Here is a 57,671-nt window from a genome sequence, read left to right on the forward strand (position 1 = left end):
CGTAGATAGGCTGGGTGTGTAAGCGTTGCGAGACGTTGAGCTAACCAGTACTAATGAACCGTGCGGCTTAACCTGACAACACCGAAGGTGTTTTGCGGGAATTGAGAGTAAAGACGCAGTTTCAGAGAAAAAGGACCCAGTAAAGACGGTCACAGCTTGTTCGAGATAACAACCCGAATTTGTCTGGCGGCAATAGCGCGGTGGTCCCACCTGACCCCATGCCGAACTCAGCAGTGAAACGCCGTAGCGCCGATGGTAGTGTGGGGTCTCCCCATGTGAGAGTAGGGAACTGCCAGACATCAATTTAGACGTGTTGCCAGCCCAAAAGGCAGCATGAAGCAGCATTCGGTGGTGCGGTAGTTCAGTTGGTTAGAATACCGGCCTGTCACGCCGGGGGTCGCGGGTTCGAGTCCCGTCCGCACCGCCACCGATTTAGGGGCGTAGTTCAATTGGTAGAGCACCGGTCTCCAAAACCGGGTGTTGGGAGTTCGAGTCTCTCCGCCCCTGCCAGTTAATAACTAAGTAATAATTTATAGTTTTCAGATTAATAGCCCAGCTAATTTTAGCTGGGTTTTTTCTTTTTGTTTTTTTGCATTAATAATCCCTCCACAGCTCTTTTGCTTAGAGTTTTATACGATCTAAGACTCTAGACTGAATGTCATCAATTTGTCACTGGAGCTTTTTCAACAGGTATTTTTAATAATTGTTGGATAAGTGTATGTTGGTCGCTATTTTGTAACCACACGGCATATAGTGGCCGTTTAATCTGCTCGTTATCTGGTGCTATAACAAGTTTTGAATACTCTTCAAGCCAGTGAACTGGTAAGAATGTCGCAGCATTGACACTTTCCAATAGCTCTCTGGCAATATGCGCTGAGGTAGTGGTTATGATAGGAGGGTGATCACTTTTCAGAATCAGTTGCTCTTGTTGGTGAAAATCTGCTCCCCATTCCAGCTTTATGTAATTTTCTATACCTTGTTCAATATTATTTTGAGTAGTTAATAAAACAAGCTGAATACTCCCGATCAGCTGACTCTGGAATTCATCCATTTTTGGTGGTTCTGTTGTGATTAAAAGATCTAACTCACGAGAGTGTAGCTGTTTAACAAGAGACTGCCGTGTAGAGACGCGTGATTCGATTCTTATTCCCTGATTATCGCAATAAAACATATTCAACCAAGGGGTTAGATAAGCTTCCCACAGAGATGCGGTAGCGCCGATAGAGAGCTCTGTATGTTGTGAGACATAGCTGATCTCTTTTTTCGCTAATTGCCAGGTATTCATTAACGATTCTGCATAGGGAACCAGACGCTCACCCGCAGCAGTCAGGCGAATATTATTGCGATGTCGTGTGAATAAATTAGCACCAAGTTGATTCTCCAGTTGTCGGATCCGAAAGCTAACGGCGGATTGTGTTAGATAGAGTGATTCAGCTGCCCGACCAAAGTGACGAGTCTTACTGACTTCCAAAAAGGTTTTCAGTAATTCGGTGTCCACATGCATCTCCAATAGTTTTTGTCGTTAAGATTTAAATATTTTGTTTTACAGAATGTCAAGCCTCCCTAATACTCCGCGCCATAATTAGTATGACAGTAGAGTTAGGAGTGTGTCAGATGGCTGAAAGCTTCATCACGACTAATCGTTTTTTTGATAATAAACATTATCCACGCGGATTTTCCCGTCACGGTGATTTCACCATCAAAGAGGCCCAATTGCTAGAACGTCATGGCAATGCGTTCAATGAATTGGATCTTGGTAAACGTGAACCACAAACAGAAGAAGAAAAACTGTTTGTAGCAGTTTGCCGTGGTGAACGCGCACCTGTAACAATAGCGGAAAAAGTATGGTTTAAGTATTTGGAGAAAATCAGACGTCCAAAACGTTTCCATACCCTTTCCGGCGGAAAACCACAGTTAGATCCTGCTGAGGATTTCACTGATAGTGATGATTAATATCATCATTGGGATGAAGGATCCATCAAGAGGGGCAAATATGCCCCTTTTCCACATTATCCAACCTGATTTTGTAGCTGAATAAGCAACCTATCCATGCTCCGGTAGCTGAGTGCCTCCATAATATCTGGCTTTTCTATTTTCTTTTGTTCTTTTAAGTCTGCAATAGTACGCGAAACCTTTAAGATTCGGTGCCATGCACGTACAGATAATCCCAATTTTAGTAAAGTATTTTCCAGAAAGATGGCATCTTCCATCTTTAGTCTGCAAACCTTTTCTGTTTGCTTACGGGTAAGATGGGCGTTTACATACCCATTGCGTTCTATTTGTATGTTTCTGGCATTCTCTACTCTTTTTTTAACTTCGTGGCTACTTTCCCCATTTTTTGTTGATGACTTGCTCAGGATCCCCGGAGGAAGCAGAGGAACGTCTATAGAAAGGTCAAAACGGTCTAAAAATGGACCTGATAGTTTGGCAAGGTAGCGTAATACCTGCTGTGGACTGCTGCGATTATGTAATCCCTGATGATATCCGGTCGGGCTTGGGTTCATGGCGGCGATTAATTGAACCCGGGCAGGGAAACAAACTTTTGCTTTGGCTCGTGATATCACAATCTCGCCAGATTCTAATGGCTCACGTAATGCATCAAGAACAGTACGGTTAAATTCCGGTAATTCATCCAGAAATAAAACACCATTATGTGCAAGGGAGATTTCTCCGGGTTTAGGTATTGAGCCTCCTCCAACAAGAGCTGCCATTGATGAGCTATGGTGAGGAGCTCTAAATGGGCGTATGTGCCATTTTTGAGGGTTAATTGACTGACCAGCCAGACTATTAATTGCAGCAACGTGTAACGCTTCCTGATGCGTTAGAGGTGGCAGTAGATCACATAGCCGGCTGGCCAGCATGGTTTTACCTGTACCGGGAGGGCCAATTAACAAGAGATTATGACCTCCTGCGGCTGTTATCTCCAGAGCCCGTTTCGCTTGTTCCTGTCCAATAATGTCCTGTAGATCCAGAACAAGTGGCTCGGTTTGTAAAGTGATCGGAGCAGGGGAAAATAAGATGTTTTTTTCACCTCGCAGGAAGTGGCAAACTTGCAATAATTGGTTGGCTAATAACGTCTCATTTTGAGATAGAATAGCCAGTTCAGCCTGATTTTCTGTAGATAAAATTAACTGTCTGCCTGAATTTCTGGCACTAAGTGCGGCGGGAATTGCCCCCATAACCCTGCGTATCTCTCCTGAAAGCGCAAGCTCTCCTAAAAATTCATAATGATGTAATTCATTTGGCGGGATCTGTTCCGAAGCTGCCAGAATTGCAATGGCGATAGGTAAATCATATCTTCCCCCTTCTTTGGGCAGATCTGCTGGAGCCAGATTAACAGTGATCCTTTTTGCCGGGTAGGTAAAACCACTGTTGATCAAGGCACTTCTGACACGATCTCTGGCCTCCTTGACAGTAGTTTCGGGTAAACCAACGAGAGTTAAACCGGGTAAGCCGTTACTGATATGCGCTTCTATTGTGACAAGCGGGGAATCGACACCGATAGTGGCTCGGGTGTAGATAATCGCAAGAGTCATAATGCTTTCCTTAGCCCAAAAAATTCATCATGACTTGTTGAAAAATAATAAAAAGTCACCTTTTGTTATTTTGCGAAGCCTTTCGAAAATATAATTATTGTTATCACCAAACTGACATTTTTTAATTTTAGCTATTTTATGTTATTTGTTGATTCTATTATTAATTTCTATTTTTTTGAATGAATGGAGTTAGTTTTATTCTGGATTGTTATTATGCTTATTATTACTTTTATTTAGATAAATGGATTATTTTCCTGACTTATTACGATAACTATTTTTGTGATAACCCCTGTTTTTATAAAGACCTACATCTGATTCGAAGATCATTAAGTTACATTTTTATAATTTACTTAATTAATTATTTTACTAAAACGGTAGACAATGATTTTTTTCTCATCATGAAATAGATAAAATTCAGTGGATTTATCTGTTTCTTATTTATCTATTTGAAAATTATAAGTAATATTTTTTTCTTGTAAAAAAACAAAAATAATCATTGTCAACAATAATAGAAAGTGATAATTCTAAAATATATGTCGAGCCTATAAAGAGTATGAACGCACTTTTATGAAGAAATATGTTCTTGTGATTAGCCTAATTATTAGCGTGGTAGTGATTATTCTACCGTGCGGGGGCGCACTTGGACGAAGGAAGGCGTAGACATAAAATACAGCCAGATTTCACAAAGACCCCCGCCCTAAAAAATAGAGCGGGGTTTTTTTTTAGCACTTATAAATAAACATAAAACAACATCACAAGAAGCCACTGACAGAGTAAATACCGATAGGAGGATGGCTATGAATGGGGCGCAATGGGTTGTACAGGCACTACGGACACAGGGAGTGGAGAAAGTTTTCGGTTACCCCGGCGGAGCCATTATGCCAGTGTATGATGCTTTGTATGATGGTGGTATTGAACATTTGCTATGCCGCCACGAACAAGGGGCGGTTATGGCAGCCATTGGTTATGCAAGGGCAAGCGATAAACCGGGAGTTTGTATTGCCACATCGGGACCAGGAGCAACAAACTTAATCACAGGGCTGGCTGATGCGCTATTGGATTCTGTACCTGTGGTTGCCATTACCGGTCAGGTAAGTTCTGAAGTTATTGGTACCGATGCTTTTCAGGAAATCGATATGTTGGGGCTTTCTCTTGCCTGTACTAAACACAGTTTCCTGGTGGAGTCGCTGGAAAAATTACCTCAAATTATGGCGGAAGCTTTTTCCATCGCTATGGAAGGCCGCCCCGGGCCTGTTCTGATTGATTTACCAAAAGATATTCAGTTAAAACAGGGGGATTTTACACCTTATTTGAGTCCTGCTGTTACCCCATCTCCTCTTCCTGAGAACGCACTGAAACAAGCCCGCAATATGATGGTTTATTCTCAAAAACCTGTTTTATATGTAGGAGGAGGGGTTGGAATAGCTGGCGCAGTACCTGAATTGCGTCGTCTGGTAGAAGAAACGGGGATCCCGGTCGTTTCTACCCTTAAAGGATTAGGGGCTGCAGTTGCCCAACATGAATGTTATTTGGGTATGTTAGGAATGCACGGAACAAAGGCGGCTAACTTAGCTGTCCAGTCCTGCGATTTGCTCATTGCTGTTGGAGCGCGTTTTGACGACCGTGTGACAGGAAAATTAGATACCTTTGCCCCCCATGCCAAAGTCATCCATATAGATATTGATCCGGCTGAATTAAATAAATTACGTCAGGCACATATTTCATTAAAAGGTAATTTAAAAACATTATTACCTTACCTACAGCAGCCTTTATCGATCGAAGCATGGCAACAAGAAGTTAAGCAATTAAAAGAGATACATGCATGGCGTTATGACTATCAGGGCGAAAAAATTTATGCCCCAGCCCTATTGAAACTGATATCTGATCGCAAGCCACCTAATACTGTTATCACCACCGATGTTGGGCAGCACCAGATGTGGACAGCTCAGCATATGACGTTTGACAGACCGGAAAATTTTATTACTTCCAGTGGGTTGGGAACGATGGGTTTTGGTATTCCAGCGGCAATTGGAGCGCAGATGGTTCGCCCGGACGATATGGTTATTTGTATATCTGGTGATGGTTCTTTCATGATGAATGTTCAGGAGCTGGGGACGATTAAACGCAAGAAACTGCCGATCAAGATGGTTTTATTGGATAACCAGCGTTTGGGAATGGTAAAACAGTGGCAGGAGTTATTTTTTGACCGCCGTTATAGTGAAACAATCCTGACTGATAATCCAGACTTTATTACCTTAGCAAAAGCGTTTGATATTCCGGGTCAGCATATTACTGAAAAGTCACAGATAAATGCTGCATTGGACGCCTTGTTCAATAGTGAAGGCCCTTATTTGTTACACGTATCCATTGATGAATTTGAAAATGTTTGGCCATTGGTTCCACCCGGCGCAAGCAATGCAAATATGTTGGAGAAGTTATTATGATGCAACATCAACTTGCTATTCAGGCTCGATTTTGCCCTGAAATTCTTGAAAGAATTCTGAGGGTTACCCGTCATAGGGGTTTTCAGATATGCGCATTGAATATGGATCATACAATAGATAGTGATAGTGTATGTATTGAACTCACTGTTGCCAGCCAGCGTCCTGTAAATTTACTTTTTGCTCAGTTGGTCAAGCTGGTTGATGTTGCCGGTGTTGAGATACAACATAAGAAATCACAATTGATAAGCGCATAGTGCGCGATGGAAAGGAAACAAAATCATGACAAAGCAAGCTGATTATATTTGGTTCAATGGCGAAATGGTTCCTTGGGCAGATGCAAAAGTACACGTTATGTCCCATGCCTTGCATTATGGAACATCAGTCTTTGAAGGTATTCGTTGTTATAACTCCCATAAAGGGCCAGTTGTTTTTCGCCACCGAGAGCATATGCAGCGTTTACGTGATTCAGCCAAAATTTACCGTATGCCAGTGAGCCAGAGTGTTGATGAGTTAATGGAAGCTTGTCGTGCAACACTTCGCAAAAATAAATTAGTCAGCGCTTACATTCGTCCATTAGTTTTTATTGGTGATGTGGGTATGGGAGTTAATCCTCCCGAAGGTTATCAAACCGATGTCATCATTGCTGCTTTCCCGTGGGGAGCCTATCTCGGTGAAGAAGCACTGGATCAGGGGATTGATGCAATGGTTTCTTCGTGGAATCGCATAGCAGCCAACACTATCCCGACAGCGGCAAAAGCGGGCGGAAATTATTTGTCTTCTTTGCTGGTGGGGAGTGAGGCACGGCGTCATGGCTATCAGGAAGGTATTGCTCTGGATGTTCATGGTTATATTTCAGAAGGCGCAGGTGAAAATTTATTCGAAGTAAAAAATGGTATCTTGTTCACACCGCCATTTTCTTCTTCTGCCCTACCGGGGATCACTCGGGACGCTATCATCAGACTGGCACAGGATCTCGGTCTGGAAGTGCGTGAACAGACTCTTTCCCGCGAATCACTTTATCTTGCTGATGAAGTTTTTATGACGGGTACAGCCGCAGAAATCACTCCGGTTCGTAGTGTAGATGGTATTCAGGTCGGGATTGGCCGGTGCGGGCCAGTTACCAAAAAGATCCAAAATACATTCTTTGGCTTATTTGATGGCACGACAGAAGATAAATGGGGCTGGTTAGACCCTGTGAATCCTTAATAAAAAATAAAAAATTGACAGGCGGCTCGTTCCCCGCCTGTTTTCAGATGCTATCAATATTAGACAGATATGGGAGTGAAAAATAATGCCTAAATATCGTTCTGCTACAACAACCCATGGCCGTAATATGGCAGGAGCACGTGCTTTATGGCGTGCGACGGGGATGACTGATGAGGATTTTGGAAAACCTATCATTGCTGTTGTGAATTCATTTACTCAATTCGTACCCGGGCATGTTCATTTGCGGGATTTGGGCAAGCTGGTGGCAGAGCAGATTGAGGCTTCAGGAGGTGTTGCAAAGGAATTTAACACCATTGCCGTTGATGATGGTATCGCAATGGGGCATGGCGGAATGCTGTATTCATTGCCATCCCGTGAGCTGATTGCGGATTCTGTGGAATATATGGTGAATGCACATTGTGCGGATGCAATGGTGTGTATTTCGAACTGCGATAAGATCACCCCCGGTATGCTGATGGCATCTCTGCGCCTGAATATTCCGGTTATTTTCGTTTCCGGCGGCCCGATGGAAGCAGGAAAAACACGTTTATCGGATCAAATCATCAAGTTGGATCTGGTCGATGCCATGATTCAGGGAGCTAATCCGAATATCAGCGATGAACAAAGTGATCAGATTGAACGTTCTGCCTGCCCGACTTGTGGCTCCTGTTCCGGTATGTTTACCGCGAATTCAATGAACTGCCTGACGGAAGCCTTGGGGCTTTCTCAGCCGGGAAATGGTTCATTACTTGCTACACATGCCGATCGCAAGACTCTGTTTCTCAACGCGGGTAAGCGTATTGTTGAACTGACTAAACGTTACTACGAGCAAAATGATGACAGTGCGTTGCCACGTAATATTGCGACTAAAGCTGCATTTGAGAATGCCATGACGCTGGATATTGCAATGGGTGGATCGACAAACACTGTGCTGCATTTATTGGCAGCAGCGCAGGAGGGAGAGGTTGATTTCACCATGACAGATATTGATCGTCTGTCTCGTCAGGTTCCCCATTTGTGTAAGGTGGCACCAAGCACCCAAAAATATCATATGGAAGATGTGCATCGTGCTGGTGGTGTGATTGGTATTCTCGGTGAACTGGATCGGGCAGGGCTTTTGCATCGCCATGTGAAGAATATTCTGGGGTTAGATTTACCACAAACGCTGGCCCAGTATGATGTTATGCAAACCGCCGATGAAGCTGTGAAAAGCATGTATGCAGCAGGCCCGGCAGGTATTAGAACTACGCAGGCTTTTTCTCAGAACTGTCGTTGGCCATCTTTGGATACAGACCGGAAAGAAGGCTGTATTCGTGAACTTTCCTATGCCTACAGTCAGGATGGGGGGCTTGCGGTGCTGTCCGGTAACATTGCTGTGGATGGCTGCATTGTGAAAACCGCAGGAGTGGATGAAAGTATTCTGACTTTCCGTGGCCCGGCTAAAGTTTATGAAAGTCAGGAAGATGCCGTAGATGCGATTCTGGGAGGAAAAGTCGTAGCAGGTGATGTGGTTGTCATTCGTTATGAAGGCCCGAAAGGTGGCCCGGGTATGCAGGAGATGCTTTATCCGACGACCTACCTGAAATCAATGGGATTAGGTAAAAGTTGTGCTTTGATTACGGATGGACGTTTCTCGGGCGGCACATCGGGATTATCAATCGGTCATGTCTCTCCTGAAGCTGCTAATGGCGGTTTAATTGGTCTGGTACATGATGGCGATATCATCGACATTGATATTCCAAACCGCAAGATTCAGTTGGATGTCAGTGAAAAAGAGCTTGCCGAGCGGGTGCAGAAAGAATCATCCCGTGGCGATAAAGCATGGACACCCAAATTCCGGGAACGTCAGGTTTCTTTTGCCCTGCGTGCTTATGCTTCACTAGCGACCAGCGCTGATAAAGGGGCTGTGCGTGATAAGACTAAACTGGGAGGGTAATCGTGGTAGTTTATCCTCTTAATCCCGAACCTAAAGGGGCGGAATATCTCAAAGCAGCCCTAAGTGCGCCCGTTTATGACGTTGCTCAGGTTACGCCATTACAGGAAATGAAAAAAATCTCCGCTCGTTTAAATAACACCATTTTGGTTAAACGAGAAGATCGTCAGCTGGTACACAGTTTCAAACTGCGTGGTGCCTACGCGATGATTGCCAGCCTGACGGAAGAACAAAAAGTCAGGGGAGTCATTACGGCATCAGCAGGCAATCACGCACAGGGCGTTGCATTATCGGCCAGTAAAGTGGGCATCAGATCGACTATTGTGATGCCGGTAGCGACAGCCGATATTAAAGTTGATGCTGTGCGCAGTCTGGGCGGAGAAGTGCTGTTACATGGTGCGAATTTCGATGAAGCAAAAGCCAAAGCTATCGAAATGGCAAAGGAACACAGGTATACCTTTGTCCCTCCTTTTGATCACCCGGCAGTCATTGCCGGTCAGGCAACTCTGGCAATGGAATTGTTACAGCAGGATGTTCACCTTGATCGTATTTTTGTTCCGGTTGGCGGTGGCGGGTTAATTGCAGGTGTTGCTGTTCTGATTAAACAGCTTGTACCGGAAATGAAAATTATTGGAGTGGAAGCCGAGGATTCCGCCTGCCTGAAAGCAGCACTGGAAGCCGGGCATCCGGTCGATTTACCGAGAGTGGGTTTATTTGCGGAAGGTGTCGCCGTCAAGCGTATTGGGGATGAAACATTCCGCCTTTGTCAGAAATATGTTGATGATGTCATTACAGTTGATAGCGATGCTATTTGTGCTGCTGTGAAAGATATTTTTGAGGACGTGCGTGCCATTGCTGAACCTTCTGGTGCTCTGGCACTGGCAGGATTGAAGAAATACGTCCAGCAGCATCAGATCAAGGGAGAGAGGCTCGCGCATATTCTTTCTGGTGCGAATGTAAACTTTCATGGTTTGCGTTATGTTTCAGAACGTTGTGAGCTGGGAGAGCAGCGTGAGGCTTTGCTGGCGGTCACTATTCCTGAACAGAAAGGCAGTTTCCTGACATTTTGTCAGATGTTGGGAAGCCGCTTTGTGACAGAATTCAGTTATCGTTATTCGGATTCTGCCGAACCAAATAAGGCTTGCGTTTTTGTCGGTATCAGACTGAACCGTGGAAATGCGGAACGTATTGAAATTATTGAAGAGTTAAAAGCAGCAGGTTATCAGGTCGCTGATTTGACCGATGATGAAATGGCGAAACTGCATGTCCGCTATATGATTGGCGGCAGGCCATCCAAGCCGTTGCAGGAGCGCTTATTCAGCTTTGCTTTCCCTGAATCACCGGGCGCTTTGCTGAAATTTTTACAGACATTAGGGGCGCACTGGAATATTACGTTGTTTCATTATCGTAGTCATGGCACGGATTATGGGCGAGTATTGACGGCTTTTGAACTTTCAGAGGAAGAACTCTGTTTTGACCGACATCTGGATGAGTTAGGCTACGAATATCATGATGAGACGAATAATCCTTCGTTTAATTTGCTATTGAGATAGAAATACTCAGGCCTGTAGGAAACGAAGATAGCGCCATAACAGGCGCTATTAGTTTAATGATGAATTTCTTCTGTCCTTATTATCATCCAATGCTTGATGAATAGCTATCAGACGATAGCAACCGCCAAAATGCTTTTATCAACGGTTCATTCAGCCGCTTGCCTAATGCACAAACGCCTAATTCAAATGGTTCAACCAGTGAAATATTTTCTAGCAGCGATATGCGGCTGCGTACCGGTTCCGGGCTGTTTTCAACGACAACCGCAGGAATGAGAGCGATACCGCAACCTAAAGCCACCATCGATACAATGGCTTCATGGCCTGAAACGGTTGCATAAATTTGTGGATGATTAATTTTGTGGCGGCGGAACCAAAGTTCAATACGCTTACGAGAGGGACCGTGTTCCGGCAGAATGAATGGGGTCTCATTCCAGTCAGGATATTCTTGTGTGGCTAATGATCTCACAGTACAAGGTAAAGCCGGGGCGATCAGAACTAGCGGGATTTCACCAATCTTGGTAAAACTGACGTTATCAGGCAGTTTCTCAGGTTTACCTGCAATACCTAAATCCGCTTCTTCAGACTGGATTTTATCAACGGCATCGGCGGCATCGCCTGTTGTCAGTTTGATCTCCACCAAAGGGTGCTCAGCCCGAAACTTATCCAGAACCTGAGGAAGGTGGCTATAAGCGGCTGTCACTGAACAGAAAAGGCGTAATTCTCCCGCTAATGACGGGCTTTGGTGATTCAGCGAGTGAAGCAGTTGCTGATATTGTAATAATGTATGTTGGGCAAATTGTTTTAGCTGTTCGCCCGCAGTGGTGAGTTTTACTGTCCGGTTATCCCGCAGAAACAGTGGGTGAGCCAATTGATCTTCAAGACGCTGAATTTGGCGTGAAAGCGTAGAAGGGCTGACATGCATTGCTTTAGCCGTGCGGCCAAAATGACAACTTTCCGCAAGATGTAAAAACAGTTTTAAATCACGTAGATCCATCGTTTCAGTGCCTTCTGCTGAAAGTTTTTTCTGCAAATTGTCTCAAAAAAGATATGTTGCGTAAACTGCAATATAGTCTTGTCAATATATCAATTTAAGCAATGTCTTTCATGGCATATATTGGCTGAATGCAAACAACATCACACCTAATTATATCGGAGTCACCATGGCTAACTATTTTGATACATTGAATTTACGCCAGCAGTTGGCGCAGCTGGGCAAATGCCGTTTTATGGCAAGAGAAGAATTTGCTGACGAGGCAGGGTATTTAAAAGGCAAGAAAGTGGTGATTGTCGGGTGTGGTGCACAAGGCCTAAATCAGGGGCTTAATATGCGTGATTCCGGTCTGGATATTGCCTATGCCCTGCGTAAAGAAGCCATTGAAGAAAAAAGGGCTTCGTGGCGCAAGGCAACTGAAAATGGTTTCAGAGTAGGTACATATGAAGAGTTGATCCCACAGGCTGATTTGGTTATTAACCTGACGCCGGACAAACAACACTCTGCCGTTGTTCAGGCTGTTCAGCCATTGATGAAAGAAGGCGCTGCGCTGGGGTATTCCCACGGTTTTAATATTGTCGAAGTGGGTGAACAGGTTCGCAAAGATATTACTGTTGTGATGGTTGCTCCGAAGTGTCCGGGAACGGAAGTACGTGAAGAATATAAGCGTGGTTTTGGTGTTCCGACTCTGCTTGCTGTACATCCGGAAAACGATGCAAAAGGCGAAGGGATGGCAATCGCGAAAGCATGGGCAGCAGCAACCGGAGGCCATCGGGCAGGCGTTCTGGAATCTTCATTTGTAGCAGAAGTAAAATCTGACTTGATGGGTGAGCAAACCATTCTGTGCGGCATGTTACAGGCAGGTTCTCTGCTGTGTTATGACAAGCTGGTGGCTGATGGCGTGGAGCCGGGCTATGCCGGTAAACTTATCCAGTTTGGCTGGGAAACTATCACTGAAGCCCTGAAACAGGGTGGGATTACGCTGATGATGGACAGGCTTTCCAATCCGGCAAAACTGAGGGCTTATGCGCTTTCGGAACAGTTGAAAGCTATTCTGACTCCGTTATTCCAGAAACATATGGATGATATTATTTCCGGCCAGTTCTCTTCAGGCATGATGGCGGATTGGGCGAATGATGATAAGGATTTGTTGAACTGGAGAGCTGAAACCGGTCAGACACCATTTGAAAACTACCCTGATTACAGTGGTCATATCAGCGAGCAGGAATACTTTGATCATGGTGTATTAATGATTGCCATGGTTAAAGCGGGGGTTGAGCTGGCATTTGAAACCATGGTGGATTCAGGCATCATCGAAGAGTCTGCTTATTATGAATCACTGCATGAATTGCCATTGATTGCGAATACAATTGCCCGTAAACGTCTCTACGAAATGAACGTCGTCATCTCTGATACGGCTGAATACGGTAACTACCTGTTCTCTTATGTGGCAGTACCTCTGTTACAGAAAGAATTCATGTCATCTTTACAGGCAGGGGATTTAGGTAAAGCTGTTGCTGATAATGGTATCGATAACGCTCAGTTACGTGATGTTAACGATGCGATTCGTAACCACCCGATTGAAACTATAGGCCGGACTTTGCGTGGTTATATGACTGATATGAAACGCATTGCTGTTGGCGGATAATGATGCTATGCCCGATACAATGTATCGGGCATACTGTTTTCCCCGGTCGGGCTACAAATGAAATCTCAGTTTCAGCGCATCAATCTCCTGACGCTGGAATGTGTCAAAATGTTCTCTTGGTTGTTGCCTCTGGACCATTTCCAATAAAGGATCCTGAACTTCCGTGCGAACGCCGCTTAATTCTTCCAGCACAGCCAGACCACAGAAAGGCACATAGAGTTCTGAATAACCACCTTCATGGACAACAACCAGCTTACCATCACATAATTCATCTGCTGCCTGCTGTATTTTGCGCGTCATTTCTCGAAAGCTGTCACTGTGTAATTGCATGCGAGCCAGCGGGTCCATGGCATTGGCATCATAGCCACTGGCGACAATAATCAACTCAGGCTGGTAACGGTATAGTGCGGGCAGGACGATTTGATCCATGGCATGCATATAGCTGTTGTGTCCGGCTCCGGCCATCAATGGAATATTGATATTGAAACCTTCTCCTTTACCTGCACCGATATCGTCTTCTCCACTATAACCTTCGGGATAGCAACCATCCTGATGCAGGGAAATAGTTAAAACGTCATCACGTTCCCAAAAGATATGTTGTGTTCCGTTACCGTGGTGAACATCCCAGTCAACGACTGCAACCCGTCCAAGCCCAAACTGTTTTTTGGCTCGTTCAATGGCGAGGGGAATATTGGCTAGATAACAAAAACCCATTGCTTGATCTGGCAGGCAATGGTGTCCGGGAGGGCGGGAAAGGCTATAGGCGTTATCGAGTTCACCATGCAGGACGGCCTCTACTGCGGCACAGGTTAGCCCGGCAGACAGTTTAGCTATCTCATAGCTGTCAGCCCCTACAGGTGCTGCGTGCCCAAGCAAACCGGTTCCATTATCGCTCATAGACTTAAAACGCTGTAAATACTCTGCTGGGTGGATGAGCTTTAAGGTCGCTTCATCAAGAGGCTCAGCGCCTGATAGCTGCAATGAACGGCTTAATCCAGAAACATCCATTAAACTTTTCATTCTGCGTTTAGTTTCTGGTGATTCAGCATGTCCCGACCCAGAAGGAGGTTGTATCCATCCTCCAACAGGAAGCATAACAACATGCTGTATGCCGGAATTGTGCCAGAAGCAGATTTCATCAAAGAAAAAACCAGTTTTGCGTAACATATTGCATCCTCTCTGACAGGTTTTATGACATTGTTATTTATTACATATAGAAAAGTAGTCAATTTATTACGGATTAGGGGTTTTAAGATTTATAAAATAATTATTTTTGATTGTTGAATATTAGATTCACTCAAGAATAAATCATCGTAGTGGCCTGACTGGTGAAGAAAAACGCCTTATTACACGGCTTTCTGCTACAATTTCGTTCCTTACTTTTTTCATCCTGATATAACTTTCAAAACAGTATGCGATTAAATCCCAGCCAACAACAAGCGGTTGAATTTGTGACAGGACCTTGTCTGGTTCTGGCAGGTGCAGGCTCCGGTAAGACCAGAGTTATCACCAATAAAATAGCCCATCTGATACGTGCCTGCGGTTATCAAGCCCGCCATATTGCGGCTGTGACCTTTACTAACAAAGCGGCACGCGAAATGAAAGAACGTGTGGCACAGACATTGGGACGCAAGGAAACCAGAGGCCTGATGATTTCCACTTTTCATACGCTGGGGCTGGAAATCATCAAGCGTGAATACAAAGCATTGGGCATGAAGAGTAATTTCTCTTTGTTCGACGATCAGGATCAAATGGCCTTGCTGAAAGATTTGACGGCGGATTTACTGGAGGAAGACAAAGATCTACTACAAAAACTGATCTCAAGTATTTCTGGCTGGAAAAATGATCTGATGCCTCCGGAACAGGTAATCAGGCAGGCTCGCTCAGAACAGGAACATCACTTTGCTGAGTGTTATCGGCGTTATGATTTACACTTGAATAGTTGTAATGTGCTCGACTTTGATGATCTGATCACTAAACCAACGTTACTGTTAATGCGGGATGAAGAAGTCAGGGAGCGCTGGCAGAATCGGATTCGTTATCTGCTGGTGGATGAATATCAGGACACCAACACCAGCCAGTATCAGCTGGTAAAATTATTGGTTGGCAACCGGGCACGTTTTACGGTGGTTGGTGATGATGATCAGTCCATTTATTCCTGGCGCGGTGCCCGTCCACAAAACCTGATCCTGTTAAAAGAAGATTTTCCTCAGCTTAATGTGATCAAGCTGGAGCAGAATTACCGCTCATCAGGGAGAATACTGAAATCGGCAAATATCCTGATTGCAAATAATCCCCATGTATTTGAGAAAAAACTTTTTTCTGAATTGGGTTATGGTGATCCTCTTCGTGTGATCGAAGCCAATAATGAAGATCATGAAGCTGAACGCGTAGTAGGTGAGTTGATCGCACATCATTTTATTAATAAAACCGATTATAAGGATTACGCAATCCTGTATCGCGGTAATCATCAATCCCGCATTTTTGAAAAGATGCTGATGCAAAGCCGTATTCCGTATCGTATTTCTGGCGGAACTTCGTTTTTTTCCCGGCCGGAAATTAAGGATTTACTTTCTTATCTGCGCGTACTGACTAATCCTGATGATGACAGCGCTTTTCTAAGGGTTGTCAATACACCGCGTAGAGAAATAGGTGCAGTGACGGTTCAGAAGCTAGGCGAATGGGCCAAGCAGCGTAACAAAAGTCTGTACCATGCCAGTTTCGATCTTGGTCTGGAGCAAAATCTTTCCGGCCGTGGATTGGCAGCCTTACAGCGCTTTACCCACTGGATGAATGAAATTTCACGTCAGGCAGAGCGTGAGCCACTGTTAGCTGTAAGGGATTTATTGCATAGCATGGATTACGAAAGTTGGTTATATGAAACATCCCCCAGCCCTAAAGCGGCTGAAATGAGGATGAAGAATGTTAACCAGCTTTTTACCTGGATGAGTGAGATGCTCGAAGGGGATGATCTGAATGAACCGATGACACTTTCTCAGGTTGTAGCCCGCTTTACGTTGCGTGACATGCTGGAACGCGGAGAGGAAAGTGAGGAGTCGGATCAGGTACAGCTTATGACGCTGCATGCTTCCAAAGGGCTAGAATTCCCTTATGTTTTTATGGTGGGTATGGAAGAAGGGTTATTACCACATCAGAGCAGTATTGATGAAGATAATATTGAGGAAGAACGACGTTTGGCGTATGTCGGTATTACCCGCGCCCAGCGTGAACTCTTTCTCACCCTGAGTAAAGAGCGCCGTCAGTACGGGGAACTAATACGCCCGGAACCGAGTCGGTTTCTGTTAGAGCTGCCTCAGGATGATCTGGACTGGCCGCAAGGCAAGAAAGTGGTCAGTGCAGAAGAACGCATGAAACGGGGGCAGTCACGTCTTGCTGATATCAAATCCCGTTTTGGCCTTGGGCAGAAAACGGGCGGTGATTGATCTCGTCAGGAAAACCTGCCGTAATCCCTCGCCCCAGCTGTATTTTCAGGCATGTATCTGGGGTGAGGGATTCATTTTTTTATAAGGTGCCGGGTTTATCCCAAATGAGTGTTGCTCTGCTCTTCAATAAAAAGTGGCCAGTGGACATAATGTTGCCATGTACTTTCCTGATGCAGAATTTCAGCCCTGAGAGGATGCTGGGCTTGCCACTGATATGGAAGAGTGATGGTAAGCGTTTCATTTTCAGCCTGTAAACTCAGAGCAGACAAAGAGTCATCCTGCCGTCGGCTGGCGAAAATAATGGCGAGACGCAGTAAACGACACAATCTCAGTGCCAGCTGTGCCGGTAAGGCATTTTGCTGATTCAGTGATGCTAAATCGATAGCTCCGCTCTGATTTTGCAATAATGTCGCTAGCAGGCGTTTTTGAGCAGGGGTGTAACCGGGTAGATCTAAATGACTAATCAGATAAGCAGAATGAGCCGGCCCCTGACGGAAATCGATACACAGGCCGATTTCATGCAGCAAACAAACACTGATTAACAGTTCCCGGCATCGCTCATCCAGTTCCCATGTTTTAGCAACTTGCTGAAAGAAATGTTCTGCCAGTTGTCTGACGCGCAGTGCCTGTTCTGCATCAATCTGAAAACGCTGCTGAATATTCTGTAGGGTTCTGGCCCGGACATCCTGCTCGACAGGTAATTCCAGCATTCCGTAAACCAGACCTTCCCGCAACGCGCCTCCTGCCAGAATCATGCTCTCAATTTCTAATGCCTGAAAGATAGCAATCAGGATTGCGAGGCCACTTGGAAAAACCAGTGCCCGCTCCAGAGTCAGGCCATTTATTTCCAGCTCTTCCAGCTTCCCGCATTCAATCGCCTTAGATTTGAGTTGTTGCAGTTTGGGCAGAGTGATAAGTTCATCCATGCCCTGAGCAATCATTATCTCCTGAAGCGCCTGAACGGTGCCGGATGCTCCGACACAAATCTGCCAGCCCTGTTTCAGCAGTGTCGTGGTGACCGGAGCAAGGATCTGGTGAGCTGCCGCTTCTGCTTTGGCAAAGTTTTCTTCTGTCAGGCTGCGATCATTGAAATAACGTTCGAGCCAGGTAACACAACCCATCTCAAGGCTGAATAACTGTGTGGCATTTGCGCCTGTACCTGTAACCAGCTCTGTACTGCCCCCGCCAATATCCACCACCAGACGCTCCTCCGGACCGCCTGTGGTGTGAGCAACGCCCTGATAAATCAGCCGGGCTTCTTCTTCCCCTCTGATAACTTTGACCGGGGAACCTAAGATTTCAGAGGCTTTCCCGACAAACTCACCGGAATTTTCAGCAAGTCGCAGTGTAGCTGTTGCGACAACGCGGATCTGTGGAGCAGGAATATCCTGCAAATATTCCGCAAAAAGGCGAAGGCATTGCCATCCTCGTTCCATTGCCTGTTGTGACAAGTGGTTATTTTTATCTAATCCAGCGGCCAGCCTGACCTTACGCTTGATTCGGGCAACCACCTGAATACTATCGGATACTCTGCGGATAACCAGCATATGAAAGCTGTTTGAGCCTAAATCGATAGCGGCATAGAGCGAAGAAGAACTCAGCATTTTGTTATTCCAGAATTACGTTAATCAGCCTGAACGTTTACGGATTGCGTTTACGATTACGAACAGTGTTTCCACGGCGTGGCATATTAGCGCGGCGTGGATGTCCCCCTGAGCGCGAACGGTTACGGCGTTTGGGCACTGGTAAATCTTTCAGCAATGCATCACTGTTATATTTGCTTACAGGGATCTGGTGCTGAATATATTCTTCAATAGCCGGCAGATTCAGCGCATACTCTTCACAGGCCAGACTGATTGAATGACCACTTTCGCCTGCCCGGCCGGTTCGGCCAATGCGATGGACGTAGTCTTCACAGTCATCCGGCAAATCATAGTTAAATACGTGTGTTACTGATGGAATATGCAGCCCGCGTGCAGCAACATCGGTAGCAACCAGAATATCCACATTTCCCAGACTGAACTCTTCCAGTATACGCAGACGTTTTTTCTGTGCGACATCACCGGTCAGCAGGCCGACACGATGACCATCGGCAGCCAGATGTGCCCAGATATCTTCACAGCGATGTTTGGTATTAGCAAAAATAATACAGCGGTCGGGCCACTCTTCTTCCAACAGGGTCTGTAACAGACTCATTTTCTCTTCATTGGAAGGATAAAATAGTTCTTCCTTAATACGGTGCCCTGTTTTCTGTAACGGTTCGACTTCCACATACTCAGGATTGTTCATCTGCTCAAAAGCTAACTCACGTACCCGATAAGAGAGTGTAGCGGAAAACAGCAGCGTCATACGCTCAGTCGCAGAAGGAATACGACGGAATAGCCAGCGGATATCCTTAATAAAACCAAGGTCATACATTCGATCCGCTTCATCCAGTACAACAACCTGAATAGCGCTGAGATTAATATATCCCTGTTTAGCATAATCAATCAGGCGGCCTGTAGTACCAATGATGATATCAACACCGGCTTCCAGTACTTTTAGCTGCTTATCATAGCCATCTCCGCCATAAGCAAGCCCCATTTTTAGCCCGGTGGCTTCAGCCAGTTCTTCTGCATCAGAATAAATCTGGACAGCCAGTTCGCGGGTCGGAGCCATAATCAGCGCGCGTGGCTGATTGGTTTTATGATCCGCCGCAGCGGGGTGGCTGAGTAAATAATGAAAAGTAGACGTCAGAAATGCCAGCGTCTTACCCGTTCCTGTTTGTGCTTGCCCCGCAACATCCTGGCCTTCGACAGTAAAAGGCAATGTTAGCGCCTGTATTGGCGTACAGTTTGAAAAGCCCTTTTTATCAAGGGCTTCAATGACCTTGGGGTGCAATGCGAAGTCGGAAAACTTCTTTTCTGTCAAATGTGTTTTGCTCATAGTGTGGTAGAATATCAGCTAACTATTGCTTTAAGAAAGTGTATCCGCTGAAATAAAGACACCTTATGTTGGTTAATGTAGACTGATAACCTAAAAGATTTTACTTTGGAGTCCAATTAATGAGTGAAAAGATTGTGAGTGCTGGCGTTATTCATCTGGCAGACAGTGACTTTAATGAAGATAAACTGCAATCAGAAGGTATTGTTCTGGTTGATTTTTGGGCAGAGTGGTGTGGTCCTTGCAAAATGGTCGCTCCTATTCTGGATGAAATCGCGGCAGAATATGCAGGTAAGCTGACGGTTGCTAAACTGAATGTTGATGATCACACTGAAACCGCACCAAAATTTGGTATCCGTGGCATCCCAACACTGATTCTGTTTAAAGACGGTGAGAAAGTCGCAGTAAAAGTGGGAGCTTTGTCAAAAACTCAACTGAAAGAATTTTTGGAGCCATACCTCTAACTTAGAGTTTGCTCACAGTAATTAAGGACGTTTAGCGGATAAGGTGATTTATCTTACTGACAGCTAGACGTCCGCTACGAAGCATGGTAAGTTAGCGACCACGTGCTTATATGGAACATGCATAGAAAAATTTTCATCATCTGCATGAATAATTGACAACGGACATGTTACATACTAAACAATCTGTAGTGTCTGATAAATCTGTTATCTCTGACACCTTGAAATATCTGATGGCATATCGTATTTAGTACAGTATCTAAAAGCATATAGTATCTAAAAGCATATATAGTGAGTCATTCAGTATATAGCCTGATGCTGAAGACGTCTTTATGCTAACATCCCAATGATGTTTTCGTTCCAGCGTCTATGTTGAAGCCTTCTTTTACTGAACCTCTTTTGCTGAGATAATATTTGCTAAAACAGTATTTGTTGAAACGGTACTTACGCTGAGATAGCTTTTCACTGAGATAGTTTTTAGTTCTGAACTTAATCACATTTTGTTATTACCATCTCAGCCGTGCATTCACAGTTTGTTAGCCTTATTTTGAAATCAATTAGAGTACTTCAGACTATTACCTTGTAATATAAATTTATATGTTAAAAGGTTGTATTTGTTTTGGGTACAAATAAACAGGCACCGATAACGCTGCCATACCATTCACGTTCATAGTTCGAGATATACCCCGAGTTAAAGAACCCACCATTATGAATCTTACCGAATTAAAAAATACGCCGGTATCAGAGTTAATTACTCTCGGCGAAAATATGGGGCTGGAAAATCTGGCTCGTATGCGCAAGCAAGACATTATTTTCTCTATCCTCAAACAGCATGCGAAGAGCGGAGAGGATATTTTCGGAGATGGTGTGCTGGAGATATTGCAGGATGGATTCGGTTTCCTCCGCTCCGCAGACAGCTCCTACCTTGCAGGCCCCGATGATATCTACGTTTCTCCTAGTCAAATCCGCCGCTTTAACCTCCGTACCGGTGACACCATTTCAGGTAAAATCCGTCCACCGAAAGAAGGTGAACGTTATTTTGCCCTGTTAAAAGTTAATGAAGTTAACTTTGATAAACCAGAGAACGCCCGCAGCAAGATCCTGTTTGAAAACCTCACCCCACTTCATGCTAATAACCGTTTGCGCATGGAGCGTGGTAATGGTTCTACAGAAGACTTGACAGCCCGAGTTCTGGATTTGGCTGCACCTATCGGTCGTGGTCAGCGTGGTCTGATTGTTGCACCACCAAAAGCGGGTAAGACCATGTTGCTGCAAAACATTGCGGCGAACATTGCACATAACTATCCAGACTGCGTATTGATGGTATTGCTGATCGATGAGCGTCCGGAAGAAGTGACCGAAATGCAGCGTCTGGTAAAAGGTGAAGTTATCGCTTCCACTTTTGATGAGCCTGCTTCCCGCCACGTTCAAGTGGCTGAAATGGTCATCGAAAAAGCAAAACGTCTGGTTGAACATAAAAAAGACGTTATTATCCTGTTGGATTCCATAACCCGCCTTGCCCGTGCATATAACACCGTTGTTCCGGCTTCTGGTAAAGTGCTGACCGGTGGTGTGGATGCCAATGCTCTGCATCGTCCAAAACGTTTCTTTGGTGCAGCACGTAATGTTGAAGAAGGTGGTAGCCTGACCATCATCGCTACAGCGCTGGTTGATACCGGTTCTAAAATGGATGAGGTCATTTACGAAGAATTTAAAGGTACAGGTAATATGGAATTGCACCTGTCCCGTAAGATTGCAGAAAAACGTGTTTTCCCTGCGATTGATTACAACCGTTCTGGTACGCGTAAAGAAGAGTTGCTCACGACTCAGGATGAGCTACAGAAGATGTGGATATTGCGTAAAATTATTCACCCTATGGGTGAAATTGATGCAATGGAATTCCTTATCAATAAACTGGCTATGACAAAAACAAACGAAGAATTTTTCGACTTTATGAAACGTTCGTAGTCTGCAAATAACAATTGATAGTCCATAAACAAAAAGTAATTAAGCGATCATTTCTTCAAAAAAACGCCACTCTTCTGTGGCGTTTTTTATAGGTGTGTTAAATTATCCGTTGAAATGGTACATGTTTTGCATGTTTTTCGTTTGATTGAATGAGTGTTTCTTGGGCGGAAATTTTATAGAAGTTCTATAAATAACTATTAATCATTACTTGTAATCTGCATTATTTTTTTGATTTTCATTTATACATAGCAGGATGTCTTCTTGAACAGGGAACTTATGGGCAGGCTATTGAATCCATAAGTTAATGAATAATAGATGGCCATCATTATTATTTTTACAGAGAGTTGTTATTGTGAATATACCCAGCATGAGTGCCGAAGTTTTTTGCATCTTCATATTTTCATTCGTTTTTTTGTTCATGGCAAGGAAGGTAGCAAAAAAGGTTGGTCTTGTTGATAAGCCGAATTACCGTAAACGTCACCATGGTTTAATTCCTTTGGTGGGGGGGATATCTGTTTTTGTGAGTGTCTGTTTTGCTTTTGTTATAACAAAAGAGTTTATACCACATAAGTGGCTGTATTTGTTTTGTGCAGGGATACTGGTTTTTATTGGTGCTCTGGATGATCGGTTTGATATCAGTGTAAAAATTCGTGCAACAATTCAGGCTTTAGTCGGCATCAGTATGATGTATTTCGCTGACCTGAGACTTGAAAGCTTGGGTAATACTTTTGGTCCGTGGGAAATGACGCTGGGGCCATTCAGCTACGTCGTCACTCTGTTTGCTGTCTGGGCTGCCATTAATGCTTTTAATATGGTAGATGGTATTGATGGCCTGTTAGGTGGCCTGTCCTGTGTCTCTTTCGGGGCTTTGGGTATCCTGCTGTATGAGAGCGGCAATACAGCTTTAGCATTCTGGTGCTTTGCATTTATTGCCGGGATACTGCCTTATATTTTTCTTAATCTGGGGCTATTGGGTAAACGCTTTAAAGTCTTTATGGGAGATGCCGGAAGTACATTAATTGGTTTTACCATTATCTGGTTGCTGACTGAAGCGACTCAGGGTGGAAATCGTTCTATCAATCCTGTGACGGCTTTATGGATCATTGCCATTCCGTTGATGGATATGGTTGCGATTATGTACCGCCGACTGCGTAAGGGAATGAGCCCATTCTCACCGGATCGCCAGCATATTCATCACTTAATCATGCGCGCTGGTTTTACGTCCCGTCAGGCCTTTGTCCTAATCACAATGACAGCAGCATTATTAGCCGGGATTGGCATTATTGGCGAACGGCTGGATTTTGTTCCTCAATGGGTAATGTTGGCATTATTTTTGCTTGCATTTATGTTGTATGGTTATTGCATCAAAAGAGCATGGCGTGTAGCCCGTTTTATAAAACGGTGGAAACGCCGGATGCGTCGGGTTGCAAACCATCACTAAAAAAAACATCGGCTTATCAAAGAGGTTTTGCGCAGTGGAAAACTCAGAAACGAAATCTAATCAGGATCAAACGGTTACAGAGCATGAACTGGATATTCGTGCGCTATGTTGTGCTCTGTGGCGTGGAAAGATATGGATTATCGCACTGGCAATAATTTTCGCTGCTGTTGCTCTGGCTGCATCGTATCTGATGCAGCAAAAATGGAGCGCAACCGCTATTGTGGATTTACCGACAACTAATAATCTGGGGAGTTATTACTCACAACAGCAATTTTTGCGTAATCTGGATACGCATATTAATGCTTCACCGGAAGCCCAACTGCCGACCATTCCCGATGGAGCTTACAAAGAGTTCATGATACAGGCTGAAGCTTATGATACTCGTCGTGAATTCTGGCTGCACTCTAATTATTACAAACAGCGTCATAACGGTAAGAGCAAAGCTGATGCGGTGTTACTGGAAGAATTAATCAACAATATTCAGGTAACACGTCGCGGTGAAAAAAATGCCCAGAATGAAAGTATCAAACTGACGGCAGAAACAGCCGCTGATGCTAACCGGCTTTTGCGGGAGTACATTGCTTTTGCTAACCAGCGTGCGAGTACTCATCTGAATGACGAAATAAAAGGCGCATGGGCAACACGGACTCAGTCAATGAAAGCGCTGGTTAAGCGACAGGAACTCGTCGCTAAGGCCATGTATAACCGTGAGTTGAACGTATTGCAGCAATCATTAAAAGTTGCTGAAAAACAGGGTATTCAGCGTAACCAGACAAACATCCCCATCAGTGAATTACCTGAATCCAAAATGTTTATGCTGGGAGTCCCATTACTACAGGCTCAGCTTGAAACACTGGAGGCTACAGGCCCTAATTACAGTATCGATTATGATCAAAATATAGCGATGCTGTCGACACTCAGTGTCGGTCCCACTTTACAGAACACTTTTCAGACCTACCGTTATCTTAGAACGCCAGAAGAACCCGTTAATAGAGACAGCCCTCGCCGTGTATTTATGATGATTTTGTGGGGAGCTGTAGGTCTGTTGGTTGGTGCCGGAGTCGCATTAGCGAGGCGTTCACGCACATAATTTTATATTCCTTTGTGGAACTACCCAGCAATGATTAACAAAATAAGAGAGCCACTGTGAAAGTGTTGACTGTGTTTGGTACTCGCCCGGAAGCCATCAAAATGGCGCCGCTGGTACACGCTTTAGCCGAGGATAGTGATTTTGAGGCAAAAGTTTGTGTGACCGCACAGCATAGGGAAATGTTGGATCAGGTACTGAACTTATTTGGGATCAAGCCGGATTTTGATCTCAATATTATGAAGAAAGGGCAGGATCTGACGGATATTACCTGCCGGATACTCGAATCCATAAAGCCGGTATTAAATGAATTCAGGCCAGATGTAGTACTGGTACACGGTGATACCACTACCACAATGGCGACCAGTCTGGCCGCTTTTTATCAGAGAATACCGGTAGGGCATGTTGAGGCAGGGCTGAGAACAGGCGATCTTTATTCTCCATGGCCGGAAGAGGCCAACCGTAAAATTGCAGGTCATCTGGCAACGTATCATTTTGCTCCGACAGAAAACTCCCGCAGTAATCTCTTACAGGAATCTATTGCAGACAAGGCTATTTTCGTTACGGGAAATACCGTTATTGATGCTTTGCTCTGGGTGCGTGATCGCATTATGCATGATGACATATTAAGGGGGCAGCTTGCCGAGCTTTACCCTTTTATTGATCCTGCTAAAAAGATGATTTTGGTAACAGGTCATCGCCGAGAGAATTTTGGTGGTGGTTTTGAGCGAATCTGTGAAGCACTGGCGCAAATCGCCAGAATGCACCCAGATGTGCAGGTTGTTTATCCTGTACACCTGAATCCCAATGTATGCGAACCGGTAAAACGTATTTTGCATGGTATTGATAATATTATTCTTATCAGTCCACAGGATTATCTGCCCTTTGTTTATCTGATGGATCATGCCTATTTGATCCTGACTGATTCAGGCGGAATTCAGGAGGAAGCTCCCTCACTCGGTAAGCCCGTTTTGGTTATGCGTAATACTACAGAGCGGCCGGAAGCGGCTGATGCGGGTACTGTGCGGCTGGTAGGAACAAAAACCCAAACTATTGTTGATGAAGTCACGCGTTTATTGACGGATGACTCCGCTTATCAACAAATGAGCCGGGCCCATAATCCTTACGGGGATGGCAAGGCTTGCCAGAAAATTCTGGAAATATTGAAGAAAAATCAGGTGACATTATGAGTTTTGAAACAATTTCTGTGATCGGTCTTGGTTATATCGGTTTACCTACTGCGGCCGCATTTGCTTCCTGCCAGAAAACGGTTATTGGTGTTGATGTTAACCAGCATGCAGTGGAGACGATTAATCGTGGAGAGATTCACATTGTTGAGCCTGATTTGGATCAAGTTGTAAAAACAGCTGTTGAAGGTGGTTATCTGAGAGCGGTAACTTCACCTCAGCCAGCGGATGCATTTCTGATTGCAGTTCCTACGCCTTTTAAGGGCGATCATGAGCCTGATATGGCTTATGTTTATTCAGCAGCAGAATCCATAGCACCTGTTTTGAAAAAAGGCGATCTGATTATTCTGGAATCAACCTCGCCAGTCGGTGCAACGGAACAAATGGCCGAGAGGCTGGCAGAAGCACGACCGGATCTCTCCTTTCCGCAACAGGCAGGGGAAAATTCAGATATTGATATCGCTTATTGTCCTGAACGGGTATTACCGGGTCAGGTCATGGTGGAGCTAATCAAAAACGACCGTGTTGTAGGAGGAATGACCCCAAAATCGTCTTCCAGAGCAAGTGAGCTGTATAAAATTTTCCTTGAAGGTGAATGTGTTGTCACCAACGCCAGAACGGCAGAAATGTGTAAGCTGACTGAGAACAGCTTCCGGGATGTTAACATTGCCTTTGCCAATGAACTCTCGCTTATCTGTGCTGAACAGGAAATTAATGTCTGGGAATTAATTCGTCTGGCAAACCGACATCCTCGGGTTAATATCCTGCAACCGGGACCGGGAGTCGGCGGGCACTGCATTGCAGTCGATCCGTGGTTTATTGTGTCACAAAATCCTACACAGTCTCGCCTGATCCGTACCGCTCGCCTTGTTAACGACGACAAACCACTTTGGGTGGTTGATCAGGTGAAAGCCGCAGTTGCGGATTGTCTGGCCGAAAGCAACAAGCGAGCCAGTGAAATTAAAATTGCCTGCTTTGGTCTGGCATTTAAATCAAACATTGATGATTTACGTGAAAGTCCGGCCGTTCATATCACCAAAATGATTGCGCAGTGGCACGCTGGTTCTACTCTGGCTGTTGAACCGAATATTCACGAACTGCCTCATTCACTGGAAGGTGTGGTGGAGCTGGTCAGCCTACAACAGGCACTGGAAGAGGCTGATGTTGTATTGATGCTGGTGGATCACAGCCAGTTTAAGGCTATCAATGGCAGTCAGATAAAACAAAAATGGGTTGTAGATAGCAAAGGAGTCTGGCGTTGAAACGTATTCTAATTACTGGTGGAGCAGGGTTTATTGGTTCTGCGGTGGTTCGCCATATAATCAATCACACTGAAGACAGTGTCGTTGTGGTTGATAGCCTGACTTATGCCGGCAATCTTGAGTCACTGACACCGGTCGCTGATCATCCTCGTTATGCGTTTGAGCAGGCGGATATCTGTCATCGTGATGCTTTGGAACGTATTTTTCAGCAATATCAGCCTGATGCGGTGATGCATCTGGCGGCGGAAAGCCATGTTGATCGCTCCATTGATGGGCCTGCGGCATTCATTGAAACCAATATCATTGGTACTTACACCCTATTAGAAGCGGCTCGTGCGTTCTGGCAGCAGTTAGATCAGGAAAAACAGACAGCATTTCGTTTTCACCATATTTCAACGGATGAGGTCTATGGTGATCTGCATGGCGAAGAGGGATTTTTCACAGAAACGACACCTTATGCGCCGAGCAGCCCTTATTCAGCATCCAAGGCATCCAGCGATCATCTGGTCAGGGCATGGCGACGCACTTATGGTTTACCAACAGTGATCACGAACTGCTCGAATAATTATGGCCCTTACCATTTCCCGGAAAAGTTGATCCCTCTGGTGATCCTGAATGCACTGGCGGGTAAACCTTTGCCTGTTTACGGTAAGGGAGAACAGATCCGTGACTGGCTGTATGTGGAAGATCATGCACGGGCACTGCATCTGGTAGTGACTCAGGCTGTACCGGGTGAGACATATAATATTGGCGGCCATAACGAACGCCGTAATATTGATGTGGTCGAGACGATTTGCGAGTTGCTGGAAGAGTTTAAGCCGGAAAAACCAGCCGGTGTGGCGCATTACCGAGAGCTGATTACCTACGTTACAGATCGCCCGGGGCATGATATGCGTTATGCCATTGATGCCGCAAAAATTGAGCGTGAATTAGGCTGGAAACCACAGGAAACGTTTGAATCCGGTATTCGTAAGACAGTGCAGTGGTATCTGGCAAACGAAAACTGGTGGCGCAGGGTGCAGGATGGTTCTTATGCGGGAGAACGCCTTGGCTTGTCTGAACATGATGGACAGTTTGATCATTGCGGAAATAAATAAACCCATCAGGGGGATGACATGAAAGGAATTATACTGGCAGGTGGCTCCGGCACACGTCTGTACCCAATAACACGCGGCGTCTCAAAGCAGTTATTGCCTATTTATGACAAGCCAATGATCTACTATCCGTTGTCAGTCTTAATGCTGGCAGGGATACGCGATATCCTGATTATTTCCACGCAGGAAGACTTACCCGCCTTTAAACGGTTACTGGGTGATGGTGAACGTTTTGGTATTCATCTGAGCTATGCAGTACAGCCTTCGCCGGATGGTCTGGCGCAGGCATTCCTGATTGGTGAAGAGTTTATTGGGGATAATCCTTGTTGTCTGGTGCTGGGTGACAATATTTACTTTGGTCAGGCATTCAGTCCGAAGCTACAAAGTGTTGCGGCCCGTAGTCATGGCGCTACCGTATTCGGCTATCAGGTTATGGATCCTGAACGGTTCGGTGTTGTGGAGTTTGACGAACAGTATCGTGTTCTTTCTATTGAAGAGAAGCCAGTACAGCCAAAATCAAATTGGGCGGTGACCGGGCTTTACTTTTATGACAACAACGTTGTGGATTTCGCTAAGCGGGTAAAACCTTCTGTCCGTGGAGAGCTGGAAATTACCAGCATTAATCAGATGTATCTGGAACGTGGCGAGCTGAATGTTGAATTACTCGGGCGTGGTTTTGCCTGGCTGGACACCGGTACCCATGACAGCCTGATTGAAGCCAGTATGTTTGTGCAGACTGTCGAAAAACGGCAGGGCTTCAAAATTGCCTGTCTGGAAGAGATTGCATGGCGTAATGGCTGGATGAGCGATGAGCAGGTCAGGGCTTCTGCGGCAGAGTTAACTAAAACAGGCTATGGCCAATATTTGCTGGATTTACTCAATGTGTATTCACGCTGATATTGAACCTCTGGCATGGGACAGCCAATTTTTTGGTCTGTCCACTGCCCGTCTGAATATCATAACGGCCTCTTCACCGTCTGCTGTGCCAGTCACTGCGGCTAAACTGGATGAATATGCCTTAGTACAGGCAAAAGTGCCGGCTCAGCAGGTTTATCTGATTGATCAATTATCAGTGATGGGCTTTTCTCTGGTGGAAGGTGAAGCAGATTTACGGTTATCCATTAGCCCAGAAAAAGCAGGCAGGGATCAGGCATTAATAACCGCGACCTCACAGGATATTCCGTTACTTAAAGCGGCGGCAGCCAGCGTATTTTCAACCAGTCGCTTTCGTACACCCTGGTATCAGGTGAATGATAGTGGCCGTTTTTATGCTGAATGGGTTGAGAAGGCGGTTTTGGGCACCTTTGACCATGAGTGCCTGCTTGTTAATGATGAGTGTGGCAATCCGGCTGGTTTTGTCACCATGAGAAAGATAGGAAGTCATGAAGCACGGATAGGTTTGCTGGCGGCAATGCCGGGCAAATTGCAGCAGGGGATCGGAAAAAAATTAATGTCAGCGGCGCAACAATGGTGCCATAACCATGAGATACAATGCCTGAGAATTGCAACGCAAATCAGCAACATCATGGCTTTGCGCCTTTATACACGTAGTGGTGCAACAATCGAAAGCACTGCATATTGGTTATACAGAGGACGAAATGATTCCATTTAACAAACCCCCGGTTGTCGGCACTGAACTGGAATATATGCAACAGGCGATGGCCAGTGGGAAATTGTGTGGTGACGGTGGTTTTACCAAACGTTGTGAAGAGTGGATGGAGAAACGCTTTAGTTGTCCGGATGCTTTGCATAAAACAAAGGTGTTGTTAACGCCTTCCTGTACTGCTTCCTTAGAAATGGCGGCAATACTGTTGAATATCCAGCCGGGTGATGAAGTCATCATGCCGAGCTACACTTTTGTTTCGACTTCCAATGCTTTTGTTTTGCGTGGAGCAACCATTGTTTTCGTGGATATTCATCCGGATACGATGAACATTGATGAAACCAAAATTGAAGCCGCCATCACGGATAAAACCCGCGCCATTGTACCAGTGCATTATGCGGGGGTAGCTTGTGAAATGGATACCATTATGGCATTGGCAGAAAAATACAATCTGTATGTCGTCGAAGATGCTGCACAGGGTGTTATGTCAACCTATAAAGGGCGTGCGCTGGGGACGATTGGTCATATTGGTTGTTTCAGCTTTCATGAAACCAAAAATTACTCAGCCGGAGGCGAAGGTGGAGCGACCCTGATCAATGATCAATCCATGCTTGCCCGTGCCGAAGTTATCCGTGAAAAAGGGACTAACCGTGCTCAGTTTTTCCGGGGACAGGTAGACAAGTATACCTGGCGTGACATTGGTTCCAGCTATCTGCTTTCTGACTTACAGGCGGCATTCCTGTGGGCACAACTGGAAGTCGCGGATAAAATTAATCATCGCCGCCTGGCGCTATGGAATAACTATTATCAGGCGCTGAAACCATTGGCTGATAAAGGGCTGCTGACTTTGCCTGTTGTGCCAGAAAATCTGGGACACAATGCCCACATGTTTTATATCAAACTGAAAGATGTGGCAGAACGTAGTGAATTTAATCGTTTTATGAAAGAGGCGGATATCCTGACGGTATTCCATTACGTTGCACTGCATACCAGCCCGGCTGGTGAGAAATGTGGTCGCTTTCATGGCGAAGACCGCTTCACTACCCGTGAAAGTGAGCGCCTAGTGCGTTTACCGATGTTTTACAATATTACTGATGAAGAACAACAGGTTGTCATCAGTCGCATCAAGGAATTTTTTGCCTGATATGTCACTTGCCAAAGCCTCAGTCTGGACGGCTGGCTCCACACTAATCAAAATTGGTGTGGGGTTACTGGTCGTTAAACTTCTGGCCGTCTCCTTTGGCCCGGCAGGGGTGGGGCAGGCGGGGAATTTCCGCCAGCTCATTACTGTTCTGGGAGTACTGTCTGGTGCCGGGATTTTCAATGGTGTGACCAAATATGTAGCTGAGCACCACTCTCAGCCGGAAAAGCTTAAGGCTGTATTGGGAACGTCATCCTCAATTATTCTGGGGTTTTCTACCCTGCTGGCGGTAGTGTTCCTGTTATTCAGTGAAGCTATCAGTATTAGCCTGTTTGGTCACAATCATTACAAAACTGTTGTGCAGGTGCTCGCATTTATTCAAATGGGAATCGCTTATGCCAACTATTTTCTGGCTATTTTGAAAGGGTTCCGCGATGCTCAGGGAAATGCACTGGCGATTATACTCGGCAGCCTGATAGGGGTGATTGCTTATGGCCTGTGTTATTGGCTGGGGGGGTATGAAGGTGCACTGGCTGGTCTGGCTTTAGTGCCCGCTTTGGTGGTTTTGCCGGCAGGAATGATGTTACTGCAACGCAAGACGATAGCATTTTCAGCACTGAAACCTGCATGGGATCGCGCCATTGCCAGCCATTTGGGGAAGTTTACGCTGATGGCCTTGCTGACTTCCATTACACTGCCAGTCGCTTATATCATGATGCGGAACTTAATGGCTGAGCGTTATAGCTGGGAAGAAGTGGGAATTTGGCAGGGTGTAAGCAGTATTTCCGATGCTTATTTACAATTTATCACGGCCTCTTTCACCGTTTATTTGCTACCGACCCTTTCTCGACTGGAAAGTAAAAATAAGATCACCAGTGAGATCGTAAAGGCGTTAAAGTTTGTATTACCCGCAGTGGCTGCTGCCAGTTTTTCCGTCTGGTTATTGCGTGACTTTGTTATCTGGCTATTGTTTTCAGATAAATTTACCGCAATGCGGGATCTATTCGCATGGCAGCTGGTGGGAGATGTTCTGAAAGTTTGTGCCTATGTTTTTGGCTATCTGGTGATAGCAAAAGCCGCCTTACGCTTTTATATATTGGCGGAAGTCAGCCAGTTTCTGTTGCTGACAGGCTTTTCTCACTGGCTGATCCCGATAAATGGAGCGCTTGGGGCAGCACAATCTTATATGGCGACCTATATCGTTTATTTTAGCCTTTGTTGTAGCGTATTTATTATTTATTGCAGACGAGCATGACAACCTTAATCCACGTTTTGGGATCGGATATCCCGCATCACAATCAAACGTTACTGCGTTTTTTTAATGACGTACTGGCAGCGGAAACTAAGCCTTCAGCCAAGCCGTGTTTTATGGTGGTGGCTAAAGATGCTTCATGGCAAGACCCTTTATGGATAGCCGAAAATTATCCTGCTTTAACTATCACAACTTATGAAAACAAAGCAGTATTATCGCAGGCAGTCATCGCAATGGCACAGGAAGAGCGGGCTAACCGCTTCTTTTTTCATGGGCAGTTCAATGCAGGCTTGTGGCTGGCTTTATTAGCCGGAAAAATCAAAAGTCATCAATTCTGGTGGCATGTGTGGGGGGCTGATTTGTACGAGGATTCCCGCCAGCTTAAATTTCGTGTGTTCTATCTATTGCGCCGTTTGGCTCAGAAGCGGATTGGGCGAGTATTTGCGACACGGGGAGATCTTAACTATTTCGCGAAATCGCATCCGCGAGTACCGGCTTCACTGCTCTATTTCCCAACACGCATGACACCTTCGCTGACAGTGAAAGAAAAACTATTTTCACCTGAAGGGATCACCATTTTACTGGGAAATTCAGGTGATCAATCTAATCGGCATATTGAAGCACTACACAAAATTCATCGTCAGTTTGGTTCAGAAGCCCGGCTTATCCTGCCAATGGGTTATCCCGATAATAATCAGGCTTATATCCAGAATGTAGAACAGGCCGCATTATCGTTATTCCGGGCTGAAAATATCAGAATACTGAAAGAAAAAATGACATTTGATGATTATTTATCATTACTGTGTCAATGTGATTTGGGCTATTTTATTTTTCAGCGCCAGCAGGGAATAGGAACGCTTTGCCTGCTGATTCAACAGGGGATCCCTTTTGTTCTGAGCCGCCAGAATCCATTCTGGCAGGACTTAGCCGAACAGCAAATACCGGTTCTGTTTGATGGTGATGAACTGAATAAGCATTGGGTGCAGGAAGCGCAGCGTCAGATGCTGTCTCTCGATAAGAAGGCAATCGCTTTTTTTGATCCTAACTTTGTCAAAGGGTGGAAAATTGCCCTGCTGGAAGCATCTGGAGAGCTGCAATGACGTTGGTGCAATTTGGTGGGCTGTTTGTTGTTTATGCAATCTCGTTGATTTTTATTCTGACACTGACGTATCAAGAATTTCAGCGCGTTCGTTTTAATTTTAATATTTTTTTCTCACTGCTTTACCTGCTGACTTTTTATTTTGGTTTCCCACTGACAAGCATACTGGTTTTCCAGTTTGATGTGCAGGTTGTACCGGTGAGTTCACTGCTGTATGCAATATTGGCATCAACTTGTTTCTATGCCATTTATTATGTCAGTTATAAAGTACGTCTCAGGTACCGGATATCGGGGAAGGAATACGCAACGAGTGGTCTTGTTCCGCGTAAGCCATTGTTCACCATGAACCGAGTGGAGACTAATCTGGCGTGGTTTTTGTTAGCGGGTATAGCCATTTTCGCTGTTGGCTCTTTCTTCCTGCAAAATGGTTTTCTGTTATTTAAGCTACAGTCGTACAGCCAGATCTTTTCCAGTAAGGTTTCCGGGGTAGCGCTTAAACGCTTTTTCTACTTCTTTATCCCCGCCATGCTGGTGGTATTTTTCCTGAAACCGACCAAAACGCGTTGGCTGTTATTTTTAGTGGGAACCGTTGGGTTCGGCATTCTGACTTATGTGATTGTCGGAGGAACACGAGCCAATATCATTATTGCGTTTGCACTGTTTCTGTTCATCGGTATTGTCCGGGGCTGGATTACATTGTGGATGCTGCTTGTGGCCGGTGTTATTGGGATTGTCGGTATGTTCTGGCTGGCCCTGAAGCGTTATAGCCTTGATGTGAGCGGAGCAGAAGCGTTTTATACTTTCTTGTATTTGACCCGTGATACTTTTTCTCCGTGGGAAAATCTGGCTTTGCTGCTGGATAACTACAGCAAAATTGACTTTCAGGGATTAGCCCCGATTATCCGGGATTTCTATGTTTTTATTCCGGGCTGGGTCTGGCCGGACAGGCCGAATCTGGTCTGGAACACAGCTAATTATTTTACCTGGGATGTGTTGAATAACCACTCTGGTTTAGCAATTTCCCCGACGCTGATAGGCTCGCTGGTCGTTATGGGTGGCGTGTTTTTTATCCCGCTTGGTGCAGTTGTTGTTGGCATGATTATCAAGTGGTTTGACTGGATTTATGAAGCAGGGAAACAGGAAGCAAACCGTTATAAAGCAGCTATTTTACAGGCATTCTGCTTTGGCGCGATTTTTAACATGATAGTCCTTGCCCGTGAAGGTATGGATTCTTTTGTTTCTCGTGTTGTGTTCTTTGGTGCTGTCTTTGGTCTGTGCCTGATAGTAGCAAAATTGCTGTACTGGCTGTTCGATAGTGCAGGGCTTGTTCGGAAGTTTGTCATCACCAATATGTCTGTATCACCAGAAACACCTGCTCGGGTGGATGTAAGGAGCAAAAATGGCGCTGAATGATATTCGTAAATATCGTATCCGTGGTCTGGAGTTGTGGGGATTTCAGGGAATGTCACATTTCCTCGATCATCTTTTTCAGGATGGGCAGGTCAAAACGGGAACACTGGTCGCTATCAATGCAGAGAAAGTGCTTACTGCTGAGAAAGACAATGCACTGAGTATGCTGCTGGATGAAACGGAATATCTTTATGCAGATGGCATCAGTATTGTGCGTGCCATTCGGCGTAAATATCCGGATGCACAGGTGTCACGCATTGCGGGCGCAGATTTATGGGAAGCCCTGATGGAGCGCGCAGGACGTGAAGGTACTCCGGTCTTTTTGGTGGGAGGAAAACCGGAAATTCTGGCGCAGACAGTAAACAAACTTCGTAAACAGTGGGACGTCAATATTGTAGGCAGTCAGGATGGTTATTTTACCGCTGATGAGCGCGATGCGGTATTTGAACGTATCCGTGCCAGCGGTGCAAAGATTGTTACGGTTGCAATGGGCTCGCCAAGGCAGGAAATTTTTATGCGTGACTGCCGAAAAGTGCATTCTGGCTCACTGTATATGGGGGTCGGAGGAACGTATGATGTTTTCACTGGGTATGTGAAGCGTGCGCCAAAAGTCTGGCAGAACTTAGGTCTGGAATGGCTTTATCGTCTGTTGTCGCAGCCTAGCCGTATCCGCCGGCAAATTAAACTGTTGAGGTTTTTGGGGTATTACTACAGCGGCAAGCTGTAGGTGATATTTTAATTGCTGTTAACCCACTGTGTCCGTCTTAACGTTACGTATGGCGCAGTGGGCGGCCTTACCTTAGTCCACTTCATTTAACTATCTCCGTTGACTCGATTTTACAATTTTTTATTTCACTGATAAGCAAAACGTGCTTTGATCCCTGCCTTTTTACAACTATCTTCACAACCATTGATTATTAATTCCTGTATTTTTTCTGTTTGCAAATAAATATAGACACCATAAAAATGGATAGGGAGTTTTATGAGTGATTCGAAACAAGATCTGCCCGAGCAGGGGCTGCAAAGAGGACTTGAAGCGCGACATATTGAGCTAATTGCGTTAGGTGGCACAATCGGTGTCGGGCTGTTCATGGGCTCTGCCAGCACCCTGAAATGGGCTGGCCCCTCAGTTTTACTGGCTTACATTATCGCCGGTCTTTTTGTCTTTTTCATTATGCGGTCAATGGGCGAAATGTTATTTCTTGAGCCTGTTACCGGTTCATTTGCTGCTTTTGGTCATAAATACCTCAGCCCCTACTGGGGATGCCTGACCGCTTGGGGTTACTGGTTCATGTGGGTTTCTGTCGGGATTTCAGAAATTACCGCTGTGGGAGTCTATGCTGAGTTCTGGTTCCCCGATTTACCACAATGGGTAGCGGCTTTGGTGGCGGTTAGTCTGGTGGCACTGGCTAATCTGGCGGCAGTGCGGCTGTATGGGGAGCTGGAATTCTGGTTTGCAATGATCAAAGTCACCACGATTATTGTGATGATTTTAGTCGGTATCGGGCTGATATTTTTTGGATTAGGAAATGACTGGCAAGCCATCGGTCTTGATAATCTGACGGCTCATGGTGGTTTCTTTGCCGGTGGTTGGAAAGGATTTTTGTTTGCATTGTGTATTGTGGTTGCATCCTATCAGGGCGTCGAGTTGGTTGGTATCACCGCTGGTGAAGCCAAGAACCCACAGGTTACCCTGAAAAAAGCAATCAACAATATTTTGTGGCGTATTCTGATTTTCTATGTCGGGGCGATTTTCATTGTTGTAACCCTGTTTCCATGGACTGAGATAGGCAGCCATGGCAGCCCGTTCGTCATGACTTTTGCTAAAGTTGGTATTGCTTCAGCAGCGGCAGTGATCAACTTTGTAGTACTGACTGCGGCCCTTTCGGGATGTAACAGCGGCATGTACAGCGGAGGCAGGATGTTGTATGCGCTGGCTGAAAATCGTCAGTTGCCGGCTTCATTGCGTAAGCTATCGAAAAATGGTGTACCTGTCAGATGTGTTGCAATCACGATTGGTTGCCTGATTGCCGGTTCCAGCCTGAATTATTTGATCCCAAATCCACAGTCTGTTTTTGTGTATGTCTATAGCGCCAGTGTTCTGCCGGGAATGGTACCGTGGTTTGTGATTCTGGTGAGCCAGCTACGTTTCCGTCAGCATCATCAGGAAGCCCTGAAACAGCACCCGTTTAAATCGATACTTTTCCCTTATATCAATTACCTGACACTGATTTTCTTGTCTTGTGTATTGATTGGGATGGCGATTAATCCGGATACGCGTTTTTCACTCATGGTTGGTGGTGCCTTCTTGCTGATTGTGTCACTGATTTATTGGGTAATAAAATTTATCCGGGAACAAAAACAGATAGAAAATGTAGGGTAAATTTTCATCTGAAAAACAATTTGCGGTGGGAAAGTGCTGTCTTTATCAACGAAATGAATAAAGCATAATCAAACGCACTATTTCTTTAAAAAAAGCACTGGACAGTTGGAGATTAAATCCGTACTATCCTCCACCGCAACGGCGTTAAGCGCCCGTAGCTCAGCTGGATAGAGCGCTGCCCTCCGGAGGCAGAGGTCTCAGGTTCGAATCCTGTCGGGCGCGCCATTTAAAGCGTGCAAGAGCAGTGACAATGGGTTATCGTGGTACGGCGTTGTAAGCAGTAATAAAAGATATGTTATGGTGGCTATAGCTCAGTTGGTAGAGCCCTGGATTGTGATTCCAGTCGTCGCGAGTTCGAGTCTCGTTAGCCACCCCATCTTTTTTATGACATTGCGAGGGTGGCGGAATTGGTAGACGCGCTAGCTTCAGGTGTTAGTGTCCTAACGGACGTGGGGGTTCAAGTCCCCCCCTTCGCACCATAAAAAAGAAAATGAGTATCTTAGCTTTAAAAAAATATTTCGGCGAGTAGCGCAGCTTGGTAGCGCAACTGGTTTGGGACCAGTGGGTCGGAGGTTCGAATCCTCTCTCGCCGACCAGATTCTTAAGAAAAGCCCTGCTATAAGCAGGGCTTTTCTTATTGTATTTAAAGAAAATAAAAAATATTTCCCTTTCCCTAAATCTCCTTTGCTTTTCTGATACTCGATTCTTTTGAAATAGATTGTTTTTATTAGTTTGCAATTTTATTAACTTTTTGTTTTTAAAATTGTTTTAATCTCAGTGTTGTATTTCAACGACAAACGATACCCTTTGCTGTCTCTAATTGGAGACGTTTAACTTGTTGATTATATTTGAGTGTAATTTAGATGCTGAATTGTTGTCTCAAATGAGAGACGGTATTTGGCGTATTTTGTAGAAAGCCAACCTATTCATTTTATCTCTTATGCTGTTTTTTCATCGAGTAGACTTTAGATTTAGACCATAGAGTTATTTATGCGCCTAGAATTGGGTGAGGAGAAAATTTGGCATGAAAAATGCATTAGTAAAATCGTAGATGCTCATCCCACTCCTTATGACAGCATAGCTTCATAAACCTCGGGATGATGTAGAGCTGATGCTGGTGCCTATGGTCCATGTTATAGATGAGTAAGCAATTTTCTTTTCATCACGAACCGGACATAACGTTGAGTGAGGCACTATCCGTCTGTAGACCTGATTGTATTTATGCACCTGTCTTTTATCGTGACAGGTGTTTTTTTTTGCCTGTTATTTTCTTTTCTGCATATTGTTCAGCATTTTTGCCATGATTAACGGTGATATCCCTGTCTTAATTGTTAATCATGACAAATTTCTAAAGGTTACGCTTCTTCCGGGGTACTTTCTCGTTTCAGTGTCAGCATAAAGCCTTTAGTACGTATTTGAGCGGCTTCTTCACGTTTATGCAGCCTATCCAGCGCATCAGCAAGCCAGGCGTAATCATGGGCATCAGGACGCTGTGCAAGGGCTGCCTTAAATGCTGTTTCTGCTTTTGCCCACTCGCCGTGACGTAATGCGACTTGCCCCAATGTACTGTTAAGCAGAGGTGTTTCACCATGTTGCTTCAGTAAATGTGACAGTGATTTTTGCACGACCTCGGAATTACCCGCTTTTAAGTGAGGAAGCAGCAGCAACAGCCGGTCATCATATTGTTGCTTTAATCCGTCGAGAATAATTCGCTGTGCAGTTTCATGATCATTACACTCGATCAGATGTTCAGCCATCGCAACCTGTAGCGCTGTTTCATTGCGGATCTTGCGGTGTTGATCTTTCCACCATGCTTTTAATCCGGCACTGCCTTTTTCTGCCATGACCTGATTCATCAGCCCGATATACGCTTGCTGATGCAATTGAGTCATTTGCTCTTCGTCATGCAGGCCCACTTTCTTGATCGCAGGTAAAATATCAATCAGCGACTGGTAGGCACCTGAGCGCATATACGCTTGTTCAGCTAGTCGTAACACTTCCGGATGTCTCGGTGCTGTATCCAGTAACTTATCTACACTGTTACGGGCTGCATGGGTTTCCCCTTGTGCTAACTGGATACGTGTGCGGGTAATATCGACAGGCAGTTGGTCTTTATCCGCAACTTCGGCGGCGCGCTCGATATATTGATTGGTGCGGAAATAATCCCCTCGTTGCTGAGCCGCTTCCGCAGCAAGCAGGTAGTTAACGACAGGGTCTTCCGCATGGTCAGCATTACGTGTCATTAAATGTTCAACCTGTTTGAAGTCCCCCTCAGCCAGCTTGAGTAATGCTTGTCTGGTTTGTAAACGGGCACGCTTACGCTTATAGCCGCCAAAAATCCAGCTATGGGTAAAAGTGCTGGTGCGTTTTAATCTGCGGTAGCACCAGCCGATAAAAATCAGCAGGAATTGCAGCAGAAGGAACATGATCACTAAACCGGTCACGCTGGTAGTGATATCGTAATTGTCGGTCTGGATAAGAACGTATCCCTGATGCCCTGACAGGAAAGGGCCAAGAACAACACCGATAATAAGGATGACAAACAATAATAATATTTTCAGCATCTTCAACCCTCCTGAACAGGTGTTTCCGCCTGAGCTGGGGTATTTTCAGACTTTGGCTGATGCTCGGGTTCCGGCAGAGGTTGAGAAGCCGGCTGATAGATACGCTTACGTACTAAATCGGCCAGAATGGGCTGGCTGCTTAATTGTTCAGGCATTTCAATGGAAAGAGGCTGTTTTTCCAGCGCTTTCACTTCTTCCAGAAAGGTAATTGTGTCGGGCAATGAGGTATCAAAATAAGCGTTCACCCAGGTTGAAACAGATTCTAGTGAGTCGCGATAAGTATCAATTTGTCGGCGGGGAACCGCCTGAGCTGCAATTAACAGTTTAGAGCGAATATTCTCTCGCAGGTAAATTTCCTGCTTTGGTGCTAATAAAGGCTCTTTGGAGCCATCACGCGGTCTGATAGTGATGAAGTTATCCATAAAACTGTGCCAGCTTTTGCTCAGGTTCTGACGCCAGTCAGAGAGTGAAGCACTGATCTCTTTACCGTCTTCATCCATAGGCTTTCCCTGTTCTACTTTATCAACCAGCGGTAAGTTATCTACCTGATTTGATAAGTTATTCAGGGTCAGAATGATGCCATCCAGATCGACTTGTTTAATTTTGGACAGCGTATCCATATCTGCCTTAATCGCTGAACGGGCTGGCATTAAGCTGGAGTCATTCATATCCGCAAGACTGTTATCAGCATCTTTTAGCAGTGCAATGGCGGTGGCGATATCCTGATCCCCCCATATCTTGCGGCTGGCCATTTTCACCAGAAAATTTGCTTGTGCCAGACGCCAGTTCTCAACGTCAGAATTCGTAACGGCAGAAACTCGATCCTGAAGTTCTGCCATGCGGCTGTCTACTTGCTGGATTTGTTGCTGGTTTTTCGTTCCTTCTTTCTGCAAGCCCTGTTTTAACTGTTCAATTTTGCTATCAGCATCCTGCTTATCGACAGATTGCTGTTGTATGAGGGAAGCAACCTGAGTTTGCAGATTGAGGTTTGCAGTTCTTAATGCCTCGTTCTGTTGTTTATTGTGATAATAAAGATAAAGCCCACCGGCGCCTACTGCCAAGGCGATGGCAATTGAGAGAGTACTGCCCACCCATCCATAACTTCTGGATTTGCGAGGAGCCTTTTCAGGCTGCTGAGGGTGTTGTGTCTCAACCGCATCAGTGGATTTCTTTTGTTCCGTCATAATGGACATCCCATATTGGTTTATTCCAGCGCCTGCATTAAGGCGTCATTATCTGCACTCTTGGCTACTTTTATTACTTGCCAGCCCAGTGTCCGGGCGATACTGGCGAGGCGGTCACTGACCACAATCAGTCGGCAATTTAATAACCACGCTTTGCTATTACTACTATCATTAGCGTTACCTTCAGCGCCATCACCTTCAATAACTAAGTTATATAACAGTCGTAACATTTCGCCACTGGTAACAACGATGGTTTTTATACCACACTGCTGCCAGTAACGACTGAACTCAGCTGAATGATATTTGACAGCTCGACGTGCATAGCATTCACAGTAGTCGACTTCTGCTCCTCTTGCCCGCAGGGTTGAAGCAATCATTTCACGGCCACCATTACCCCGGAGTAATAAAACTTTTTTATTCTCCACCTGCTGCAAGGAGGGGAGTTGCAGTAAATCTTCACTTGTTTCTCCCTGCTCTGGCCAGAGAATGCTTTTCCCTGTTTTTTGATGAAAAAACAGGGAAGTTGATTTACCGATACCATAATAAGATAGTCTGTCAGACCATGACAGGCTATCTTGTACAAGCTGCTCACAGGCATAATGAACGGCATTTTTAGATAGCAGAAAAACAAAATCACCTGCCGTTAGCCTTTGCAGTTTATAAGACAGCACTGGCAAATCCGCCCCCGGATGAATTGAAATAAGTGGCGCACTGAATGCCGTTTTACCAGCCGCTTTTAACCGATTAACCAATTCTTCTCCTGCGGGGGCAGGGCGGGTGATTAAGATACTCATGCAGGTAGATCTCTCTGATAAACGTCAGCCAGAATCTGGCCGGCACCTTTCTCCAATAATTCTTCGGCCAGTGAAATACCCGCCTGACAAGCTTCTTCGGATGATATTGCTTTATCACTGCTGATAGTGCTTTTACTACAGCTCGTTCTTTCACTACAGTTCGTTCTTTCACTATAAATAGTTCTTTCGCCCCGGATGATGTTACTACCATCAGGTGCGCCAACAAGCGCTCGTAGCCAGATATTATCGCCCTGCCAGATGGCATAACTACCAATAGGAACCTGACATCCCCCTTCCAGACGGGTATTCATGGCTCGTTCAGCGAGGACACAAATTTCCGTGTTTTTATGATTTAAAGGCGCAAGTAACTCACGGGTCTGCATGTCATCCAGACGGCACTCGATACCAACGGCACCTTGCCCGACAGCAGGAAGCAGTAATTCCGGCGCGAGTGGCATCCGGATGCGATCTTCCAGCCCTAATCTCTTCAGCCCGGCAGCCGCAAGGATAATGGCATCATAATCGCCCTTGTCCAGTTTGCTTAAACGGGTACCAACGTTGCCACGTAAGTCTCGGATCACTAGGTCAGGACGAAGCTGGCGCAGCTGACACTGCCGGCGCAAACTGGATGTTCCGACGATACTGCCGGTTGGGAGGTCATCGAGCGAGGCGTATTCTACTGAAACAAAAGCATCTCGTGGATCTTCCCTTTCACAGATTGTGACCAATCCCAAACCATCAGGAAATTCGACTGGGACATCTTTCATGGAATGAACGGCAATATCAGCGCGATTTTCAAGCATTGCCAGTTCCAGCTCTTTTACAAATAACCCTTTGCCACCAACCTTGGCGAGAGGGGTATCAAGAATGATATCTCCACGGGTGGTCATAGGAATTAATTCAACCTGCAAATCAGGATGAAAATGTTTTAGTTGTTTTTGAACATATCGAGCTTGCCACATAGCCAGAGGGCTTTGGCGAGTCGCAATGCGAATGGTTTTCATTGTCATGGATAATAGTATTGGATAATTGTATTAATTAACGGCAATTGGAGGTTTTTAACCTCAGAAGTGAAAAATAGAACAGTAAAAATAGATCTCTTTTAACACTTCGATAATGTTTTTTCCAGTTAAGAAAAACTCGAATAGTATATAAATATACAGTCTTAATTGGTAAAAATAATTTTAAATATTAAAATAATATTTTAACTAAATAGAGAAAATAAACAAAAAGATTGATTTAAAATCAAATTCCTATTTGTCATTTATCTTTTGTGAAAAAATATAAAGATGTTTATCAATTAAAATTAATCAAATAGTTATCTAAAATTCACTGTTTACAATATGTTATCTGGGCAATATAGAAATTAGATGAATATAAAATCTATTTCAAAAAACATATTTTAGTCTCAAATTTGTGATTAACTTAATATTTTACAAAGAGTTAATTGATTATTTGGGGTTGTAGGACAGGCGAAAAAGTGGTATTGCGGGCTTTACGCTTTAGCTGCAAGGTGTTAAATTGATCACGTTTCCGACAAATAAGTTAGTAAAGAAATCTAAAAATAATTTTTGTAAATTGCACGTTAACAGGAATAAAGCGTTAGCGGGCGCTGGGCCTTAGTGGAAACTGGCGATTGTAAGCACTGAAACTGAAGCAGGCAAAACACTTGTATCTTTATATTGAAACGCTGAAGCAGCGGCTGGATGCAATTAATCAGCTTAGGTTAGAGCGTGCGACTGACTCGATGAGTGCCACGTTTAAGCAGGTTTATAATTTAATTCCAGTATTATTACATTATCATCACCCAATGATGCCGGGTTATATCGAAAACGACGTTCCTCATGGCGTTTGTTTTTTTAAACCTGATGAAACCCAGCTATTTTGGATTAACGATATGGAATACCAGCCAGCTGGTGTTTTATCTCATTCCTCTAATGGTGAATTGCCAATTGCGGGTATTTACTCGATGGGCAGCACCTCTTCTATCGGGCAAAGCTGCTCTTCTGACTTAGATATTTGGGTTTGCCATCAATCATGGCTGGATAATAGTGAAAAAGATTCATTGGAACAGAAATGCAGTTTAATACAACAGTGGGCTGCCTCACTGGGTATTGAGGTTACATTTTTTCTGATCGATGAGAATCGTTTTCGCCATAATACCAGCGGTAGCCTGAATGGTGAAGATTGTGGTTCAACGCAGTATATCCTTCTGCTGGATGAATTTTATCGCACTGCGGTTCGGATGGCGGGTAAACGCCTGCTGTGGGCGATGGTTCCTGTGGAAGAAGAAGCAAATTACGATGATTATGTCACCTCTTTATATGCTCAGGGGGTTTTAACACCTAATGAGTGGCTGGATCTTGGAGGGTTGGCGGAGTTATCGGCAGAAGAATATTTTGGTGCCAGTTTATGGCAACTTTATAAAAGTGTCGATTCTCCTTATAAAGCCGTATTGAAAAGCCTGTTGCTGGAAGCCTATTCCTGGGAATATCCCAATAGTAAATTGCTGGCGACAGAAATGAAGCAACATTTCCATGAAGGCTTAATTGTCTCTTATGGTCTTGATGCTTATTGCATGATGCTTGACCGTGTTACCCATTACCTGACGGCGACTAACGATATGACGCGTCTGGATTTAGCCCGGCGCTGCTTTTATCTGAAAGTTTGTGAAAAAACTGAGAGTAGTGATGCTGCTCAGGGATGTACTGGATGGCGGCGGCAGGTTATTGCTCAGTTAGTACAGGAATGGGGATGGGATACTGAGAAACTGGCGATACTGAATAACCGCAATTCATGGAAAATTGAGCAGGTACGTACAGCGCATAATGAGTTGCTGGATACCATGATGCAGAGTTATCGCAACCTTATCCGTTTTGCCCGGCGTAACAATTTAAGTGTGAGTGCTAGCCCGCAGGACATCGGCGTATTGACTCGTAAGTTGTATGCTGCGTTTGAAGCACTGCCTGGCAAAATCACATTAGTTAACCCACAAATTTCACCGGATCTGTCAGAACAGGATCTGACATTTATTTATGTTCCCCCGGGGCGGGCAAATCGCAGTGGCTGGTATCTTTACAACCGTGCCCCGACAATAGAATCTATCATTGGTCACCAGCCGCTGGAATATAATCGTTATTTAAATAAGCTGGTGTCATGGACCTATTTCAACGGATTGCTGACGGAAAAAACCCGCCTTCATATTCGCAATGGTGATTCTCAGGCAGACAAAAAGAATTTGGCCGATTTAGTCAACGATATTTCCACTCATTTCCCGATTCGTTTGCCTGCACCGACACCAAAAGCACTATATAGTCCCTGTGAGATCCGCCATCTGGCAATTATTGTTAATTTAGAAACTGATCCAACTACCCGGTTTTCCGATCAGATTGTGCATTTTGATTTCAGAAAATTAGATATCCTGAGTTTTGGTGAATCACAGCAGTGTATGGTGAGCAGCATTGATCTGCTTTACCGTAATTCATGGAATGAAGTGAGAACGCTGCATTTTAATGGTGAACAATCCATGCTGGAAGCGCTGAAAACCATTCTGGGCAAAATGCATCGTGACGCTGAGCCTCCAGCTAGCGTTGAAGTTTTTTGTTACAGTCGGCACTTGCGTGGATTGATTTGTACCCGTGTTAGGCAATTGGTTTCAGAGTGTATCGAATTACGCCTTTCCAGTAATCGTCAGGATCTTGATCGCTGCAAGGTATTACGTATTTCCGGTCAAACCTGGGGGCTGTTTTTTGAACGGTTGAATGTTTCAGTACAGAAACTGGAAAATGCGGTTGAGTTTTACAATGCAATTTCAAATACCAAGCTGCATGGTTTACCGATTAGAGTTGATAACAAAGACAAACAGCTGCCTTCTATTATTGACGGATTTGCCTGCGAGGGAATAATTCAGTTTTTCTTTGAGAATATTGAGGGTACTCAGGGTTTCAACATTTATATACTTGATGAATCAAACAAGGTAGAGATTTACCCTCATTGCGAAGGAAGTAAAGAAGAGCTGGTACGTGATGTCAGCCGTTTTTATTCTTCATCCCATGATCGATTCACTTATGGTTCCAGCTTTATCAATTTTAACCTGCCACAGTTCTATCAGATCATAAAGAAGGGTGAACGCACTCATGTAGCTCCATTTATGGATGGGCAGTCACTGCTGGATCATGAGACAGATAGTGTTACCGTGCTGGAGACGGGTGAAGCAATGAGGGCGAATAGTCAGTACCATTCTTGCCACTATTGAATTTAGTGAGCCATCGCTGGAATAGCCGGGCGTTTTTCACACATATTTGTCATAAAAGTGCCGTATTTTCGATACGGCACAAATGCCGATAATTGCAGCTCTATATAAAAGCTAGCTAAATAGCAACGAGCTAAAACAGGAAAGGCTCGCCGCTCTGCTCGGTGATTGCTTGTCCCAACATAGAAAGGAAGTAGTTGCCACTACGGTCGCAAACCCATTGGTTATCGCGATAATCGAAGTGATAACCTCCATTTTTAGTTGCCAGCCAGATTTGATGAAAAGGTTCCTGTCGATTGATAATGATTTTGCTACCATTATCAAAACTCAGCGTCATGACACCGCCATTGGTTTCACAGTCAATATCTGCATCACCTTCATAATTATCCAATTGTTCTTCAATGTGTGACATCAATTGATCGGCCAATTGATGAAATTCGCTATCGTTCATATTCATTTCCTATTTGCTTTTCAGGGCCTAACTGCGATTATAGAGAGTATTGGCGTATGAATCACAGGCATTAATTATGATGAACAAACAATTCCGTTGGTCACTTGCTATCATAACATTACTCTCTGTTACAGGTTGTGGCCTGAAAGGTCCTCTTTACTTCCCTCCGGCAGAGCCAGCGGCACCTCAGGTTTCAGGTAATAAAACACAGCCTGCGGGTCATGTTTCTCAGGACAGCACGTCTAATAAAAACGATACTTCTAAAAACAATATCTCAGCGAGTGCCCAATAAGCGTGAGCTGGTGATGGGCTTTCATTGGAGTGGTATATGCAATTCTCCAAAATGCATGGTCTTGGCAATGATTTCATGGTTGTTGATGCAGTAACCCAGAATGTTTATTTTTCACCGGAATTAATCTGCCGGTTGTCAGATAGACATACTGGCGTAGGATTTGATCAACTGTTGGTTGTTGAAGCACCCTATGATCCTGATTTAGATTTTCATTATCGTATTTTTAACGCGGATGGCAGTGAAGTATCTCAATGTGGCAATGGAGCACGTTGTTTTGCCCGTTTTGTTCGTTTACGGGGATTGACGAATAAGCGTGATATTAAAGTCAGTACACAGGCAGGCCAAATGGTACTGAGCATCAATCATGATGATCAGGTCTGTGTCAATATGGGGGAACCTGTCTTTGAACCCCAGTCTGTTCCCTTTCGCGCGAATAAAGCCGAGAAAACTTATATCATCCGGGTTATGGAGCGCACTGTGCTCTGTGGTGTCGTATCAATGGGGAATCCCCACTGTGTTATTCAGGTTGATAACGTGGACACGGCAGATGTTGAGGTACTCGGTCCTGTTCTGGAACGTCATGAACGTTTTCCTGAGAGAGTAAACGTTGGTTTTATGCAGGTCGTAAGTCGTAACCATATCCGTTTACGTGTATTTGAACGGGGTGCCGGAGAAACTCGGGCATGCGGCAGTGGTGCGTGTGCGGCTGTTGCGATTGGTATTCAGCAAGGTCTGCTGGATAAACAGGTTCGTGTTGATTTGCCCGGTGGTTCTTTGCAAATTCGTTGGGATGGGCCGGGGCAGCCACTTTATAAGACCGGGCCTGCAACTCACGTTTATGACGGTACAATTCACTTGTAATTGTGAAATATAAGGCATTGGAAAATGGGTAAAGAAAACGAACCATTACATACTGAAAGCATGTTGGATGATCAGATGGTGGTGGATTATCTGTTGGATAACCCCAATTTTTTTATCCGTAATGCTAATGCAGTTGACAGGATACAGGTTCCTCATCCGGTACGTGAATGTGTTTCTCTGATGGAATGGCATATGAACCGCCAGAGAAAACGGATCGGTTATCTGGAAGACGATCTGGTACATCTGGTGGAGCAGGCAAAACAGAATGAGATCCTGTTTAACCGCCTGCTGCAATTGCTTGCTGAACTTTCTGCTGCCGAAAGTTTGCAGGGTTTTCTTTCCCGTTTGAGTGCCTGGGCTAAAACACTGGGTCTGAGTAACTGCTATATCCGGCTGTTTTCTGATAAGTGGTTGCTTGGCGCTCCTCTGAATGCGCCGGATTTGTCGATATCCCGTAATGCTTTTGAATCTGTCCGTATTCAGCGATTCGGCGATAGTAACCATTATCTTGGGCGGTTACATGGCCCGGAAATTTTATTGTTGATGCCTCAGGCCCGTCATGTCGGTTCTGTCGCAGTGTCTCTTTTAGGAATGCGGGGAGAGCTGGGCATGGTGATCTTCAATAGTCATGATAAACAACATTATTACGCGGGCATGGGAACGGATCTGCTGGATCAGTTAGCGAAACTATTACCGGGGTTACTGTCCCGTTGGGTCGAGCGAGCATGAGCCAGCCAATTGATTCACTCCTTGAGTCAGTAGAGGCTTTCCTGCATTACCTGCGGGTTGAGCGCCGTTTAAGCCCGATGACAATAATCAATTATCGCCGACATTTGACGGTGCTGGCCGAAATGTCACTGGAAATGGGCATAACTGAGTGGCAGGCACTTGATGTCACCAAAGTCAGAATGTTCGCTACCCGTAGTCGTCGGGCTGGATTACAGTCTGCCAGCCTTGCCCTGCGTCTTTCTTCCCTGCGAAGTTTCCTTGACTGGATGGTCACGCAGGAAAAAATGGAAGCTAATCCGGCGAAAGTTGTTAGCACGCCACGTAAAAAACAGCATCTACCTAAGAACATGGATGTCGATGAGGTAAATCAGCTCCTCAATATTGATCTGAATGATCCGTTGTCCGTGCGTGACAGAACAATGATGGAAGTCATGTATGGTGCGGGCTTACGTTTGTCAGAGCTGGTTGGGCTGGATTGTCGGCATCTGGATTTGGAAAGCGGTGAAGTCTGGGTATATGGTAAGGGCAGTAAGGAGCGTAAAGTCCCTGTCGGCAGAATTGCACTGGAATGGTTGCAACGCTGGCTGGTCATGCGGGAATTGTTTGAACCGGAAGATAATGCTGTTTTCATTTCGACCCAAAGTGGTAAACGGATGTCTACACGTAATGTGCAAAAGCGATTTGAACAATGGGGAATTCGTCAGGGAGTAAACAGCCATATTCACCCCCATAAACTGCGTCATTCGTTTGCGACACATATTCTGGAATCCAGTGGTGATCTTCGGGCAGTGCAGGAGCTGTTGGGCCATGCGAATTTATCGACGACCCAAATATACACCCATCTGGATTTTCAACACTTAGCCAAAGTTTATGATGTGGCTCACCCCAGAGCAAAAAGAGGGAAATCATAATGCGTTTTTATCGGCCTCTCACGCCGTTAGCGGCGATGACATTCGATCTGGATGATACACTTTACGATAATCATCCCGTTATCGACAGAACCGAAAAAGAAGTATTGTGTTTTATCAGGCAGTACGATAGCAAATTCAGCCATTTTGGCCGTGAAGATCTGTATGTATACCGTCAGGCGGTGCTTGAGATGGAGCCTGAAATATACCACGATGTAACATTATGGCGGCGGCAATCCGCAGAGCTGATGTTCAGCTATCACGGTTTTAACCGTGATGAGGCGATACGTGGTGCGGATGAGATTATGTCCTGTTTCACTTATTGGCGTAATCAGATTACAGTACCGGAATCCACGCATAACACCTTATCGGTACTGGCAGAGAAAATACCGCTGGTGGCGATCACCAATGGTAATGCAGAACCCGCTGAATGTGGTCTTGCCCCTTATTTCAAATTTGTACTCAAAGCCGGCGTGGACGGGCGTTCCAAACCTTATCCGGATATGTACCATCTGGCGGCTGAACGGCTGGCATTGCCGGCAAATCAAATCCTGCATGTTGGTGATAATTTACAGACAGATGTTGAAGGCGCAATTCTCAGCGGTATGCAGGCTTGCTGGATCAATATTGAAAATAAAAATCTCATGCAGGAACCGGAAGGGCGACTGGTTCCACATGTTGAGATTTCTGACTTGGATTCTCTGATCGCACTGATATAATTTCAGACTGTAAATCTGTATAAAAAAACAGTGACAGCGGTCATTGCTAACAACTGATGGTAATTATGGACGTCTCTTATCTGCTCGAAAGCCTGAATGATAAACAACGTGAAGCCGTTGCAGCACCCCGTACCAATATGCTGGTACTGGCTGGAGCCGGTAGTGGTAAAACCCGCGTATTGGTGCACCGGATCGCCTGGTTACTGTCAGTTGAACATGCCTCACCTTTTTCCATTATGGCGGTGACATTTACCAATAAAGCCGCAGCGGAAATGCGCCATCGTATTGAGCACTTGATCGGCACCAGTCAGGGCGGCATGTGGATTGGAACATTCCATAGTCTGGCTCATCGTTTACTGCGGGCCCATCATTTAGATGCCAATCTGCCTCAGGACTTTCAGATTCTTGACAGTGATGATCAGCTGCGTCTGATCAAGCGGATCATTAAGGCGATGAATCTGGATGACAAACAGTGGCCTGTACGTCAGGGGATGTGGTACATCAACGGTAAAAAAGATGAAGGTTTGCGCCCTCGCCATATTGAAAGCTACGGCAATCCGGTAGAAGTTACATGGCTGAAAATCTATCAGGCTTATCAGGAAGCCTGCGATCGGGCCGGACTGGTGGATTTCGCTGAGCTGTTGTTACGTGCTCATGAGCTGTGGCTGAATAAACCGCAAATATTGCAACATTATCGCGATCGTTTTACTAATATTCTGGTAGACGAATTTCAGGATACCAACAGTATTCAATACGCATGGATCCGTCTGTTAGCAGGGGATTCAGGCAGAGTTATGATTGTGGGTGATGATGATCAGTCTATTTATGGCTGGAGAGGGGCGCAGGTAGAAAACATCCAGCGTTTCCTGAAGGATTTCCCCGCAGCAGAAACTATTCGTCTGGAACAAAATTACCGTTCTACCAGTAACATACTTAAAGCCGCCAATGCCCTGATTGCACATAACAGTGATCGTCTGGGTAAAAATCTGTGGACAGAAGGCAGTGAAGGAGAACCTATCTCACTTTACTCGGCTTTTAATGAGCTAGATGAGGCGCGTTATGTGGTCAGTCGCCTGAAGAACTGGCTGGATAACGGAGGCGCTTTGAAAGAGTGCGCGATCCTGTATCGCAGCAATGCCCAGTCCCGTGTATTGGAAGAAGCATTATTACAGGCTTCCATGCCTTACCGGATCTATGGTGGCCAGCGCTTCTTCGAACGGCAGGAAATCAAAGATGCGTTGTCTTATCTGCGCTTAGTGGCAAACCGTAATGATGACGCGGCTTTTGAGAGAGTAGTGAATACACCGACCCGGGGAATTGGGGACAGAACTCTTGATGTTGTGCGCCAGATGGCGCGTGATCAGCAGAAGACACTCTGGGAAAGCAGCCAGTTGTTGATTCAGGAAAAGGTACTGGCAGGTCGGGCAGCATCAGCTTTACAACGTTTTATCGAATTAATTAACGCGCTGGAAACGGAAACACAGGAAATGTCGCTGCATGTGCAGACTGATCGGGTTATCCGGGATTCTGGCCTGTGGGCGATGTACCAACAGGAAAAAGGTGAGAAAGCACAGGCGCGTATCGAAAACCTTGAGGAGCTGGTTACTGCGACCCGTCAGTTCAGCTATCAGGATGAAGACGAAGATATGATGCCGTTGCAGGCTTTTCTGTCTCATGCTGCGCTTGAAGCTGGGGAAGGGCAGGCAGATGCCTATCAGGATTCTGTCCAGCTGATGACCCTGCATTCGGCAAAAGGGCTGGAATTCAGGCAGGTCTTTATTGTTGGCATGGAAGAGGGGATGTTTCCAAGCCAAATGTCCATTGATGAAGGAGGGCGTCTGGAAGAAGAGCGCCGTCTGGCTTATGTCGGTGTGACAAGGGCAATGGAAAAACTGACGCTGACTTATGCTGAAAGTCGCCGTTTATATGGTAAAGAGGTGTACCATCGCCCATCGCGTTTTGTTGGTGAGTTACCGACAGAATGTGTCACTGAAGTTCGTCTGAGGGCAACAGTATCCAGACCGGTGAGCCATAAGCGGCTGGGAACCCCGATCAGCGCCAATGATAGTGGCTACGCTTTAGGGCAACGAGTTCGTCATCCTAAATTCGGTGAAGGAACGATTGTTAATATTGAAGGCAGTGGAGAGCATTGCCGTTTGCAGATCGCGTTTCAGGGTGAAGGCATCAAGTGGCTGGTCGCCGCTTATGCCAGACTTGAAACCGGCCAATAATAATCCGGTCGAATGTTGACAGGCTTTTTCTTCTAGACCCTATGGATTTCAAAAAAGAGGCAGTTTGAAATACGACGGGTATAAGCGTAACATTCGCGCCTTACGATCAACGTAGGGAGTATAAGGAGACTTATGGTACATGCTGAACGCATTTAAATTAGAGAATAATCGCCTGCTCCGTCTTGAACTTGAAGAAGGTGATACATTATCCGACTCCATGTGGGTAGATTTGGTTGGGCTGGGAGATGATGATCGACTCCGGGTTCAGAACGAATTAGGACAAATTCTGGCGACCCGCACTGAGCTGGATGATATCGAGGCTTCGGCGCGTTTTTTTGAAGATGAAGATGGCCTGCACGTCCACTCATTCTTCTATTTTGAAGACGCCGAAGACCATGCTGGCAACTCGACAGTCGCATTTACCATTCGTGACGGTCGTCTCTACACATTGCGAGAGCGTGAACTCCCTGCATTCCGATTATACCGAATGCGCGCCCGCAACCAGACTATGGTTGACGGGAATGCTTATGAGCTACTGCTGGACTTATTCGAAACCAAGATCGAACAGCTGGCAGATGTCATTGAAAATATCTACAGTGTGCTGGAATCCCTGAGCCGGGTCATTATGAACGGTAAACAAGGGGATGAATTTGATTCAGCCCTGTCCAATCTTGCTGAGCAGGAAGACATTGGCTGGAAAGTGCGCCTTTGTCTGATGGATAGCCAGCGCGCGCTGAACTTCCTTGTGCGTCGTGCCCGTTTGCCTGCTAACCAGTTAGAACAGGCGCGTGAAATCCTGCGGGATATCGAATCCCTGTTGCCACATAATGAGTCCCTGTTCCAGAAAGTTAACTTCCTGATGCAGGCGGCGATGGGCTTTATTAACATCGAACAGAGCCGGATTATCAAGATATTCTCCGTTGTTTCTGTTGTGTTCCTGCCCCCGACGCTGGTGGCTTCCAGCTACGGTATGAACTTCGAATTTATGCCGGAGTTACACTGGACATTTGGTTATCCGGCAGCTATTGGAGTGATGATTGCTGCGGGACTGGCACCTTACCTCTACTTTAAGCGGAAAAACTGGCTGTAACCTTTCCGGCTTCCACTCTTTAAGTCGCCGCTCTTTTGGCGGCTTCTACGGCCTCCAGTTACATAGTCAGTTATGTTTCTGGGGGCGTTTATCTTTATACTATGACGCGAAGTATCTGCTATAGGTTGTTAATGATAAATCACAAACGGCGATTATTCCTATTTCTCTGTACTGAATATACTCTACTAATCACATGGCGAAATTTAGACCCGTTTGCCCTGCCTCCCTTGGTGCTAGGAAGAAGAGAGTTATCATTACACAATACGGATCACGACTGTAGTACTAGCTCCAAAAGATACACTTTCTTCAGTTTTCAATTAATGTGAGCCAAAAGATAAATACCCAAATACAGCACGTTCAACCCTTTCCGTAAGCCCTGATTTGGCAGATTCCCCGTATTCACCTGCAGTATCAACCATGCCTTTGATTATTGCCATCACATCTCGCGTAGCAGCCTGGATATCGACCTGAAGAGGAATATCAGGGGTTATCAGCAGTTCAGTGATAATGCTACGCAATTGTGTATTTGCCCACTGTACATTCCTATCAAAAGGCAAACGAGCCTCTTCAAAATCAAGCAACCGAGCCAAAGCAGGACGGTGTAGTTGGTGGTCGACACAGGACTTAATAAAGGCAGAAATCCCGGCACGTCCATTCGTCTTTGTTACCGCTTTTTGCGCTTCAGCGATAAGCCGTGTTGACTCACGTACAATTAAAGCTCCCATCAGCGCATCTTTGCATGGGAAGTATTGATACAGGGAACCGATACTTACGCCAGCCAGTTCTGCAACGGCATTTGTTGAAAAACCCTCGTGACTATGCTGCTCCAAAATGCGAGCAGTTGCCTCAATAATAGCTTCAACCATCGCGAGGGAACGCGCTTGTTTCGGCTGTTTTCGTAACTTTGGTCGTTCTTGATTTGATAACGTTTTCATGGGGGAATGCGAGTTGTGAATATAAGCAATAGCTCGCATTATAGAGGCCTCAACAACGAATTCAAGGAACAATAATCATGTCTCAATCACAACATTTTACCCCCACTTTAACTGTATTTATGATGGTTAAAACAACGCCTGAATGGCTGGGTTTCTCTATCGACCAACGCTTCAAACACTTTGCTGAAATCTTTACTCCCATTATCAAAAAACATGCCGCTGGTGTTTCGCTACGTTTTTATGACGTCGAGTTTTATTCAACACGAGTCACAGATATCTGGGTATGGGATGCAAGAGATCATGAAAGCTATCAACTGCTTGTTGAAGAGTTACGTGAAACGCCGTTATGGGATCGGTACTTTGATATCGTTGAAATACTTACAGGCGTCGAAAATGCTTACGCTAAAAACTATAGGCGCGATGTCATCACCGCTTAACAATGAAAGTGCATGTAAATTCGCCAATATAGGCTACAAGTAGCCTATATTTCATATTATTGACAAAGTGCTGGTTTTTTATCCGGCACTTTGATTTAATCAAATTCCGTTCACCCGACGGATCTTGCCGCCATTGATTTCGAGTTTATTCGTGCTTTGTTTATTCGTGCTTTAGTGACCCTTTGCACAATAATGCCGGTTTACTTCCGCAAGCGCCGTTGGGTATAAAGCGCATCCAGCGTAAAGACAATCAAAGCAGCCCAGATAAAACCAAATGTGATCAAACGATCTGAGCCAATCTTCTCACCGTAAACCAGTGTTGCCAGCAGGAACATCAATGTTGGTGCGATATACTGGAAAAAGCCCAGCGTGGATAAGCGCAGATGAGCAGCCGCAGCGGTGAAAAACAGCAATGGGATTGTCGTAATGATCCCTGCAGCAACCAACAATAGATTCAGGGAAATCGTGTTATTCAGCATATTACTGGTTGGGGTATGAGTGAAAAACAGCAGATAAGTCAGTGCAACCGGGAATACCCAAATAGTTTCAATCAACATGCCGGTTTGTGCATCCACGCCCAGCTTTTTACGGATCAGGCCATACAGGGCAAATGTTGTTGCCAGATACAGGCCAATCACAGGCACAGAGCCAAATTGCCATAGCTGAATAAAGACACCGGTGAATGCCAGCCCTACCGCAATCCACTGCATACGACGGAAACGCTCACCGAGGAATATCATTGCAAACAATACACTGACCAGTGGATTGATAAAATAACCAAGACTTGCTTCCAGCATGTGATTATTGTTGACTGCCCAGATATAAACCAGCCAGTTACTGGCAATAGTAAAGGCGGTGATACCTAATATCAGCAGATTCTTTGGTTGCTTTATTACAGTCAAAACCTGACGCCAGTGACGGGTTATTGTCAGCATCAGTACCATAAAGAAAACCGACCAGATAACACGATGCGATACGATTTCATCGGGTGGCACGTACTGTATTTCTTTGAAATAGATGGGAGCCAACCCCCAAATCAAATAAGCACCTAAGGCATATAAAATACCTTTGGCTGTCTGTGGTTCGTTCATAATATCCTTGAATGTTCAGAGAGTGTTCAGAAAAAAATGAGAAGAGCTTATTAGATGTTAGCCCATAGAGCCATACAATGTGTCACTGGGTTAAGCAATTTACAAGAGGTTAATAGCATGAATGATAAATAAAAAATTACACTCTGTGTAATTAGTGTTTAACTCTGATTTTATTTAATTATTTAGGATGATAATCCAGTGAAGTGTAATTAATTGACTTTTTAAATCAATCTCTAGCATTGTGAATAGAATATAAGAATTAGCAGGGTGGTCATTAAAGTTTACATCTTTACACTATCAAATTACCTGAACCCTGTTATTGTTCTAATCGGCAAGCCAAATTTATCAGGGCAGTCTAACCCTCGCACTTTGACAGCAAAATCATTATTTCTTAACTGATTACATAACTGTGCAATATCTTTCGGGGTCCAGTAGATATTTTTTCCGTATCCTATTTGCTGAATTTTTGTTAATAAACTGTCTACATCTCCCGCTTTTAATATTCTGGCGACCATTACAGCACAATTTTTGTTAACAGGATTGTAGCTGTGGCTGATTTGATGATTACCATATGTTTTTCCATTATAAATTTCATTTTTTTTAGCCTGCATTTTTTCTACATGACGATTTATTGAAGATAATTACTCAATTTTCATCGGATAAAACGTGGCAGAGCAGGAAGCAGAATAAATATAAATAGTTGTTTATGCATAATAATTCAGTTTTCATAAAATTCAGAGGCTTCTAAGCAAATTATCCTGAAAAAAGGAATGTATTCCTTATTACATTCCTTTATTTAAGAATATTAAACATCATCCAACCAAATAAGTCCCTGTTGCACTTGCAATATGCACTTGTTTTTCATTGTGTAATTCTATTCTGGCAACAGAGACTTTATTACCGGCACGGATAATATTACTGCTGGCCGTAAATATTTCTCCACGTCCGGGACGCAGGTAGTCAACACGCAGATCTATCGTACCTAAAGTGGGCAGACGCTTTTTTATTTCCTCAAGCGTGATTGTTTTCATCATGTTCAGCGCACCGCCGGCACAGACTAAACCACCTGCAACATCAAGGATTGAAGCTATGGCTCCGCCATGTAGGATCTTTTGAGCCATATTGCCCAATAGCTTATTCTGATTGAAAAATTGAAGCTCTGCGTAATCCTGCTCAAAACGAATCAATTCAAGCCCTAAAAGTTGGTTGAATGGCATCTGATAAATAAAAACTTCACCTATAATTTTACGCGCTTCTTCTTGTGTTAAAGGTTGAGTTGGGTGCTGTATCGTTTCCATGTTGAACTTCCTGATAATTAGAAAAATAAATTTAATATCATTAGAGAGTTATCTTTGGTTAATAACTTGTTAATTTTATGCTTTTATTTATCATCTTGCCAGTCTAAGAAGCGCTTCGAAAAAATAATTTATTGAGGAAAAAGTTACTATAAAAAATCCCCGTTTCGAGTTTAGAATATCCCAGTGATTTATTGCTCTTAATATTCTTATCTTCTTACTTCTTTATCTTTGAACTATCACGATTAGGAAAACCAGAAATGCAATTGCGGTGGAAAATACTGGTTATTACCTGTTTATTATCAACATTAGCTTATGGCTCAGATAAACAGGCTGACGCAGTTAGAGGCAGTGTAATTTCGGCAATGCTGCAAGAATATGATTCGCCTTTTATGCTCTATCCTTATGATACAAATTATATTATTTACACTTATAGCTCCCGGGTAAATAAACAGGCAATTAGCAGTTATGATTGGGTTGATCATGCCCGTAAGGATGAAGTTCACTTTCAGGTCAGTTTTGGTTTTCCAATATGGCGAGGTATTGTTGGTGAAAATTCATTGCTGGGGGCTTCTTATACACAGCGTTCATGGTGGCAGCTCAGTAATAAAAGAGAGTCTTCTCCATTTCGTGAGACTAATTATGAACCGCAGTTATTTCTGGCATGGCTGACTGATTATGAACTTGCCGGCTGGCACCTGCGGGAAATTGAAGCGGGTATTAATCACCAGTCTAATGGTCGTCCGGAATCCACTTCCCGTAGCTGGAACCGGG

Annotated in this window: 49 protein-coding genes, 6 tRNA genes and 1 rRNA gene (1 of these 56 cut by a window edge); 41 read left to right on the plus strand and 15 right to left on the minus strand. The window is 44.8% G+C overall.

All coding sequences use genetic code 11. From position 1 onward, the window contains the following. Positions 1 to 182 precede the first annotated feature (182 nt). The 3 genes from rrf to AACS90_RS00535 all read left to right on the plus strand — a co-directional run bounded on the left by rrf (position 183) and on the right by AACS90_RS00535 (position 510). Positions 183 to 298 (plus strand): 5S ribosomal RNA (gene rrf / locus AACS90_RS00525). A 52-nt stretch (positions 299 to 350) separates the two neighbouring features. Further along, positions 351 to 427, plus strand: a tRNA-Asp gene (locus AACS90_RS00530). Positions 428 to 434: 7 nt separating this feature from the next. Then, positions 435 to 510, plus strand: a tRNA-Trp gene (locus AACS90_RS00535). A gap of 151 nt (positions 511 to 661) precedes the next feature. On the opposite strand, the gene hdfR is transcribed toward AACS90_RS00535, so the two are convergent. Next, positions 662 to 1,498, minus strand: coding sequence for an HTH-type transcriptional regulator HdfR (hdfR, locus tag AACS90_RS00540; RefSeq protein ID WP_099119922.1), 837 nt, complete (start codon positions 1,496 to 1,498; stop codon positions 662 to 664). 116 nt (positions 1,499 to 1,614) lie between these two features. On the opposite strand from hdfR, the gene AACS90_RS00545 reads away from it, so the two are divergent. After that, a complete protein-coding gene (locus AACS90_RS00545; protein ID WP_099109288.1) occupies positions 1,615 to 1,953 on the plus strand; it encodes a DUF413 domain-containing protein in 339 nt (112 codons plus the stop codon). A 56-nt stretch (positions 1,954 to 2,009) separates the two neighbouring features. On the opposite strand, the gene AACS90_RS00550 is transcribed toward AACS90_RS00545, so the two are convergent. Then, positions 2,010 to 3,536 (minus strand): YifB family Mg chelatase-like AAA ATPase, encoded by a 1,527-nt coding sequence (locus AACS90_RS00550; protein ID WP_099119923.1) that lies wholly within the window; start codon positions 3,534 to 3,536, stop codon positions 2,010 to 2,012. 567 nt (positions 3,537 to 4,103) lie between these two features. On the opposite strand from AACS90_RS00550, the gene AACS90_RS00555 reads away from it, so the two are divergent. From AACS90_RS00555 to ilvA, 6 genes are all read left to right on the plus strand, one after another. Next, positions 4,104 to 4,196 carry an IlvGEDA operon leader peptide gene (locus AACS90_RS00555; RefSeq protein ID WP_099109290.1) on the plus strand — a complete coding sequence of 31 codons (93 nt, stop codon included), beginning with the start codon at positions 4,104 to 4,106 and terminating at the stop codon, positions 4,194 to 4,196. A gap of 137 nt (positions 4,197 to 4,333) precedes the next feature. After that, positions 4,334 to 5,980, plus strand: a complete 1,647-nt coding sequence (gene ilvG / locus AACS90_RS00560; RefSeq protein WP_099119924.1) for an acetolactate synthase 2 catalytic subunit — start codon at positions 4,334 to 4,336, stop codon at positions 5,978 to 5,980. Then, positions 5,977 to 6,234 (plus strand): acetolactate synthase 2 small subunit, encoded by a 258-nt coding sequence (ilvM, locus tag AACS90_RS00565; RefSeq protein ID WP_099119925.1) that lies wholly within the window; start codon positions 5,977 to 5,979, stop codon positions 6,232 to 6,234. Before ilvG ends, ilvM begins: the two co-directional genes overlap by 4 nt. 25 nt (positions 6,235 to 6,259) lie before the next feature. Continuing rightward, on the plus strand, positions 6,260 to 7,186 hold the full coding sequence (locus AACS90_RS00570; protein ID WP_099119926.1) for a branched-chain amino acid transaminase: 927 nt from the start codon (positions 6,260 to 6,262) through the stop codon (positions 7,184 to 7,186). Between the two features lie 85 nt (positions 7,187 to 7,271). After that, on the plus strand, positions 7,272 to 9,122 hold the full coding sequence (ilvD, locus tag AACS90_RS00575; protein ID WP_099119927.1) for a dihydroxy-acid dehydratase: 1,851 nt from the start codon (positions 7,272 to 7,274) through the stop codon (positions 9,120 to 9,122). Between the two features lie 2 nt (positions 9,123 to 9,124). Then, complete coding sequence (gene ilvA, locus AACS90_RS00580) at positions 9,125 to 10,672, plus strand: threonine ammonia-lyase, biosynthetic (RefSeq protein WP_099119928.1); 1,548 nt, start codon at positions 9,125 to 9,127, stop codon at positions 10,670 to 10,672. An 82-nt stretch (positions 10,673 to 10,754) separates the two neighbouring features. Here the strand turns inward: ilvA and ilvY are convergent, their stop codons facing one another. Beyond that, complete coding sequence (gene ilvY, locus AACS90_RS00585; protein WP_099119929.1) at positions 10,755 to 11,666, minus strand: HTH-type transcriptional activator IlvY; 912 nt, start codon at positions 11,664 to 11,666, stop codon at positions 10,755 to 10,757. Positions 11,667 to 11,832: 166 nt separating this feature from the next. On the opposite strand from ilvY, the gene ilvC reads away from it, so the two are divergent. After that, positions 11,833 to 13,311 carry a ketol-acid reductoisomerase gene (ilvC, locus tag AACS90_RS00590; RefSeq protein ID WP_099119930.1) on the plus strand — a complete coding sequence of 493 codons (1,479 nt, stop codon included), beginning with the start codon at positions 11,833 to 11,835 and terminating at the stop codon, positions 13,309 to 13,311. A 51-nt stretch (positions 13,312 to 13,362) separates the two neighbouring features. On the opposite strand, the gene AACS90_RS00595 is transcribed toward ilvC, so the two are convergent. Next, positions 13,363 to 14,478, minus strand: coding sequence for a class II histone deacetylase (locus AACS90_RS00595; protein ID WP_099119931.1), 1,116 nt, complete (start codon positions 14,476 to 14,478; stop codon positions 13,363 to 13,365). A gap of 245 nt (positions 14,479 to 14,723) precedes the next feature. On the opposite strand from AACS90_RS00595, the gene rep reads away from it, so the two are divergent. Then, on the plus strand, positions 14,724 to 16,754 hold the full coding sequence (gene rep / locus AACS90_RS00600) for a DNA helicase Rep (RefSeq protein WP_099119932.1): 2,031 nt from the start codon (positions 14,724 to 14,726) through the stop codon (positions 16,752 to 16,754). Positions 16,755 to 16,849: 95 nt separating this feature from the next. Here the strand turns inward: rep and gppA are convergent, their stop codons facing one another. Together gppA and rhlB are read right to left on the minus strand one after the other, a co-directional pair. Then, positions 16,850 to 18,358: a guanosine-5'-triphosphate,3'-diphosphate diphosphatase gene (gene gppA / locus AACS90_RS00605; protein ID WP_099119933.1), complete on the minus strand. Its 1,509-nt coding sequence runs from the start codon at positions 18,356 to 18,358 to the stop codon at positions 16,850 to 16,852. A 37-nt stretch (positions 18,359 to 18,395) separates the two neighbouring features. Beyond that, on the minus strand, positions 18,396 to 19,679 hold the full coding sequence (gene rhlB, locus AACS90_RS00610) for an ATP-dependent RNA helicase RhlB (protein WP_099119934.1): 1,284 nt from the start codon (positions 19,677 to 19,679) through the stop codon (positions 18,396 to 18,398). 134 nt (positions 19,680 to 19,813) lie between these two features. Between rhlB and trxA the strand changes: the two genes are divergently transcribed. The 19 genes from trxA to AACS90_RS00705 all read left to right on the plus strand — a co-directional run bounded on the left by trxA (position 19,814) and on the right by AACS90_RS00705 (position 37,660). Next, a complete protein-coding gene (gene trxA / locus AACS90_RS00615; protein WP_369800383.1) occupies positions 19,814 to 20,140 on the plus strand; it encodes a thioredoxin TrxA in 327 nt (108 codons plus the stop codon). Positions 20,141 to 20,845: 705 nt separating this feature from the next. Beyond that, the gene (rho, locus tag AACS90_RS00620) at positions 20,846 to 22,105 is read left to right on the plus strand and encodes a transcription termination factor Rho (RefSeq protein ID WP_010845326.1); all 1,260 of its coding nucleotides are present in this window, start codon (positions 20,846 to 20,848) and stop codon (positions 22,103 to 22,105) included. Between the two features lie 352 nt (positions 22,106 to 22,457). Continuing rightward, complete coding sequence (gene wecA, locus AACS90_RS00625; protein WP_099120192.1) at positions 22,458 to 23,546, plus strand: UDP-N-acetylglucosamine--undecaprenyl-phosphate N-acetylglucosaminephosphotransferase; 1,089 nt, start codon at positions 22,458 to 22,460, stop codon at positions 23,544 to 23,546. A 34-nt stretch (positions 23,547 to 23,580) separates the two neighbouring features. After that, the gene (wzzE, locus tag AACS90_RS00630) at positions 23,581 to 24,636 is read left to right on the plus strand and encodes an ECA polysaccharide chain length modulation protein (RefSeq protein ID WP_099119935.1); all 1,056 of its coding nucleotides are present in this window, start codon (positions 23,581 to 23,583) and stop codon (positions 24,634 to 24,636) included. A gap of 56 nt (positions 24,637 to 24,692) precedes the next feature. Beyond that, positions 24,693 to 25,823: a non-hydrolyzing UDP-N-acetylglucosamine 2-epimerase gene (wecB, locus tag AACS90_RS00635; RefSeq protein WP_099119936.1), complete on the plus strand. Its 1,131-nt coding sequence runs from the start codon at positions 24,693 to 24,695 to the stop codon at positions 25,821 to 25,823. Further along, positions 25,820 to 27,082 carry a UDP-N-acetyl-D-mannosamine dehydrogenase gene (wecC, locus tag AACS90_RS00640; RefSeq protein WP_099119937.1) on the plus strand — a complete coding sequence of 421 codons (1,263 nt, stop codon included), beginning with the start codon at positions 25,820 to 25,822 and terminating at the stop codon, positions 27,080 to 27,082. The genes wecB and wecC overlap by 4 nt, the downstream gene beginning before the upstream one ends. Continuing rightward, positions 27,079 to 28,179 (plus strand): dTDP-glucose 4,6-dehydratase, encoded by a 1,101-nt coding sequence (gene rffG, locus AACS90_RS00645; RefSeq protein ID WP_099119938.1) that lies wholly within the window; start codon positions 27,079 to 27,081, stop codon positions 28,177 to 28,179. Before wecC ends, rffG begins: the two co-directional genes overlap by 4 nt. 18 nt (positions 28,180 to 28,197) lie before the next feature. Next, on the plus strand, positions 28,198 to 29,073 hold the full coding sequence (gene rfbA, locus AACS90_RS00650; RefSeq protein WP_099119939.1) for a glucose-1-phosphate thymidylyltransferase RfbA: 876 nt from the start codon (positions 28,198 to 28,200) through the stop codon (positions 29,071 to 29,073). Then, complete coding sequence (gene rffC / locus AACS90_RS00655) at positions 29,057 to 29,788, plus strand: dTDP-4-amino-4,6-dideoxy-D-galactose acyltransferase (RefSeq protein ID WP_099119940.1); 732 nt, start codon at positions 29,057 to 29,059, stop codon at positions 29,786 to 29,788. The genes rfbA and rffC overlap by 17 nt, the downstream gene beginning before the upstream one ends. Beyond that, positions 29,775 to 30,923 (plus strand): dTDP-4-amino-4,6-dideoxygalactose transaminase, encoded by a 1,149-nt coding sequence (gene rffA / locus AACS90_RS00660; RefSeq protein ID WP_099119941.1) that lies wholly within the window; start codon positions 29,775 to 29,777, stop codon positions 30,921 to 30,923. The genes rffC and rffA overlap by 14 nt, the downstream gene beginning before the upstream one ends. A 1-nt stretch (position 30,924) precedes the next feature. Continuing rightward, a complete protein-coding gene (gene wzxE, locus AACS90_RS00665; RefSeq protein ID WP_099119942.1) occupies positions 30,925 to 32,175 on the plus strand; it encodes a lipid III flippase WzxE in 1,251 nt (416 codons plus the stop codon). Beyond that, positions 32,172 to 33,272, plus strand: coding sequence for a TDP-N-acetylfucosamine:lipid II N-acetylfucosaminyltransferase (locus AACS90_RS00670; RefSeq protein WP_099119943.1), 1,101 nt, complete (start codon positions 32,172 to 32,174; stop codon positions 33,270 to 33,272). The genes wzxE and AACS90_RS00670 overlap by 4 nt, the downstream gene beginning before the upstream one ends. Further along, complete coding sequence (wzyE, locus tag AACS90_RS00675; RefSeq protein ID WP_099119944.1) at positions 33,269 to 34,684, plus strand: ECA oligosaccharide polymerase; 1,416 nt, start codon at positions 33,269 to 33,271, stop codon at positions 34,682 to 34,684. The genes AACS90_RS00670 and wzyE overlap by 4 nt, the downstream gene beginning before the upstream one ends. After that, positions 34,671 to 35,408 carry a lipopolysaccharide N-acetylmannosaminouronosyltransferase gene (gene wecG, locus AACS90_RS00680; RefSeq protein WP_099119945.1) on the plus strand — a complete coding sequence of 246 codons (738 nt, stop codon included), beginning with the start codon at positions 34,671 to 34,673 and terminating at the stop codon, positions 35,406 to 35,408. The genes wzyE and wecG overlap by 14 nt, the downstream gene beginning before the upstream one ends. A 255-nt stretch (positions 35,409 to 35,663) precedes the next feature. Then, positions 35,664 to 37,064 carry a bifunctional threonine/serine APC transporter ThrP gene (gene thrP / locus AACS90_RS00685; protein ID WP_099119946.1) on the plus strand — a complete coding sequence of 467 codons (1,401 nt, stop codon included), beginning with the start codon at positions 35,664 to 35,666 and terminating at the stop codon, positions 37,062 to 37,064. A gap of 148 nt (positions 37,065 to 37,212) precedes the next feature. After that, a tRNA-Arg gene (locus AACS90_RS00690) sits at positions 37,213 to 37,289 on the plus strand. Between the two features lie 75 nt (positions 37,290 to 37,364). Next, positions 37,365 to 37,440 (plus strand) — tRNA-His (locus AACS90_RS00695). A 16-nt stretch (positions 37,441 to 37,456) separates the two neighbouring features. Next, positions 37,457 to 37,543: transfer RNA gene (locus tag AACS90_RS00700), tRNA-Leu, on the plus strand. A 40-nt stretch (positions 37,544 to 37,583) separates the two neighbouring features. Then, positions 37,584 to 37,660: transfer RNA gene (locus AACS90_RS00705), tRNA-Pro, on the plus strand. 759 nt (positions 37,661 to 38,419) lie between these two features. Here AACS90_RS00705 and hemY read toward each other — a convergent pair. Genes hemY through hemC form a run of 4 tightly spaced genes read right to left on the minus strand, consistent with a single transcriptional unit; the run spans position 38,420 to position 42,616 of the window. Continuing rightward, a complete protein-coding gene (hemY, locus tag AACS90_RS00710) occupies positions 38,420 to 39,628 on the minus strand; it encodes a protoheme IX biogenesis protein HemY (protein WP_099119947.1) in 1,209 nt (402 codons plus the stop codon). 2 nt (positions 39,629 to 39,630) lie between these two features. After that, positions 39,631 to 40,812, minus strand: a complete 1,182-nt coding sequence (gene hemX, locus AACS90_RS00715; RefSeq protein ID WP_099119948.1) for a uroporphyrinogen-III C-methyltransferase — start codon at positions 40,810 to 40,812, stop codon at positions 39,631 to 39,633. Between the two features lie 20 nt (positions 40,813 to 40,832). Continuing rightward, entirely contained in the window at positions 40,833 to 41,606 is a 774-nt protein-coding gene (gene hemD, locus AACS90_RS00720) for a uroporphyrinogen-III synthase (protein WP_099119949.1), read from the minus strand. Beyond that, positions 41,603 to 42,616 (minus strand): hydroxymethylbilane synthase, encoded by a 1,014-nt coding sequence (gene hemC, locus AACS90_RS00725; RefSeq protein WP_099119950.1) that lies wholly within the window; start codon positions 42,614 to 42,616, stop codon positions 41,603 to 41,605. The genes hemD and hemC overlap by 4 nt, the downstream gene beginning before the upstream one ends. 659 nt (positions 42,617 to 43,275) lie before the next feature. Here hemC and AACS90_RS00730 point away from each other — a divergent pair. Then, on the plus strand, positions 43,276 to 45,861 hold the full coding sequence (locus AACS90_RS00730) for a class I adenylate cyclase (RefSeq protein ID WP_099119951.1): 2,586 nt from the start codon (positions 43,276 to 43,278) through the stop codon (positions 45,859 to 45,861). 130 nt (positions 45,862 to 45,991) lie between these two features. Here AACS90_RS00730 and cyaY read toward each other — a convergent pair whose 3' ends face one another. After that, the gene (gene cyaY, locus AACS90_RS00735) at positions 45,992 to 46,309 is read right to left on the minus strand and encodes an iron donor protein CyaY (RefSeq protein ID WP_099119952.1); all 318 of its coding nucleotides are present in this window, start codon (positions 46,307 to 46,309) and stop codon (positions 45,992 to 45,994) included. Between the two features lie 76 nt (positions 46,310 to 46,385). Here cyaY and lptM point away from each other — a divergent pair, with 76 nt between their 5' ends. From lptM to corA, 7 genes are all read left to right on the plus strand, one after another. Further along, on the plus strand, positions 46,386 to 46,601 hold the full coding sequence (gene lptM, locus AACS90_RS00740; protein WP_241538153.1) for an LPS translocon maturation chaperone LptM: 216 nt from the start codon (positions 46,386 to 46,388) through the stop codon (positions 46,599 to 46,601). A gap of 36 nt (positions 46,602 to 46,637) precedes the next feature. Beyond that, positions 46,638 to 47,462, plus strand: coding sequence for a diaminopimelate epimerase (gene dapF / locus AACS90_RS00745; RefSeq protein ID WP_099119953.1), 825 nt, complete (start codon positions 46,638 to 46,640; stop codon positions 47,460 to 47,462). 24 nt (positions 47,463 to 47,486) lie between these two features. After that, positions 47,487 to 48,191 (plus strand): DUF484 domain-containing protein, encoded by a 705-nt coding sequence (locus AACS90_RS00750; protein ID WP_099119954.1) that lies wholly within the window; start codon positions 47,487 to 47,489, stop codon positions 48,189 to 48,191. Next, positions 48,188 to 49,102 (plus strand): tyrosine recombinase XerC, encoded by a 915-nt coding sequence (gene xerC, locus AACS90_RS00755; protein ID WP_099119955.1) that lies wholly within the window; start codon positions 48,188 to 48,190, stop codon positions 49,100 to 49,102. The genes AACS90_RS00750 and xerC overlap by 4 nt, the downstream gene beginning before the upstream one ends. Further along, a complete protein-coding gene (gene yigB / locus AACS90_RS00760; RefSeq protein ID WP_099119956.1) occupies positions 49,102 to 49,818 on the plus strand; it encodes a 5-amino-6-(5-phospho-D-ribitylamino)uracil phosphatase YigB in 717 nt (238 codons plus the stop codon). Before xerC ends, yigB begins: the two co-directional genes overlap by 1 nt. A gap of 65 nt (positions 49,819 to 49,883) precedes the next feature. Continuing rightward, positions 49,884 to 52,049 (plus strand): DNA helicase II, encoded by a 2,166-nt coding sequence (gene uvrD / locus AACS90_RS00765; RefSeq protein ID WP_445286259.1) that lies wholly within the window; start codon positions 49,884 to 49,886, stop codon positions 52,047 to 52,049. Positions 52,050 to 52,188: 139 nt separating this feature from the next. Beyond that, on the plus strand, positions 52,189 to 53,139 hold the full coding sequence (corA, locus tag AACS90_RS00770) for a magnesium/cobalt transporter CorA (protein WP_099109327.1): 951 nt from the start codon (positions 52,189 to 52,191) through the stop codon (positions 53,137 to 53,139). Between the two features lie 317 nt (positions 53,140 to 53,456). Here the strand turns inward: corA and AACS90_RS00775 are convergent, their stop codons facing one another. Continuing rightward, on the minus strand, positions 53,457 to 54,074 hold the full coding sequence (locus AACS90_RS00775) for a TetR/AcrR family transcriptional regulator (RefSeq protein ID WP_099120193.1): 618 nt from the start codon (positions 54,072 to 54,074) through the stop codon (positions 53,457 to 53,459). Positions 54,075 to 54,151: 77 nt separating this feature from the next. Here AACS90_RS00775 and AACS90_RS00780 point away from each other — a divergent pair, with 77 nt between their 5' ends. Continuing rightward, the gene (locus AACS90_RS00780; RefSeq protein ID WP_099119958.1) at positions 54,152 to 54,511 is read left to right on the plus strand and encodes a darcynin family protein; all 360 of its coding nucleotides are present in this window, start codon (positions 54,152 to 54,154) and stop codon (positions 54,509 to 54,511) included. Between the two features lie 200 nt (positions 54,512 to 54,711). On the opposite strand, the gene rarD is transcribed toward AACS90_RS00780, so the two are convergent. The 3 genes from rarD to AACS90_RS00795 all read right to left on the minus strand — a co-directional run bounded on the left by rarD (position 54,712) and on the right by AACS90_RS00795 (position 56,900). Next, entirely contained in the window at positions 54,712 to 55,602 is an 891-nt protein-coding gene (gene rarD, locus AACS90_RS00785; protein WP_099119959.1) for an EamA family transporter RarD, read from the minus strand. Positions 55,603 to 55,904: 302 nt separating this feature from the next. Further along, entirely contained in the window at positions 55,905 to 56,213 is a 309-nt protein-coding gene (locus AACS90_RS00790; protein ID WP_099119960.1) for a hypothetical protein, read from the minus strand. Positions 56,214 to 56,414: 201 nt separating this feature from the next. Beyond that, positions 56,415 to 56,900, minus strand: coding sequence for a thioesterase family protein (locus AACS90_RS00795; protein ID WP_099119961.1), 486 nt, complete (start codon positions 56,898 to 56,900; stop codon positions 56,415 to 56,417). A gap of 257 nt (positions 56,901 to 57,157) precedes the next feature. Between AACS90_RS00795 and pldA the strand changes: the two genes are divergently transcribed. After that, positions 57,158 to 57,671 carry the 5' portion of a phospholipase A gene (gene pldA / locus AACS90_RS00800; protein ID WP_099119962.1) on the plus strand. Its footprint extends 347 nt past the window's final position, so the window shows 514 of its 861 coding nt (coding positions 1-514); it begins with the start codon at positions 57,158 to 57,160; its stop codon lies off the right edge, out of view.

The sequence above is a fragment of the Xenorhabdus sp. KK7.4 genome (assembly GCF_963876465.1).
GTDB lineage: Bacteria > Pseudomonadota > Gammaproteobacteria > Enterobacterales > Enterobacteriaceae > Xenorhabdus > Xenorhabdus stockiae.

What these genes read in the sequence shown, in the direction of transcription:
- AACS90_RS00545 (WP_099109288.1), top strand. Translation starts at nt 1,615, where the DNA reads ATGGCTGAAAGCTTCATCACGACTAATCGTTTTTTTGATAATAAACAT.
- AACS90_RS00550 (WP_099119923.1), bottom strand. Translation starts at nt 3,536, where the DNA reads ATGACTCTTGCGATTATCTACACCCGAGCCACTATCGGTGTCGATTCC.
- AACS90_RS00555 (WP_099109290.1), top strand. Translation starts at nt 4,104, where the DNA reads ATGAAGAAATATGTTCTTGTGATTAGCCTAATTATTAGCGTGGTAGTG.
- ilvG (WP_099119924.1), top strand. Translation starts at nt 4,334, where the DNA reads ATGAATGGGGCGCAATGGGTTGTACAGGCACTACGGACACAGGGAGTG.
- ilvM (WP_099119925.1), top strand. Translation starts at nt 5,977, where the DNA reads ATGATGCAACATCAACTTGCTATTCAGGCTCGATTTTGCCCTGAAATT.
- AACS90_RS00570 (WP_099119926.1), top strand. Translation starts at nt 6,260, where the DNA reads ATGACAAAGCAAGCTGATTATATTTGGTTCAATGGCGAAATGGTTCCT.
- ilvD (WP_099119927.1), top strand. Translation starts at nt 7,272, where the DNA reads ATGCCTAAATATCGTTCTGCTACAACAACCCATGGCCGTAATATGGCA.
- ilvY (WP_099119929.1), bottom strand. Translation starts at nt 11,666, where the DNA reads ATGGATCTACGTGATTTAAAACTGTTTTTACATCTTGCGGAAAGTTGT.
- ilvC (WP_099119930.1), top strand. Translation starts at nt 11,833, where the DNA reads ATGGCTAACTATTTTGATACATTGAATTTACGCCAGCAGTTGGCGCAG.
- AACS90_RS00595 (WP_099119931.1), bottom strand. Translation starts at nt 14,478, where the DNA reads ATGTTACGCAAAACTGGTTTTTTCTTTGATGAAATCTGCTTCTGGCAC.
- rep (WP_099119932.1), top strand. Translation starts at nt 14,724, where the DNA reads ATGCGATTAAATCCCAGCCAACAACAAGCGGTTGAATTTGTGACAGGA.
- gppA (WP_099119933.1), bottom strand. Translation starts at nt 18,358, where the DNA reads ATGCTGAGTTCTTCTTCGCTCTATGCCGCTATCGATTTAGGCTCAAAC.
- rhlB (WP_099119934.1), bottom strand. Translation starts at nt 19,679, where the DNA reads ATGAGCAAAACACATTTGACAGAAAAGAAGTTTTCCGACTTCGCATTG.
- rho (WP_010845326.1), top strand. Translation starts at nt 20,846, where the DNA reads ATGAATCTTACCGAATTAAAAAATACGCCGGTATCAGAGTTAATTACT.
- wecC (WP_099119937.1), top strand. Translation starts at nt 25,820, where the DNA reads ATGAGTTTTGAAACAATTTCTGTGATCGGTCTTGGTTATATCGGTTTA.
- rfbA (WP_099119939.1), top strand. Translation starts at nt 28,198, where the DNA reads ATGAAAGGAATTATACTGGCAGGTGGCTCCGGCACACGTCTGTACCCA.
- rffC (WP_099119940.1), top strand. Translation starts at nt 29,057, where the DNA reads ATGTGTATTCACGCTGATATTGAACCTCTGGCATGGGACAGCCAATTT.
- rffA (WP_099119941.1), top strand. Translation starts at nt 29,775, where the DNA reads ATGATTCCATTTAACAAACCCCCGGTTGTCGGCACTGAACTGGAATAT.
- wzxE (WP_099119942.1), top strand. Translation starts at nt 30,925, where the DNA reads ATGTCACTTGCCAAAGCCTCAGTCTGGACGGCTGGCTCCACACTAATC.
- AACS90_RS00670 (WP_099119943.1), top strand. Translation starts at nt 32,172, where the DNA reads ATGACAACCTTAATCCACGTTTTGGGATCGGATATCCCGCATCACAAT.
- wzyE (WP_099119944.1), top strand. Translation starts at nt 33,269, where the DNA reads ATGACGTTGGTGCAATTTGGTGGGCTGTTTGTTGTTTATGCAATCTCG.
- wecG (WP_099119945.1), top strand. Translation starts at nt 34,671, where the DNA reads ATGGCGCTGAATGATATTCGTAAATATCGTATCCGTGGTCTGGAGTTG.
- thrP (WP_099119946.1), top strand. Translation starts at nt 35,664, where the DNA reads ATGAGTGATTCGAAACAAGATCTGCCCGAGCAGGGGCTGCAAAGAGGA.
- hemY (WP_099119947.1), bottom strand. Translation starts at nt 39,628, where the DNA reads ATGCTGAAAATATTATTATTGTTTGTCATCCTTATTATCGGTGTTGTT.
- hemX (WP_099119948.1), bottom strand. Translation starts at nt 40,812, where the DNA reads ATGACGGAACAAAAGAAATCCACTGATGCGGTTGAGACACAACACCCT.
- hemD (WP_099119949.1), bottom strand. Translation starts at nt 41,606, where the DNA reads ATGAGTATCTTAATCACCCGCCCTGCCCCCGCAGGAGAAGAATTGGTT.
- hemC (WP_099119950.1), bottom strand. Translation starts at nt 42,616, where the DNA reads ATGACAATGAAAACCATTCGCATTGCGACTCGCCAAAGCCCTCTGGCT.
- cyaY (WP_099119952.1), bottom strand. Translation starts at nt 46,309, where the DNA reads ATGAACGATAGCGAATTTCATCAATTGGCCGATCAATTGATGTCACAC.
- lptM (WP_241538153.1), top strand. Translation starts at nt 46,386, where the DNA reads ATGATGAACAAACAATTCCGTTGGTCACTTGCTATCATAACATTACTC.
- dapF (WP_099119953.1), top strand. Translation starts at nt 46,638, where the DNA reads ATGCAATTCTCCAAAATGCATGGTCTTGGCAATGATTTCATGGTTGTT.
- AACS90_RS00750 (WP_099119954.1), top strand. Translation starts at nt 47,487, where the DNA reads ATGGGTAAAGAAAACGAACCATTACATACTGAAAGCATGTTGGATGAT.
- xerC (WP_099119955.1), top strand. Translation starts at nt 48,188, where the DNA reads ATGAGCCAGCCAATTGATTCACTCCTTGAGTCAGTAGAGGCTTTCCTG.
- yigB (WP_099119956.1), top strand. Translation starts at nt 49,102, where the DNA reads ATGCGTTTTTATCGGCCTCTCACGCCGTTAGCGGCGATGACATTCGAT.
- uvrD (WP_445286259.1), top strand. Translation starts at nt 49,884, where the DNA reads ATGGACGTCTCTTATCTGCTCGAAAGCCTGAATGATAAACAACGTGAA.
- corA (WP_099109327.1), top strand. Translation starts at nt 52,189, where the DNA reads ATGCTGAACGCATTTAAATTAGAGAATAATCGCCTGCTCCGTCTTGAA.
- AACS90_RS00775 (WP_099120193.1), bottom strand. Translation starts at nt 54,074, where the DNA reads ATGAAAACGTTATCAAATCAAGAACGACCAAAGTTACGAAAACAGCCG.
- AACS90_RS00780 (WP_099119958.1), top strand. Translation starts at nt 54,152, where the DNA reads ATGTCTCAATCACAACATTTTACCCCCACTTTAACTGTATTTATGATG.
- rarD (WP_099119959.1), bottom strand. Translation starts at nt 55,602, where the DNA reads ATGAACGAACCACAGACAGCCAAAGGTATTTTATATGCCTTAGGTGCT.
- AACS90_RS00790 (WP_099119960.1), bottom strand. Translation starts at nt 56,213, where the DNA reads ATGCAGGCTAAAAAAAATGAAATTTATAATGGAAAAACATATGGTAAT.
- AACS90_RS00795 (WP_099119961.1), bottom strand. Translation starts at nt 56,900, where the DNA reads ATGGAAACGATACAGCACCCAACTCAACCTTTAACACAAGAAGAAGCG.